53 protein-coding genes and 1 pseudogene (1 of these 54 cut by a window edge) are annotated in these 57,016 nt (G+C 65.3%); 45 read left to right on the top strand and 9 right to left on the bottom strand.

Annotation, left to right across the window (positions count from 1 at the left end; translation table 11 throughout):
* The 3 genes and pseudogenes from BG61_RS43675 to map form a co-directional block, all read right to left on the bottom strand.
* A pseudogene (locus tag BG61_RS43675) lies at positions 1-399 on the bottom strand (pseudouridine synthase); the annotation flags it as partial.
* Positions 400-405: 6 nt separating this feature from the next.
* Positions 406-2,991 carry a [protein-PII] uridylyltransferase gene (locus BG61_RS15925; protein WP_035938089.1) on the bottom strand — a complete coding sequence of 862 codons (2,586 nt, stop codon included), beginning with the start codon at positions 2,989-2,991 and terminating at the stop codon, positions 406-408.
* 335 nt (positions 2,992-3,326) lie between these two features.
* Entirely contained in the window at positions 3,327-4,136 is an 810-nt protein-coding gene (gene map, locus BG61_RS15930; protein ID WP_035938091.1) for a type I methionyl aminopeptidase, read from the bottom strand.
* Between the two features lie 472 nt (positions 4,137-4,608).
* Here map and rpsB point away from each other — a divergent pair, with 472 nt between their 5' ends.
* The 16 genes from rpsB to BG61_RS16010 all read left to right on the top strand — a co-directional run bounded on the left by rpsB (position 4,609) and on the right by BG61_RS16010 (position 20,532).
* The gene (gene rpsB, locus BG61_RS15935; RefSeq protein WP_035938094.1) at positions 4,609-5,361 is read left to right on the top strand and encodes a 30S ribosomal protein S2; all 753 of its coding nucleotides are present in this window, start codon (positions 4,609-4,611) and stop codon (positions 5,359-5,361) included.
* A gap of 189 nt (positions 5,362-5,550) precedes the next feature.
* Complete coding sequence (gene tsf, locus BG61_RS15940) at positions 5,551-6,432, top strand: translation elongation factor Ts (protein WP_035938096.1); 882 nt, start codon at positions 5,551-5,553, stop codon at positions 6,430-6,432.
* A 252-nt stretch (positions 6,433-6,684) separates the two neighbouring features.
* Complete coding sequence (pyrH, locus tag BG61_RS15945) at positions 6,685-7,398, top strand: UMP kinase (RefSeq protein WP_035938098.1); 714 nt, start codon at positions 6,685-6,687, stop codon at positions 7,396-7,398.
* A gap of 86 nt (positions 7,399-7,484) precedes the next feature.
* The gene (frr, locus tag BG61_RS15950; RefSeq protein WP_035938100.1) at positions 7,485-8,045 is read left to right on the top strand and encodes a ribosome recycling factor; all 561 of its coding nucleotides are present in this window, start codon (positions 7,485-7,487) and stop codon (positions 8,043-8,045) included.
* A 64-nt stretch (positions 8,046-8,109) separates the two neighbouring features.
* The gene (gene uppS / locus BG61_RS15955; RefSeq protein WP_035938102.1) at positions 8,110-8,892 is read left to right on the top strand and encodes a polyprenyl diphosphate synthase; all 783 of its coding nucleotides are present in this window, start codon (positions 8,110-8,112) and stop codon (positions 8,890-8,892) included.
* Positions 8,886-9,698: a phosphatidate cytidylyltransferase gene (locus BG61_RS15960; RefSeq protein WP_035938104.1), complete on the top strand. Its 813-nt coding sequence runs from the start codon at positions 8,886-8,888 to the stop codon at positions 9,696-9,698. Before uppS ends, BG61_RS15960 begins: the two co-directional genes overlap by 7 nt.
* Positions 9,699-9,708: 10 nt before the next feature.
* Positions 9,709-10,926, top strand: a complete 1,218-nt coding sequence (locus tag BG61_RS15965; RefSeq protein WP_035938106.1) for a 1-deoxy-D-xylulose-5-phosphate reductoisomerase — start codon at positions 9,709-9,711, stop codon at positions 10,924-10,926.
* A gap of 7 nt (positions 10,927-10,933) precedes the next feature.
* Positions 10,934-12,307, top strand: a complete 1,374-nt coding sequence (gene rseP / locus BG61_RS15970) for an RIP metalloprotease RseP (protein ID WP_035938108.1) — start codon at positions 10,934-10,936, stop codon at positions 12,305-12,307.
* 76 nt (positions 12,308-12,383) lie between these two features.
* Positions 12,384-14,696, top strand: a complete 2,313-nt coding sequence (bamA, locus tag BG61_RS15975; protein WP_035938110.1) for an outer membrane protein assembly factor BamA — start codon at positions 12,384-12,386, stop codon at positions 14,694-14,696.
* Positions 14,697-14,790: 94 nt separating this feature from the next.
* Positions 14,791-15,279, top strand: coding sequence for an OmpH/Skp family outer membrane protein (locus BG61_RS15980; RefSeq protein ID WP_035938195.1), 489 nt, complete (start codon positions 14,791-14,793; stop codon positions 15,277-15,279).
* Between the two features lie 17 nt (positions 15,280-15,296).
* Positions 15,297-16,379 (top strand): UDP-3-O-(3-hydroxymyristoyl)glucosamine N-acyltransferase, encoded by a 1,083-nt coding sequence (gene lpxD / locus BG61_RS15985; RefSeq protein ID WP_035938112.1) that lies wholly within the window; start codon positions 15,297-15,299, stop codon positions 16,377-16,379.
* Positions 16,380-16,528: 149 nt separating this feature from the next.
* A complete protein-coding gene (fabZ, locus tag BG61_RS15990) occupies positions 16,529-16,993 on the top strand; it encodes a 3-hydroxyacyl-ACP dehydratase FabZ (protein WP_035938115.1) in 465 nt (154 codons plus the stop codon).
* A 54-nt stretch (positions 16,994-17,047) separates the two neighbouring features.
* On the top strand, positions 17,048-17,836 hold the full coding sequence (gene lpxA / locus BG61_RS15995) for an acyl-ACP--UDP-N-acetylglucosamine O-acyltransferase (RefSeq protein WP_035938117.1): 789 nt from the start codon (positions 17,048-17,050) through the stop codon (positions 17,834-17,836).
* A 12-nt stretch (positions 17,837-17,848) separates the two neighbouring features.
* On the top strand, positions 17,849-19,015 hold the full coding sequence (gene lpxB / locus BG61_RS16000; protein ID WP_035938119.1) for a lipid-A-disaccharide synthase: 1,167 nt from the start codon (positions 17,849-17,851) through the stop codon (positions 19,013-19,015).
* Positions 19,015-19,740, top strand: a complete 726-nt coding sequence (gene rnhB / locus BG61_RS16005) for a ribonuclease HII (RefSeq protein ID WP_035938122.1) — start codon at positions 19,015-19,017, stop codon at positions 19,738-19,740. The genes lpxB and rnhB overlap by 1 nt, the downstream gene beginning before the upstream one ends.
* A 9-nt stretch (positions 19,741-19,749) precedes the next feature.
* Positions 19,750-20,532, top strand: coding sequence for a TrmH family RNA methyltransferase (locus BG61_RS16010; protein WP_035938124.1), 783 nt, complete (start codon positions 19,750-19,752; stop codon positions 20,530-20,532).
* Between the two features lie 24 nt (positions 20,533-20,556).
* Here BG61_RS16010 and ppsR read toward each other — a convergent pair whose 3' ends face one another.
* Positions 20,557-21,375 carry a posphoenolpyruvate synthetase regulatory kinase/phosphorylase PpsR gene (ppsR, locus tag BG61_RS16015; protein ID WP_035938126.1) on the bottom strand — a complete coding sequence of 273 codons (819 nt, stop codon included), beginning with the start codon at positions 21,373-21,375 and terminating at the stop codon, positions 20,557-20,559.
* Positions 21,376-21,830: 455 nt separating this feature from the next.
* Here ppsR and ppsA point away from each other — a divergent pair, with 455 nt between their 5' ends.
* From ppsA to BG61_RS16030, 3 genes are all read left to right on the top strand, one after another.
* Positions 21,831-24,248, top strand: coding sequence for a phosphoenolpyruvate synthase (gene ppsA, locus BG61_RS16020; protein WP_035938128.1), 2,418 nt, complete (start codon positions 21,831-21,833; stop codon positions 24,246-24,248).
* Positions 24,249-24,371: 123 nt separating this feature from the next.
* A complete protein-coding gene (locus tag BG61_RS16025) occupies positions 24,372-24,800 on the top strand; it encodes an NfeD family protein (RefSeq protein WP_035938130.1) in 429 nt (142 codons plus the stop codon).
* Between the two features lie 38 nt (positions 24,801-24,838).
* The gene (locus BG61_RS16030; RefSeq protein WP_035938132.1) at positions 24,839-25,774 is read left to right on the top strand and encodes an SPFH domain-containing protein; all 936 of its coding nucleotides are present in this window, start codon (positions 24,839-24,841) and stop codon (positions 25,772-25,774) included.
* Between the two features lie 81 nt (positions 25,775-25,855).
* Here BG61_RS16030 and smpB read toward each other — a convergent pair whose 3' ends face one another.
* Positions 25,856-26,305, bottom strand: coding sequence for an SsrA-binding protein SmpB (smpB, locus tag BG61_RS16035; RefSeq protein ID WP_035938134.1), 450 nt, complete (start codon positions 26,303-26,305; stop codon positions 25,856-25,858).
* Positions 26,306-26,496: 191 nt separating this feature from the next.
* Between smpB and BG61_RS16040 the strand changes: the two genes are divergently transcribed.
* Positions 26,497-26,934: a type II toxin-antitoxin system RatA family toxin gene (locus tag BG61_RS16040; RefSeq protein WP_035938136.1), complete on the top strand. Its 438-nt coding sequence runs from the start codon at positions 26,497-26,499 to the stop codon at positions 26,932-26,934.
* Positions 26,931-27,260: an RnfH family protein gene (locus BG61_RS16045; protein WP_035938138.1), complete on the top strand. Its 330-nt coding sequence runs from the start codon at positions 26,931-26,933 to the stop codon at positions 27,258-27,260. Before BG61_RS16040 ends, BG61_RS16045 begins: the two co-directional genes overlap by 4 nt.
* A gap of 54 nt (positions 27,261-27,314) precedes the next feature.
* Here the strand turns inward: BG61_RS16045 and BG61_RS16050 are convergent, their stop codons facing one another.
* Positions 27,315-28,280 carry a DMT family transporter gene (locus tag BG61_RS16050; RefSeq protein ID WP_035938141.1) on the bottom strand — a complete coding sequence of 322 codons (966 nt, stop codon included), beginning with the start codon at positions 28,278-28,280 and terminating at the stop codon, positions 27,315-27,317.
* Positions 28,281-28,651: 371 nt separating this feature from the next.
* On the opposite strand from BG61_RS16050, the gene guaB reads away from it, so the two are divergent.
* The 21 genes from guaB (at position 28,652) to BG61_RS16155 (ending at position 49,773) form a co-directional block, all read left to right on the top strand.
* Complete coding sequence (gene guaB, locus BG61_RS16055; RefSeq protein ID WP_035938143.1) at positions 28,652-30,112, top strand: IMP dehydrogenase; 1,461 nt, start codon at positions 28,652-28,654, stop codon at positions 30,110-30,112.
* A 2-nt stretch (positions 30,113-30,114) separates the two neighbouring features.
* On the top strand, positions 30,115-31,011 hold the full coding sequence (locus tag BG61_RS16060) for a hypothetical protein (RefSeq protein ID WP_035938145.1): 897 nt from the start codon (positions 30,115-30,117) through the stop codon (positions 31,009-31,011).
* Between the two features lie 178 nt (positions 31,012-31,189).
* Positions 31,190-32,773: a glutamine-hydrolyzing GMP synthase gene (gene guaA / locus BG61_RS16065; RefSeq protein WP_035938148.1), complete on the top strand. Its 1,584-nt coding sequence runs from the start codon at positions 31,190-31,192 to the stop codon at positions 32,771-32,773.
* A 182-nt stretch (positions 32,774-32,955) separates the two neighbouring features.
* Entirely contained in the window at positions 32,956-33,540 is a 585-nt protein-coding gene (thpR, locus tag BG61_RS16070) for an RNA 2',3'-cyclic phosphodiesterase (RefSeq protein WP_035941728.1), read from the top strand.
* A 580-nt stretch (positions 33,541-34,120) separates the two neighbouring features.
* On the top strand, positions 34,121-34,684 hold the full coding sequence (gene ddpX / locus BG61_RS16075; protein ID WP_035933252.1) for a D-alanyl-D-alanine dipeptidase: 564 nt from the start codon (positions 34,121-34,123) through the stop codon (positions 34,682-34,684).
* 47 nt (positions 34,685-34,731) lie between these two features.
* Positions 34,732-36,330, top strand: a complete 1,599-nt coding sequence (locus tag BG61_RS16080; RefSeq protein WP_035933249.1) for an ABC transporter substrate-binding protein — start codon at positions 34,732-34,734, stop codon at positions 36,328-36,330.
* Between the two features lie 10 nt (positions 36,331-36,340).
* Positions 36,341-37,411 carry an ABC transporter permease gene (locus BG61_RS16085; protein WP_035933247.1) on the top strand — a complete coding sequence of 357 codons (1,071 nt, stop codon included), beginning with the start codon at positions 36,341-36,343 and terminating at the stop codon, positions 37,409-37,411.
* 71 nt (positions 37,412-37,482) lie between these two features.
* Positions 37,483-38,397: an ABC transporter permease gene (locus BG61_RS16090; RefSeq protein WP_035933245.1), complete on the top strand. Its 915-nt coding sequence runs from the start codon at positions 37,483-37,485 to the stop codon at positions 38,395-38,397.
* Position 38,398: 1 nt separating this feature from the next.
* On the top strand, positions 38,399-39,289 hold the full coding sequence (locus BG61_RS16095; RefSeq protein WP_035933243.1) for an ABC transporter ATP-binding protein: 891 nt from the start codon (positions 38,399-38,401) through the stop codon (positions 39,287-39,289).
* Complete coding sequence (locus BG61_RS16100) at positions 39,286-40,068, top strand: ABC transporter ATP-binding protein (protein ID WP_035933242.1); 783 nt, start codon at positions 39,286-39,288, stop codon at positions 40,066-40,068. Before BG61_RS16095 ends, BG61_RS16100 begins: the two co-directional genes overlap by 4 nt.
* Before the next feature lie 235 nt (positions 40,069-40,303).
* On the top strand, positions 40,304-40,696 hold the full coding sequence (locus BG61_RS16105; RefSeq protein ID WP_035933240.1) for a DnaJ family domain-containing protein: 393 nt from the start codon (positions 40,304-40,306) through the stop codon (positions 40,694-40,696).
* Positions 40,697-40,749: 53 nt separating this feature from the next.
* Positions 40,750-41,265, top strand: a complete 516-nt coding sequence (tadA, locus tag BG61_RS16110) for a tRNA adenosine(34) deaminase TadA (RefSeq protein WP_035933239.1) — start codon at positions 40,750-40,752, stop codon at positions 41,263-41,265.
* Complete coding sequence (gene ldcA, locus BG61_RS16115) at positions 41,262-42,191, top strand: muramoyltetrapeptide carboxypeptidase (RefSeq protein ID WP_035933236.1); 930 nt, start codon at positions 41,262-41,264, stop codon at positions 42,189-42,191. Before tadA ends, ldcA begins: the two co-directional genes overlap by 4 nt.
* A gap of 301 nt (positions 42,192-42,492) precedes the next feature.
* The gene (locus tag BG61_RS16120; RefSeq protein WP_035933233.1) at positions 42,493-43,218 is read left to right on the top strand and encodes a GntR family transcriptional regulator; all 726 of its coding nucleotides are present in this window, start codon (positions 42,493-42,495) and stop codon (positions 43,216-43,218) included.
* Between the two features lie 357 nt (positions 43,219-43,575).
* Positions 43,576-45,075, top strand: a complete 1,500-nt coding sequence (locus tag BG61_RS16125; protein WP_035933230.1) for an NCS1 family nucleobase:cation symporter-1 — start codon at positions 43,576-43,578, stop codon at positions 45,073-45,075.
* A gap of 128 nt (positions 45,076-45,203) precedes the next feature.
* Complete coding sequence (locus BG61_RS16130; RefSeq protein ID WP_035933227.1) at positions 45,204-45,959, top strand: aspartate/glutamate racemase family protein; 756 nt, start codon at positions 45,204-45,206, stop codon at positions 45,957-45,959.
* Between the two features lie 86 nt (positions 45,960-46,045).
* Positions 46,046-47,002, top strand: a complete 957-nt coding sequence (gene puuE, locus BG61_RS16135; protein WP_035941730.1) for an allantoinase PuuE — start codon at positions 46,046-46,048, stop codon at positions 47,000-47,002.
* Positions 46,999-47,520 carry a 2-oxo-4-hydroxy-4-carboxy-5-ureidoimidazoline decarboxylase gene (uraD, locus tag BG61_RS16140; RefSeq protein WP_035933223.1) on the top strand — a complete coding sequence of 174 codons (522 nt, stop codon included), beginning with the start codon at positions 46,999-47,001 and terminating at the stop codon, positions 47,518-47,520. Before puuE ends, uraD begins: the two co-directional genes overlap by 4 nt.
* Positions 47,521-47,568: 48 nt before the next feature.
* Complete coding sequence (gene alc, locus BG61_RS16145; RefSeq protein ID WP_035933222.1) at positions 47,569-48,582, top strand: allantoicase; 1,014 nt, start codon at positions 47,569-47,571, stop codon at positions 48,580-48,582.
* On the top strand, positions 48,579-49,079 hold the full coding sequence (locus BG61_RS16150) for an ureidoglycolate lyase (protein ID WP_035933221.1): 501 nt from the start codon (positions 48,579-48,581) through the stop codon (positions 49,077-49,079). Before alc ends, BG61_RS16150 begins: the two co-directional genes overlap by 4 nt.
* Positions 49,080-49,290: 211 nt before the next feature.
* The gene (locus BG61_RS16155; protein ID WP_035933220.1) at positions 49,291-49,773 is read left to right on the top strand and encodes a DUF1579 domain-containing protein; all 483 of its coding nucleotides are present in this window, start codon (positions 49,291-49,293) and stop codon (positions 49,771-49,773) included.
* Positions 49,774-49,875: 102 nt separating this feature from the next.
* Here BG61_RS16155 and BG61_RS16160 read toward each other — a convergent pair whose 3' ends face one another.
* Both BG61_RS16160 and uraH read right to left on the bottom strand, forming a co-directional pair.
* Entirely contained in the window at positions 49,876-51,069 is a 1,194-nt protein-coding gene (locus tag BG61_RS16160) for a urate hydroxylase PuuD (protein WP_035933218.1), read from the bottom strand.
* Positions 51,070-51,181: 112 nt separating this feature from the next.
* A complete protein-coding gene (gene uraH / locus BG61_RS16165) occupies positions 51,182-51,535 on the bottom strand; it encodes a hydroxyisourate hydrolase (RefSeq protein ID WP_035933216.1) in 354 nt (117 codons plus the stop codon).
* Positions 51,536-52,005: 470 nt separating this feature from the next.
* Here uraH and BG61_RS16170 point away from each other — a divergent pair, with 470 nt between their 5' ends.
* The gene (locus BG61_RS16170) at positions 52,006-53,373 is read left to right on the top strand and encodes an 8-oxoguanine deaminase (RefSeq protein WP_051672565.1); all 1,368 of its coding nucleotides are present in this window, start codon (positions 52,006-52,008) and stop codon (positions 53,371-53,373) included.
* A 60-nt stretch (positions 53,374-53,433) separates the two neighbouring features.
* Here the strand turns inward: BG61_RS16170 and BG61_RS16175 are convergent, their stop codons facing one another.
* On the bottom strand, positions 53,434-54,366 hold the full coding sequence (locus BG61_RS16175; RefSeq protein ID WP_035933211.1) for a LysR substrate-binding domain-containing protein: 933 nt from the start codon (positions 54,364-54,366) through the stop codon (positions 53,434-53,436).
* Between the two features lie 249 nt (positions 54,367-54,615).
* Between BG61_RS16175 and BG61_RS16180 the strand changes: the two genes are divergently transcribed.
* Positions 54,616-56,205, top strand: coding sequence for an ABC transporter ATP-binding protein (locus BG61_RS16180; protein WP_035933209.1), 1,590 nt, complete (start codon positions 54,616-54,618; stop codon positions 56,203-56,205).
* A 5-nt stretch (positions 56,206-56,210) separates the two neighbouring features.
* Positions 56,211-57,016, top strand: the 5' portion of a protein-coding gene (locus tag BG61_RS16185) for an ABC transporter permease (RefSeq protein ID WP_035933206.1). Its footprint extends 307 nt past the window's final position; only the first 806 of its 1,113 coding nucleotides appear in the window; the start codon lies at positions 56,211-56,213; the stop codon falls past the right edge of the window.

Raw genomic sequence — 57,016 nt, forward strand, 5'->3', positions numbered from 1 at the left:
GCGTTCACCAGCGGAAGCGGGAGCCGAACGCGTATCCTCGCCGCGCGCCTTGAACGGGCGGCGCTCATCGTTGCCCCGCGTGGCGCCGCGATCGCCGAACGCCGGCCTCGTCCCGCGCTCGCCAGTGGAAGCCGAAGCCGAACGCGCATGCTCGCCCCGGGCCTTGAACGGCCGCCGCTCGTCGCCAGTACCCGGCCGCGCGCCGCGCGCCGGCGCCCTGTCACCCGGCGACGACGCACGCGGCGCCCCCTTGGCAGGCGCCGCCGCCCCGCGCACGGGCCGGTCTCCGTCCGGCGGCTCGGCGCGCACGGGCTTTCGTCCGGCGGCGCTGCCGGAACGAACGGGGGAGCGTGCCGGCGACGCCGGGCGCGGATGTTTGGCTGTCAGTTTGACGCGCATAAATTCTCAGGCTGCGATCGCGCGCAGCAGTTCGGTTTCGACCTGGATCTGGGTCCGGTTGCTGGAAAGGCTCTTGCCGTCGAGGAGGAACACGTCCTCGACGCGTTCGCCGAGTGTGTTGATCCGTGCCGCCTGCACGCCGATCCGGTGCTGGGCCAGAACCCGCGCGATCGAATAAAGGAGGCCCTGCCGGTCGTTGGCCGACACGGAGAGGATGTAGTACTGGCCGCGCTCGTCGGGACGCAGGTCCACGCGCGGCGTGATCGGAAACGTCCGCACGAGCCGCGACACGCGGCCCTTCGACGGCTCCGGCAGAATGCGCTCGGCGGTGAGCAGCGTGCTCAGCTGCTCCTCGACGAGGTTCGCAATGTCGCGATAATGCCCGTCATGGTCCGGATGCGCGACGAGAAAATTGTCGAGCGCGTAGCCGTGCCGGGTCGTCGTCACGCGCGCGTCGAGCACGGACAGGCCGTTCTTGTCGAAATACGCGCAGATGCCGGCGAAAAGATCCGGCCGGTCGCGCACGTAGACGAGCACCTGCAGCGCCGCGCCGATCGGCGAAGGGCGCGCCCGCACGATCGGCTTCTCGCTCTCGACGTGCTTGTAGAGCACGCGCGTCTGCCAGGCGATGTCGGCGGCGTCGTGGCGCAGGAAATAGCCGACGTCGAGCTGCTCCCACAACCGGCGCTGCGCGTGTTCCGGCACCGTTTCGAGCCGCAGGAGCGCGAGCGCGTCTTCCTGGCGCGACTTCAGTTCCGAGTGCGCGTCCGGCTCCGCGCCGCCGAGCACGGCCTGCGTCGCGCGGTACAGGTCCTCGAGCAGCTTGCCTTTCCAGTTGTTCCAGACCTTCGGGCTCGTGCCGCGGATATCCGCGACGGTCAGCAGATAAAGCGCGCTCAGCCGGCGCTCGGTGCGGACCACCGACGCGAACTGCTTGATGACCTCGGGATCGCTCGTGTCCTGCTTCTGCGCGACGTGGCTCATGGTCAGATGCTGCTCGACGAGCCATACGATCAGTTCGCTGTCTTCCCGGCCGATCTCGTGTTCACGGCAGAACCGGCGGGCGTCGGCCATGCCGAGCACGGAATGGTCGCCGCCGCGGCCCTTGGCGATGTCGTGAAAGAGCGCCGCGACGTACAGCACCCACGGCCGCTCGAAGTTGCCGATCAGCTGGCTGCAGAACGGATATTCGTGCGCGTGCTCGGCGATCGCGAAGCGGCGCAGGTTGCGCAGCACCATCAGAATGTGCTGATCGACGGTGTAGACGTGATACAGATCATGCTGCATTTGTCCGACGATACGCCGGAAATTCAGCAGGTAACGCCCGAGCACGCTCGTCTGGTTCATGAGGCGCAGCGCGTGCGTGATGCCTTCCGGCTGCTTCAGGATCTCCATGAAGAGACGCCGGTTTTCCGGGTCGCGGCGCCAGTGGCGGTCCATCAGGTCGCGGGCGTTGTAGATCGCGCGCAGCGTGCGCGCCGAGAGTCCCTTCACGCCGCGCGTCTGTTCGTAGAGCAGGAAGGCTTCGAGAATCGCGTGCGGTTCGCGCTCGAACACGTCGTCGCGGGCGATTTCGAGCATGCCCTGTTTCTCGACGAAACGTCCCGAAATCACGCGCGTGATGCCGCTCGTCGATGGGAAAAGCTGCGCCTCGACGTTCTGGATCAGGATGGTCGCGAGCTGCGTCACCGCCTTGGCGGCCCAGTAGTAGCGGCGCATCAGCTGCTCGCTCGCGCGCTTGGCCGCGGTCGCCTTGAAGCCGAAGCTCTCGGCGAGCGGCGTCTGGAGGTCGAACACGAGGATGTCCTGGCGGCGTTTCGCGATCACGTGCAGGCGGGCGCGCATCGTCTTCAGGAAGCCTTCGTTGCGGCGCAGCTCGCGCGCTTCGCGCTCGGTGATGAGGCCGCGCGCGTCGAGTTCGCGCCAGCTGCTGCCGAAGCCCGCCGCACGCGAAATCCACAGGATCAGTTGCAGATCGCGCAGGCCGCCCGGGCTTTCCTTGATATTCGGTTCGAGGCTGTAAGGCGTGTCCTGAAATTTCGCGTGGCGCTGGCGCATTTCCAGGACCTTCGCCTGGAAGAACGAGCGCGGATCGAGGGTTTGCTGATAGCGCGAGGAGAATTCCTGGAAGAGGGGCGCGTCGCCGCAGATGCGCCGCGCCTCGAGGAGCGAGGTCAGCACGGTGATGTCGTTGCTCGCCTCGTGGATGCATTGCGACACCGAGCGCACGCTGCTGCCGATGTCGAGCCCGAGGTCCCACGCCATTCCGATGAAGCGCTCGATGCGCGCGTTGATCTGTGCTTCGCCCGAATCGGCGGGCATGTGATCGGGCAGCAGCACGAGGATGTCGACGTCGGAATAGGGCGCGAGCTCGCCGCGTCCGTAGCCGCCGACCGCGACGAGCGCGGCTGCCGGCGGCATGTCGCACGCGTCCCACGCGCCGGTGAGCGCGCAGTCGGTGGCGCGGGCGAGGGCGTGCATCAGCGAATCCACGTTCGATGCGCTCTGGAAGCGCTCGAGCAGGGCTGCTTTCGCCGACTTGTAGGAGGCTTTCAGCGATTCACAGGGCGGGGCGACGGCGGTGACGCTCATGGATGGAAATGGGCGGAAGCGGATCGGTTGGACGGAGAAAGGCGCTTGCTCGACTGCTGCGTTTCAGTTCGGCTCGGTTCAGCTCAGGGTGCGCCGGCAGCCGGCGGCGCGGGACGTGCGATGCAAACAGGGACTGCGTTCGACCGGGACTTCATTCGATCACTTCAGCGCTCGGGTGCGCTCGCGCAGAAGGATTCCGGTGCGTCATTCGGGTTCGGGCCTGAAGGGCTTCGTGCCATCGAGGGCTCCGTGCCGTCGACGCCGGAGGCCGCTCGGGCCCTTCGGTCAACGGCGCCCTCGTGTCACAGCGCGCTCACAGCCCGCTCATGCCGCCGTCACGCCGTGGCGGCGATCAGCTGCGACGGCGCCTGCGTGCCGGCCGACACCGTCAGCACGTCGTAGCCGGTCGGCGTGACGAGCACGGTGTGCTCCCATTGCGCCGACAGGCTGCGGTCGCGCGTCTTGACGGTCCACTGGTCGGGCATCGTGCGGATGTCGCGGCGCCCGGCGTTGATCATCGGCTCGACGGTGAAGATCATGCCCGCCTGCAGTTCGATGCCGGTGCCCGGGCGGCCGTAATGCAGGACCTGCGGCTCCTCGTGAAACACCTGGCCGATGCCGTGGCCGCAATATTCGCGCACGACGCTGTAGCCCTGCGACTCGGCGTGCTTCTGGATGGCGTGGCCGATGTCGCCGAGCCGCGCGCCGGGGCGTACCTGGTCGATGCCGAGCCACATGCAGTCGAAGGTGGTCTGAACAAGGCGCTTCGCCAGGATCGACCCTTCGCCGACGATGAACATCCGGCTCGTGTCGCCGAAATAGCCTTCCTTGATGACGGTGACGTCGATATTGAGCGCGTCGCCGCTCTTCAGCGCCTTGTCGCCCGGGATGCCGTGGCAGATCACGTCGTTGACCGAAATGCAGGTCGCCTTCGGATACGGCGGGTAGCCGGGCGGCTGATAGTTGAGCGGCGCGGGAACGGTGCCCTGTTCCTTCACCATGTACTCGTGACAGAGGCGGTCGAGTTCGCCGGTCGTCACGCCCGCCACGATATGAGGCGTGATGAAGTCGAGCACTTCGCTGGCGAGCCGGCAGGCGACGCGCATTTGCGCGATATCGTGTTCGTTTTTCAGCGTAATGGACATGACGTGGATCGAAAATTCGTGTAGGCAGCCGTGAGGCGCGAAAGCGGCATTATCGCACCTTAGGGCGGGCGCCGCACCCGGGGCGGGGCTTGCGCCCGCCCGTTTTTCCGCGGCGTCCGGACGGGCGCCGCGGGCAAACGAAGGCGCTGGAAACGGCCATGGCGCGCTGAACGGTCCCCCTTTTTCCGGCTTTCACCGAATTTCTCACTCAAACGGGCGACTTGAATGGTGTAACTCGCGCGTGCTATACTCTTTGGCTAAGTCTAGTCCTACTTTGCGCTTGGTCAGTAGTTGGTCAACCGTTGATCTCACGAGCAGCAAGCGTGGCGCGCAGCAAAGCCCGGACCAGACTTGATTCGCAAGCCGGCGCACCCAGGGTGTCCGGCGTTCGATCCCGAATGAGCCAAATGAGGCGGGGAAGGGCGCTGGATGCGGCAGTCGGCTTAAGACCCAACCCTCGCGGAGAATTTTCATGGCAGTTACCATGCGTCAAATGCTGGAAGCCGGTGTCCACTTCGGTCACCAAACGCGCTTCTGGAACCCGAAGATGGCCCCGTATATCTTCGGTCATCGCAACAAGATTCACATCATCAACCTCGAAAAGACGCTGCCGCTCTATAACGACGCGCTGAAGTACGTGCGTCAACTGGCAGCCAATCGCGGCACGATCCTGTTCGTCGGCACGAAGCGCCAGTCGCGCGACACCATCGCCGAAGAAGCGCAGCGCGCCGGCATGCCGTTCGTGAACGCACGCTGGCTCGGCGGCATGCTGACCAACTTCAAGACGCTCAAGATTTCGATCAAGCGCCTGAAGGACATGGAAGCGTCGCTGGAATCGGGTGAAACCGAGCGCATGAGCAAGAAGGAAGCGCTCCTGTTCGAGCGCGAAATGCTCAAGCTGCAAAAGTCGATCGGCGGCGTGAAGGACATGGGCGGCATTCCGGACGCGATCTTCGTGATCGACGTCGGCTATCACAAGATTGCCGTCACGGAAGCCAAGAAGCTGGGCATTCCGGTCATCGCCGTGGTCGACACGAACCACTCGCCGGAAGGCATCGACTACGTGATCCCGGGTAACGACGACGCCAGCAAGGCCGTCATCCTGTACGCGCAAGGCGTGGCCGACGCGATCCTGGAAGGCCGTGCGAACGCGGTGAACGAAGTCGTCCAGGCCGCCCGCAACGGCGAAGGCGACGAGTTCGTCGAGGTCAACGCAGAGGCGTAAAGAGCCCCTGTGTCCGGCAAAAAAGGGGCTTCGCGAAAGGCCCCTTTTTTTTAGCCGGCCGGCCGCTGCGCCGCTGCCGCAGCGCGGGCGGTCCGGAAAGACGCGCAAAAGACGAACCGGCGGCAACCAAATTCCTGCCGCGGGCTCAGACGCCGGCGGCACGTACCAAACAGACTCAAGGAGTGAATGATGGCGGCAATTACGGCAAGCATGGTGGCAGAACTGCGCGCGAAGACCGACGCGCCGATGATGGAATGCAAGAAGGCGCTGACGGAAGCCGACGGCGACCTCGCCCGCGCCGAAGAACTGCTGCGCGTGAAGCTCGGCAACAAGGCGAGCAAGGCTGCGTCGCGCGTGACGGCCGAAGGCATCGTCACGGCGCACATCGAAGGCGGCGTGGGCGCGCTCGTCGAACTGAACTGCGAAACCGACTTCGTCGCGAAGAACGACGACTTTCTCGCGTTCGGCAAGACCATCGCCGAAATCGTGGCGAAGCATCATCCGGCGGATGTCGCCGCGCTCGGCGCGCTGCCGCTCGAAAGCGCGACGGTCGATGCCGTGCGCCTCGCGCTCGTCGGCAAGATCGGCGAAAACCTGTCGATCCGCCGTTTCGTGCGCTTCGAAACGAGCAACAAGCTCGCCTCGTACCTGCATGGCACGCGCATCGGCGTGCTGGTCGAGTTCACGGGCACGGACGAGCAGGTCGGCAAGGATGTCGCGATGCACGTCGCGGCCATGAAGCCGGTCTCGCTGTCGTCGAACGACGTGCCGGCCGACCTGATCGCGAAGGAACGCAGCATCGCCGAGCAGAAAGCCGCCGAATCGGGCAAGCCGGCTGAAATCGTCGCGAAGATGGTCGACGGCAGCGTGCAGAAATATCTGAAGGAAGTGTCGCTGCTCAACCAGCCGTTCGTTAAGAACGACAAGCAGACGATCGAGCAGATGCTGAAGGCAGCCGGCGCGTCGGTGCAGAAGTTCGCGCTGTTCGTGGTCGGCGAAGGCATCGAGAAGCGTCAGGACGATTTCGCAGCCGAAGTGGCCGCGCAAGTCGCCGCAGCGAAGCAGGGCTAAGCCCGCAGCGGGCGCCGCGCTGGCTCGAAAGGCGCCGCGCCCGCGGAAAAAAGCAGCACCAGCAGCAGGAAACAACCGCCGCGGGACGTTCGTTTCGCGGCTCTCAGGCAGGCAAATCGGCCTCGCGGGAGAGCCAGGGTTAACCCTTTATTTCTCCCCGGTGCTTCAATTTGGCACGCTTGCCCGAAATATCGTTTCACCCCTACAGTTCTACGTTGTTGCAACCTCCCTCGGCGCGAAACGGAAACTTCTATGCCCACAGCCTACAAACGCGTACTCCTCAAACTCTCCGGCGAAGCCCTGATGGGCGACGATGCGTTCGGCATCAATCGCGCGACCATCGAAAGGATGGTGGCGGACGTCGCGGAAGTGGTGCGCCTGGGCACCCAGCTCGCGGTCGTGATCGGCGGCGGTAACATCTTCCGGGGCGTGGCGGGCGGCGCGGCCGGCATGGACCGTGCGACGGCCGACTACATGGGCATGCTCGCCACGATGATGAACGCGCTCGCGCTGCAGGACGCCATGCGTCACGCGGGCATCGAGGCGCGCGTGCAGTCGGCGCTGCGCATGGACCAGGTCGTCGAGCCGTATATCCGGCCGCGCGCGATCCGTCAGCTTGAGGAAGGCAAGGTTGTGATTTTCGCGGCCGGCACGGGCAACCCGTTCTTCACCACCGATACGGCCGCTGCGCTGCGCGGCTCGGAAATCGGCGCGGAAGTGGTGCTGAAGGCGACCAAGGTCGACGGCGTGTATTCGGCGGACCCGAAGAAGGACCCGGATGCCACGCGCTACAGCACGATCAGCTTCGACGAGGCGATCGGCCGCAATCTGCAGGTGATGGACGCGACGGCGTTCGCGCTGTGCCGCGACCAGAAGCTGCCGATCCGCGTCTTTTCGATCAACAAGCCGGGCGCGCTCAAGCGCATCGTTCAAGGCGACGACGAAGGTACGCTCGTCCACGTGTAAACTCTCGCGGTAACGGGCGCGGCGCGGCTCGAAGGCCGGCGCCGGGTGTGCCCCTATCGCCAGTAACCCAAGGTTCGGAGGTTCAAATGAGTGTGGCTGACATTAAAAAGGGCGTCGACCAGAAGATGCAGCGGTCGATCGAGGCGTTCAAGGCTGATCTGGCCAAGATCCGCACGGGTCGCGCCCATACCGGCTTGCTCGACCATATCCAGGTCGATTATTACGGCTCGAACGTGCCCATTTCGCAGGTCGCGAACATGACGCTCGTCGACGCGCGCACGATCGGCGTGCAGCCGTGGGAAAAGAAGATGGTGGGGGTCATCGAGAAGGCGATCCGCGAGTCCGACCTCGGCCTGAATCCCGCGACGCAGGGCGACCTGATCCGCGTGCCGATGCCCGCGCTCACCGAAGAGCGCCGCCGCGAGCTGACGAAGGTCGTGAAGAGCGAAGGCGAGACGGCCAAGATCGCCGTGCGCAACCTGCGCCGCGACGCCAACGAGCAACTGAAGAAGCTCGTGAAGGACAAGGAAATCTCCGAGGACGACGAGCGCCGCGCAAGCGACGACGTCCAGAAGTTCACCGACAAATTCGTCGCGGAAATCGACAAGCTGGTCCAGTCGAAAGAAGCCGAAATCATGACGGTTTGAGGCCGATTCCGGTCTTGCCAGCCTTGCTGGCGCTTGATTCCGTCGATAATAAGACTCAGCGGCCATGACCTATACCAGCTCAACCGTTCGCGTGCCCGATGTCGCCGCTGTGCCGCGTCATATCGCGATCATCATGGACGGCAACGGCCGTTGGGCGACGCAGCGGCGCTTGCCGCGCGTCGCGGGACATTCGCGCGGTGTCGATGCGGTGCGCGCGACGGTCGAAAGCTGCGCGCGCCGCGGCGTCCAGTACCTGACGCTCTTTGCTTTCAGTTCCGAAAACTGGCGCCGCCCGACCGAGGAAGTCTCGTTTCTCATGCGCCTGTTCGTCACGGCGCTGGAGCGCGAAGTCGGCAAGCTGCATGCGAACGGCATCCGGCTGCGCGTCGTCGGCGACATTTCGATGTTCGACGACCGCATCCGCGCCCTGATTCAGCGCGCGGAGACGAAAACCGCGCGCAACACGAGGCTCACGCTGACCATCGCGGCCAACTACGGCGGCCGCTGGGACATCATGCAAGCAACCCGTAAGCTCGCCGAGCAGTCGGCGGTGGAGGGGCAGGCGGTTCTCGTGGACGAGGAATCGTTCGCGCAGCACCTCGCCATGGCTTACGCGCCGGAGCCGGATCTCTTCATTCGCACGGGCGGCGAGCAGCGCATCAGCAACTTCCTGCTGTGGCAGCTCGCCTACACCGAGTTCTATTTCACCGATACCTACTGGCCGGATTTCGACGCCGATGCGCTCGGCCGGGCGATCGAGTCGTACGGCGAGCGCGAGCGGCGGTTCGGGCGCACGAGCGCGCAGCTCGAGCCGCAATCGCAGAAGGCCGACACCTTTTCATGCTAAAGACCCGTGTCATCACGGCAGTCGTTCTGCTGGCGGTGCTGCTGCCGATCACGCTGTTCGCGCCGGTCGGCGCGTTTGGGGCGCTGATCGCGTTTGTGGTCGTTTTTGCCGCCTGGGAATGGGCGCGCCTCCTGAAAATGGGCGGGGCCGGCCCGGTCGTCTATGCGCTGATTGCCGCGCTGGCGCTGGTTTCGAGCACCTATCTGGGCGTCGCGCCGAAAGGGCTTTTTCAGATGGCCGTGATTTTCTGGGTGCTGGCCGGGCCATTTGCGCTCCTGCGCAAGCCCGTGCTGTCGGCCGGCGCATGGCGGATTTTCCTGCTTTTCGCGGGCATCGTCGTGTTCGTGGCCTGCTGGCACGCGCTCGTCGCGGCCCGGACGATCGGCGTGGCTTTCGTGCTATCGCTTTTACTAGTCGTCTGGCTCGCCGACATAGGCGCATACTTCGCCGGAAAAGCTTTCGGACGCCACAAGCTCGCGCTTTCGATCAGTCCCGGCAAGACTTGGGAAGGCGCCATCGGCGGCTGGCTCGCGGTGATGGTGATCGGTTCGATCGCCGCTGCAACAAGCATTTTCGCGCCGACGCTGTTCACGGCATTCGTCCAACAACTCGGCTGGATCAAGGCGCTTTTCGCGCTGACCGTGCTGGTCGCGTTCAGCGTGGTCGGCGATCTGTTCGAGTCGCTCTTGAAGCGCCAGGCCGGCGTCAAGGATTCGAGCGGTCTGCTGCCGGGCCACGGCGGCGTTCTGGACCGCATCGACGCACTGTTGCCTGTACTGCCGATCGCACTCCTCGTCGTCGGCTAAAGAAGGATTTATGCAAAAACGTCTGACTTTGCTCGGCTCCACGGGCTCGATCGGCGAAAGCACGCTCGACGTCGTGGCGCGGCACCCCGACCGGTTCTCGGTCCACGCGCTCACCGCTCATCGCAACGGCGACAAGCTCGTCGCCCAGTGCCTGCGCTTTCAGCCCGACGTGGCGGTCGTAGGCGACGCCGACACGGCGGCGAAAGTGGCCGCCGAACTGCGCGCCGCCGGCTGCAGGACCGAGGTGCACCATGGCCCGGCGGCGCTCGTCGATGCCGCTTCGTCGGCCGGGTGCGACACGGTCGTCGCGGCGATCGTCGGCGCAGCCGGGCTCGCGCCTACGCTTGCCGCCGCGCGCATGGGCAAGCGCATTCTGCTTGCCAACAAGGAAGCGCTCGTGATGTCGGGGCAGATTTTCATCGACGCCGTGCGCGACAACGGCGCCGTGCTCCTGCCCGTCGACAGCGAGCACAATGCCGTGTTCCAGTGCTTGCCGCGCGAGGCGGCGCTGCACGGCGGGGTGTCGAAGATCATCCTGACCGCCTCGGGCGGGCCGTTTCGCACGCGCGAGCCGTCCACGCTCGTCGACGTCACGCCCGACGAGGCCTGCAAGCACCCGAACTGGGCGATGGGCCGCAAGATTTCCGTCGATTCCGCGACGATGATGAACAAGGGCCTGGAAGTGATCGAAGCGCACTGGCTCTTCGATCTGCCGGGCTCGCGCATCGAGGTGCTGATTCATCCGCAGAGCGTGATCCATTCGATGGTGTCCTACGCCGACGGCTCGGTGCTCGCACAGCTCGGCAATCCCGACATGCGCACGCCGATCGCCCACGCGCTCGCGTTTCCGGACCGCGTGAATTCGGGCGTCGCCCAGCTGGATCTCGCGCAGGTCGCCACGCTCACGTTCGAAAAGCCCGATTTTCAGCGCTTTCCGTGCCTCGCGCTTGCGATCCGGGCGCTGGAGGCGGGCGGCATCGCGAGCGCGGCGCTCAACGCCGCGAACGAAGTCGCCGTCGAAGCGTTTCTTGCGCGCCGCATCGGCTTCATGGCGATCGGCGAGGTGGTGGAGAGCGTCTTGAACGCGCTGCCGGTGACGAGCGCCGCCACGCTCGACGACGTGCTCGCCGCCGACGCCGAGGCGCGCCGCCTTGCGTCCCGCTTCGCTTCCCGCTTCGCCGGCACGCCGGCAGCAGGCGCGCCGAGCGCCGAGCGCATAGCGCATTGAGGCCGTCATGAACATCCTGACCGAAATCGTTGCCTTCGTCGTCGCGATAGGCGTTCTCGTCGTTGTCCACGAATTCGGCCATTACAGCGTCGCGCGGATGTGCGGCGTGAAAGTCCTGCGCTTTTCCGTTGGCTTCGGCAAGCCGCTCGTGCGCTGGGTGAGCAAGAAGACCGGCGTCGAGTGGACCATTGCCGCGCTGCCCCTCGGCGGCTACGTGAAGATGCTCGACGAGCGCGAAGCCGACTCGAGTATCCCGCCCGAAGACCTGCCGCTCGCGTTCAACCGGCAATCGGTGTGGAAGCGCATCGCAATCGTCGCGGCGGGGCCGGCGGCGAACTTCATTCTGGCGATCGTGCTTTTTTCGGCGGTGTTCGCGGGCGGCGTCACGGAGCCCGCGGCGATCGTCTCCGCGCCCGCGCCCGATACCGCCGCGGCCCAGGCGGGCTTCGAGGGCGGCGAAACGATCGTGTCGATGCGCGATGCGCAAAGCGGCGGCGACTCGCACCCGATCCGCTCCTGGTCCGACCTGCGCTGGAAGATGCTCGATGCGTCGTTCGACCATCGCCGCGTGGTGCTCACGGCGAAGACGCCGGAAGGCACGTTCGACTTCCCGGTCGACGTGGCCGGCATCAGCGATCCGGACGCCGAACAGGATTTCATGGACAAGCTCGGCTTCATGCCGGGCGGCGGCACGCTCTCGGTGGCGGGCGTGGAAGCGGGCAGCGCGGCGCAAAAGAGCGGCCTCGCGGCAGGCGACACGCTGCGCGCGATCGACGGCCGTCCGATCGACAACGCGAACAACTTCATCGACTACGTGAAGGCGCATGCGGGCAAGCCGATCACGCTGACGATCGAGCGCGGCGGCGAAGCGCGCACCGTGCAGGTCGTGCCCGACGTGAAGCGCGACGCGCAGACGGGCCACGACGTGGGCCGTATCGGCGCGGCGCTCGCGAACCAGCTGCCGAGCGTCGACGTGCGCTATGGTCCGATCGAAAGCGTGCGGCTCGGCGTGAACCGCACGTGGGACATCAGCGTGTATTCGCTGCGCATGTTCGGACGGATGATCGTCGGCGAGGCGTCGCTCAAGAATCTCTCCGGCCCGGTCACCATCGCGGACTACGCAGGCAAGAGCGCGCGGCTCGGATTGACCGCTTTCGTCTCGTTTCTCGCACTCGTGAGCATCAGTCTCGGCGTGTTGAACTTGTTACCGATTCCGGTTTTGGACGGTGGGCATCTGTTATATTATTTGGTTGAAGCCGTTACTGGCAAAGCGGTATCAGATCGCTGGCAGCTGGTTCTGCAACGGGCGGGCCTCGTTTGCATCGTCGCTCTGTCGATGATTGCGTTGTTCAACGATCTGGCTCGCCTGATCCGTTTTTGATCCATTTCACAATTTCTGGCGGCGTCCCATGAGCGACCGCCGGAACTGATGCAGCTTTACACACTGGGGAAGCACGTTGTTCAAACCTCATCGCTTTGTTCCTAAGACGGCTGTGGCCGCGGCACTGGCCGCAACCGGCATGGCGGCACACGCGACCACGCCTTTCGTCGTGCAGGATATCCGCATCGACGGTCTTCAGCGTATCGAGCCGGGTTCGGTCTTCGCCTACCTGCCGATCAAGCAAGGCGACACGTTCACCGACGACAAGGCATCCGAAGCGATTCGCGCCCTTTATGCGACGGGTTTCTTCAACGACGTGCAGATCGCCACGCAGGGCAATGTCGTCGTGGTGCAGGTGCAGGAACGTCCGGCGATTTCGCAGATCGACTTCGCCGGTCTTCACGAATTCGACAAGGAAAACCTCACGAAGGCATTGCGTTCGGTGGGGCTGTCGCAGGGCCGTTCATACGACAAGGCGCTCGTCGACAAGGCCGAGCAGGAACTGAAGCGCCAGTACCTCACGCGCGGTTTCTACGCGGCCGAAGTGACGACCACGGTCACGCCGGTGGACCGCAACCGCGTGGCGATCCTGTTCTCTGTGGCCGAGGGCCCGAGCGCGAAGATCCGCCAGATCAACTTCATCGGCAACAAGGCGGTCAGCACGAGCACGCTGCGCGACGAGATGCAGCTCTCCACGCCGAACTGGTTCTCCTGGTACACGAAGAACGACCTGTACGCGAAGGAAAAGCTGACAGGCGATCTCGAGAACGTCCGCTCGTACTACCTGAACCGCGGCTACCTCGAATTCAGCATCGAATCGACGCAGGTCTCGATCTCGCCGGACAAGAAGGACATGTACCTGACGATTTCGCTGCACGAAGGCGAGCCGTACAAGGTGAACAGCATCAAGCTCGCGGGCAATCTGCTCGACCGCGAAGCGGAGCTGAACAAGCTCATCAAGATCAAGCCGGGCGAGCGCTTCTCGGCGGAAAAGCTGCAGGCCACGACCAAGGCGATCGTCGACAAGCTCGGCGAATACGGTTACGCATTCGCGCAGGTCAATGCGCAGCCGCAGATCGACCAGGCGAATCACACCGTCGATCTCACGCTGCAGGTCGATCCGAGCCGCCGCGTGTACGTGCGCCGCGTGAACATCGTGGGCAATACGCGTACGCGCGACGAAGTGGTGCGCCGCGAGATGCGTCAGCTGGAAAGCTCGTGGTTCGATTCGAGCCGCCTCGCGCTGTCGAAGGACCGCGTGAACCGTCTCGGCTACTTCACCGACGTCGACGTGACCACGATCCCGGTCGAAGGCACGAATGACCAGGTCGACGTGGACGTGAAGGTTGCCGAAAAGCCCACCGGCGCGATCACGCTGGGTGCGGGCTTCTCGTCGACGGACAAGGTGGTGCTCTCGGCGGGCGTCTCGCAGGACAACGTGTTTGGCTCGGGCACGAGCCTCGCGGTGAACGTCAATACCGCGAAGACGTATCGCACGCTGACGGTGACGCAGGTCGATCCGTACTTCACGATCGACGGCATCAAGCGCATCACCGACGTGTACTACCGTACCTACCAGCCGCTCTTCTATTCGACGGATTCGAGCTTCAAGATCATCACGATGGGCGCCGATACGAAGTTCGGCATCCCGTTCTCCGAGCAGGACACCGTGTATTTCGGTGCCGGCATCGAGCAGAACACGATGGACATCGACCAGAATACGCCGGAGAGCTACAAGCTCTACGTGCAGGAATTCGGCCGCGTGGTGAACAACATCCCGCTGACGGTCGGCTGGTCGCGCGACAATCGTGACAGCGCGCTCGTGCCGAGCCGCGGTTACTACCTGCAGACGAATGCCGAATACGGCACGCCGCTAGGCAATACGACCTACGGCAAGTTCGACGCGCAGTTCCAGTATTACTACTCGTTCGCGCGCGGCTTCGTGCTGGGCTTCAACCTGCAGGGCGGCTACGGGAAGGGGTTGCAGGGCCAGACGTTCCCGATCTTCAAGAACTACTACGCGGGCGGTATCGGTTCGGTACGCGGCTACGAGCCGAGCTCGCTCGGTCCGCGCGATGCCACCACCGGCGACCCGATCGGCGGCTCGCGCATGGCGGTCGGCAATATCGAGCTGACGTTCCCGCTGCCGGGTACGGGCTACGACCGCACGCTGCGCGTGTTCACGTTCCTCGACGCCGGTAACGTCTGGGGCGACCCGGGCCAGGGCGGCACGTCGGGCGGCTCGAACGGTTTGCGCTATGGTTACGGCGTCGGTCTCGCGTGGATTTCGCCGATCGGGCCGCTCAAGCTGAGCCTGGGTTTCCCGCTACAGAAGCACGAGGGCGACCAGTACCAGAAATTCCAGTTCCAGATCGGTACCGCGTTCTGACGTGGCGTCCCGTAACCCGATCCCGGACCCTAGTAACGTGAGGAACACTTTGCGAACCGGTAAGCTCTCGAAACATGTGGTGTCGGCGCTTGCGATGACGATCATCCTCGGCCTCTCGGGTGTGGCCACCGCGAACGCTCAGGAGGCCCGGATCGCCGCGGTCAATTCCGACCGCATCCTGCGGGAATCGGCGGCGGCGAAGGCGGCGCAGAGCAAGCTCGAACAGGAGTTTTCGAAGCGCGACAAGGCATTGCAGGAAATGGCGCAGCGTCTGAAGACGATGTCGGACACCATGGACAAGAACGGTCCGTCGATGTCCCCCTCCGACCGCGCGGCGCGCCAGCGCGATCTGTCGCAGCTCGATGCGGACTTCCAGCGCAAGCAGCGCGAATTCCGCGAAGACCTGAACCAGCGCCGCAACGAGGAACTTGCTGCGGTGCTGGATCGCGCGAACAAGGTGATCAAGCAGATCGCCGAGCAGCAGCATTACGATCTGATCGTGCAGGAAGCGGTGTACGTGAGCCCGCGCATCGATATTACCGATCAGGTGCTGAAAGCACTTGCCGCCAACAGCTCGAACTGATCAGGAGCCGCACACGCATGGCATCAGGCAAGGCGATCACCCTCGCGGAACTCGTAAAGCGCTTCGGCGGCGACATCGCCGGCGATGCGGCGCATGGTGTCGAAAGTCTGGCGCCGCTCGACGCGGCGGGGCCCGCGCAACTCGCGTTTCTCGCGAACCAGAAATATCTGTCGCAGGTCGAGACCACGCGCGCCGGCGCGGTGCTGATCTCGCCCGCCGACCTCGAAAAGGTGACGGCGCGCGCAGGCCGTAACTTCATCGTCACCCCGAACCCGTACGCTTATTTCGCACGCGTCGCGCAGGTTTTCATCGACCTCGCGTCGCCGCCCGCCGTGCCCGGCGTGCATCCGAGCGCGTTCGTCGATCCTTCCGCGAAGGTCGCCGCGAGCGCCGTGATCGGCGCGCACGTGAGCGTGGAAGCGGGCGCCGTGATCGGCGAGCGGGTGAAGCTCGACGCGGGCGTCGTGGTCGGCCGCGGCGCGAGGCTCGGCGACGACGTCCATCTGTACCCGAATGTCACGGTCTATCATGGCTGCAGGCTCGGCGCGCGCGTGATCGTGCACGCGGGCGCGGTGATCGGCGCGGATGGCTTCGGCTTTGCGCCGGATTTCGTCGGCGACGGCGACGCGCGCACCGGCAACTGGGTGAAGATTCCCCAGGTCGGCGCGGTGGATATCGCCGACGACGTCGAAATCGGCGCGAACACCACGATCGATCGTGGCGCGATGGCGGACACGGTCATCGAAGAGGGCGTGAAAATCGACAATCTCGTGCAGATCGGACACAACTGCCGGATCGGCGCCTACACGGTAATCGCGGGCTGCGCGGGCATCGCGGGCAGCACGACGATCGGGCGGCACTGCATGATCGGCGGCGCGGTGGGCATCGCGGGCCACGTGACGCTTGCGGATTACGTGATCGTCACGGCGCAGTCGGGTGTGTCGAAGTCGCTCGTCAAGCCGGGCATGTACACGAGCGCGTTTCCGGCCGTGAATCACGCCGACTGGAACAAGAGCGCGGCGCTGGTGCGCAATCTCGACAAGCTGCGCGATCGCATCAAGGCGCTCGAGGCGGCGCTCGGAACGCGCGAGGAGGAGTAGAACGCAGCACGCCGCGAGAGCGGACAGCAAGGACAGCAAGGACAATAAGCGGGCCATACGATCCGCGAAGAGGCAACAGCATCCCAGGCGGGCCGCGTGCGCGGCCCGCAGTCAACACCCGCGCTCAAGAGCGCGCGAGCAGAACGACCATGAGCACAGAAAAAATCAATCTCGACATCCACAAGATTCTGACGTTGCTGCCGCATCGGTATCCGATCCTGCTCGTCGATCGGGTGCTAGAACTCGAACCGCACAAGAGCATCAAAGCGCTCAAGAACGTGACGATCAACGAGCCGTATTTCCAGGGTCACTTCCCGACGCGTCCCGTAATGCCGGGTGTCCTGATCCTCGAAGCGCTCGCGCAGACCGCGGCGCTTTTGACCTTCGCGGAAGAGCCGCACGACCCCGAGACGACGCTCTATTACTTCGTCGGCATCGACGGGGCGCGTTTCAAGCGCGTGGTGGAGCCGGGCGACCAGCTGATCCTGAACGTCACGTTCGAGCGGTACATGCGCGGCATCTGGAAATTCAAGGCACGCGCCGAAGTGGATGGCGCCGTCGCCGCGGAAGCCGAGCTCATGTGTACCGTGAAGAACACGGGGACCGAGGCGTAAATCGCGCCACGGTCTGCGGCATCGAAGAATGAACAGAACACAAGGCGAGGGCGCATGAGCAAGATTCACCCAACTGCGATCATCGAGCCGGGCGCTCAGCTCGATGAATCAGTCGAAGTCGGTGCGTACGCGATCGTCGGCGCGCACGTGGCCATCGGCGCGCGCACGACCATCGGCTCGCACAGCGTGATCGAGGGCCATACCACGATTGGCGAGGACAACCGCATCGGCCATTACGCGTCGGTCGGCGGCCGTCCGCAGGACATGAAGTACAAGGACGAGCCCACGCGGCTCGAAATCGGCAACCGCAACACCATCCGCGAATTCACGACGATCCACACCGGCACCGTGCAGGACCAGGGCGTGACCGTGATCGGCGACGACTGCTGGATCATGGCCTACGTCCACGTCGGCCATGATTGCCGGCTCGGCAGCAACGTGATCATGTCGAGCAACGCGCAACTGGCGGGCCACGTGTTCGTCGACGACTTCGCGATCGTCGGCGGCATGTCGGGCGTGCACCAGTTCGTGCGCATCGGCGCGCATTCCATGCTGGGCGGCGCTTCCGCGCTCGTGCAGGACGTGCCGCCGTTCGTCATCGCGGCGGGCAACAAGGCCGAACCGCACGGCATCAATGTCGAGGGGCTGCGCCGGCGCGGTTTCTCCGCCGAGGCGATTTCGGCGCTGCGCGCGGCCTACCGCGTCGTGTACAAGAGCGGCCTGTCGCTCGAAGAAGCCAAGGTGCAACTGCGCGAGCTCGGCGTGGCGGGCGGCGACGGCGACGCGCCCGTCACGGCGTTCAGCGATTTCATCGCGGCGTCGCAGCGCGGCATCATCCGCTGACCGGCCGCCTGGATGACGCTGATCACGAATCCCTTGCGCATCGCGATGGTCGCGGGCGAGCCATCGGGCGACCTGCTCGCGGCCTCGCTGCTCGGCGGGCTCAAGGAGCGGCTGCCGGCCGCCACGCAATATAGCGGCGTCGGCGGGCCGCGCATGAAGGCCGCCGGTTTCGACGCGCACTGGCCGATGGACAAGCTGACCGTGCGCGGCTATGTCGAGGCGCTCAGGCATATCCCCGAGATCCTCGGCATCCGCAACGAACTGAAGCGGCAACTGCTTGCCGAGCCGCCGTCGGTGTTCATCGGCGTCGATGCGCCGGATTTCAACTTCGGGCTCGAGCATGCGTTGCGCGACGCGGGCATTCCTACCGTGCATTTCGTCTGTCCGTCGATCTGGGCGTGGCGCGGCGGGCGCATCAAGAAGATCGTGAAGGCGGTCGATCACATGCTGTGCGTGTTCCCGTTCGAGACGGCGCTGATGGAAAAGGCCGGCGTGGCGGCGACGTACGTCGGCCACCCGCTCGCCGACGAAATCCCGATCGAGCCGGATACGGCGGGCGCGCGCCGCGAGCTAGGCCTCGGGGAGGACGGTCCGGTGATCGCCGTGCTGCCGGGCAGCCGCCGCTCGGAAATTTCGCTGATCGGCCCGACGTTCTTCGACGCAATGGAGCTCATGCAGTTGCGCGAGCCCGGCGTGCGCTTTTTGATGCCGGCGGCGAACCCGGCGCTGCGCGAACTGCTGCAGCCGCTCGTCGCCGCGCACCCGCACCTGAATCTCACCATCACCGACGGCCGCGCCCAGACCGCGATGACCGCCGCCGACGCGATCCTCGTGAAATCCGGCACCGTGACGCTCGAAGCGGCGCTGCTGAAAAAGCCGATGGTCATCTCCTACAAGGTGCCCTGGCTGACGGGCCAGATCATGAAGCGCCAGGGCTATCTGCCGTATGTCGGCTTGCCGAACATCCTGGCCGGGCGTTTCGTCGTGCCTGAAATCCTCCAGCATTTCGCGACGCCCGAAGCGCTCGCCGACGCCACGCTGAAACAGTTGAACGACGACGCCAACCGCCGTACGCTGACGGAAATCTTCACGGAAATGCATCACGTGCTGCGCCAGAATACGGCGCAGCGGGCGGCGGAGGCCGTCGAGCGCGTGCTCGAATCCCGGAGGCCGCGATAATGGCGGGCGCATCGAAAAGGGCGGCATCGCAGGCGGGCGCAAGGCAGGGCGGACTGAATTTCGATTCGCCGCTCGACGTCATTTGCGGCGTCGACGAGGCGGGGCGCGGACCGCTCGCCGGACCGGTCGTTGCGGCGGCGGTCATTTTCGACCCGGTGAAAGCGAAAATTCGCGGGCTCGACGACTCGAAGGTGCTGAGCGCGAAAAAGCGCGAGGAACTGTACGAGAAGATCGTCGACCGGGCCCTCGCCTACTGCATCGCGTCGGCGACGGTCGAGGAAATCGACACGCTGAACATCCTCCACGCCACCATGCTCGCGATGAAGCGCGCGGTGGAGGGCCTCGCGGTCGCGCCGACGCTGGTGAAAGTCGACGGCAACCGCTGCCCGGTTCTGTCGATCCGCTCGGAAGCCGTGATCGGCGGCGACGCGCTCGTCGCGCAGATCTCGGCGGCATCGATCCTCGCGAAGGTCACGCGCGACCGGATGCTGCTGCAACTGCACGAAATCCACCCCGTCTACGGTTTCGACGCCCACGCCGGCTACGGCACGCCGCAGCACCTCGCCGCGCTGCGCGAGCACGGTCCGTGCGAGCACCACCGGCGCTCGTTCGCGCCGGTTCGCGAGGCGCATGCACGCTTCGGCATCGTGTTGCCGGAGATCGCGCCGGCGGTCCTTCAGGCTGCCGAAGCGGCCGACCAGGACCCCGACGCCCGCGCCTTCTGACATCCGAACGTGAAAGCCATCACCTCGCGGGACAATCCGCTCTACAAGCGCCTGAAGGCGCTCGCCGGCTCGACGGCGCAGCAGCGCCGAAGCGGCCACGCGCTGCTCGAAGGGCTCCATCTCGCCTCCGCGTATCTCGATGCCGCCGGCCAGCCGGAAACCTGCGTTGTCACCGAAGGCGCGCTGCGTCACGAGGAAGCGCGCGCGATCGTCGCTCGCATCGAGGAAAAGCGTGTGCTGACGCTGCCGGACGCGCTCTTCGGCCAGTTGTCGAGCGTGGTGCACGGCGTCGGCATGCTGCTGTTCGTCGAAAAGATCGAGGCGCAGTTGCCGGCGCGCGTGTCGACCACCTGCGTCGTGCTGGACGGCGTGCAGGATGCGGGCAACGTCGGCTCGATCCTGCGCAGCGCGGCGGCGGCGGGCATCGAAAACGTGTTCTGCGCGCCGGGGACGGCTTACGCGTGGTCGTCGAAGGTCCTGCGCTCGGGCATGGGCGCGCACTTCCTGCTGAACATCTTCGAGGAGGTGGAGCCGGCCGGCCTGATCGCGCGGCTCGACGTTCCCGTGACGATCACCGATTCCCACGGCGCGAAAGCGCTCTACGACTGCGACCTGTCAGGGCAGCTCGCATGGGTGTTCGGCAACGAGGGGGCGGGGGTGTCGCAGGCATGGCGCGACGCGGTGACGCACCGCGTGACGATTCCTCAGCCGGGCGGCATGGAGTCGCTCAACGTGGCGGCCGCGGCCGCCGTGTGTCTTTTCGAGCAGTGCCGCCAGCGCCGCGCAAGCTAGGCCGGATTTCGGCATGGCGGCCGCTCAGTAATACGACGGCCGCTCCGGCTTGATTTCCTGCAGGATGGTGGTCGCGATTTCCTCGATGGACTTGTGCGTCGAGGATAGCCACTTGACCCCCTCTCGCTTCATCATCGTCTCCGCTTCGTTGATCTCGTAGCGGCAGTTTTCGAGCGCCGCGTACTTGCTGCCCGGGCGCCGCTCGTTGCGGATCTCCGCGAGCCGCTGCGGATCGATCGACAGCCCGAACATCTTGTCGCGATGGTCGAGAAGCGGCGTCGGCAGCCTGCCGCGCTCGAAATCCTCCGGGATCAGCGGATAGTTCGCCGCCTTCACGCCGTACTGCATCGCCAGATAGAGGCTAGTCGGCGTCTTGCCGCTGCGCGAAACGCCGACCAGGATCACGTCGGCTTCGGTCAGGTTGCGGTTCGACTGGCCGTCGTCGTGCGCGAGCGAGAAGTTGATCGCCTCGATGCGGTTCTTGTACTCCTCGGTGTCGGCGTTCTGGTGCACGCGGCCCATCGCGTGGGTCGACTTGATTTCCAGTTCGTGCTCGAGCGGCTCGATGAACGTCTGGAACATGTCGAGCACGAGCGCGTTCGAGCGCTTCACGATTTCGTTCGACTCGCTGTCGACGAGCGTGGTGAACACGATCGGCCGGCGCCCGTCGAGCGAAACCGCCTCGTTGATCTTTTCGACGGTCGCGTAGGCCTTGTCGCTCGAATCGACGAACGGCACGCGCACGAGCCTGAATTTCTGGTCGAACTGGGAAAGGATCGAGTGCGCGAACGTTTCGGCAGTGATCCCGGTACCGTCGGAGACGATGAATACGGAAGGCGGCATCGGTGAAGGGGAACGAGAGTGGGCAAAGGCGCTCAAACCGGAACGCTCGCTGAACCGGACGGACTAAGAGCCTACTGAACGGAACGATGTGCGCCGGCGCACCGTTCAGGCACGAAGACGTCGATTTAGCTGCGCATTTGTGGCCCCGGCTGAAACATTTCGAGAGCCAGCACGGTAGAATAGCGGCAACCTGTTCGATAAGCAATTGCGAACAATTTGATATGGGATTTCGCCGAATCGCTACCGAATCGCGCGTTTTCCCTGCAATTTGTGGTTGATTCGAGCATTTTTTTGCCGGATCGATGCCTTTTCCAGTCGTGCCTCCCGGCCGGCCTGGACTTGCGCCGCGATGGCTCATCAAACAGGTTGTGCAAGATGCGGCGCGCTTCCAATGAGCGCGCGCGCATGAGAGCCCGCTTGCACGATCGTGAATTCCATCCACCTCAGGGGCTTGTATGACTAACGCAGTTAATGTTGCGAAAGATGTCGCAAAGGATCAGGCGTATGTAGTTCCATTCGAGCAGTTGCGAATGACCGACGTGGATATCGTCGGCGGCAAGAACGCGTCGCTTGGCGAGATGATCAGCCAGCTCGCGAACGCCGGCGTGCGCGTGCCGACCGGCTTCGCCACCACGGCGCTGGCCTTTCGCGACTTCCTGCAACACAACAACCTCACCGAGCGCATCGCGAAGCGCCTCGAGCTGTTCGACGTCGACGACGTGAAGGCGCTTGCCGAAGCAGGCAAGGAAATCCGCCAGTGGATCATCGATGCGCCGCTGCAGCCGCGCCTCGAACAGGACATCCGCCGTGGTTTCGAAACGCTGCAAAGCGGCTCGCCCGAAGAGCTGTCGTTCGCCGTGCGCTCGTCCGCGACCGCCGAGGACCTGCCGGACGCCTCGTTCGCGGGCCAGCAGGAAAGCTATCTGAACGTTGTCGGCATCGAAGACGTGCTCGATCGCATGAAGCACGTGTTTGCGTCGCTCTACAACGACCGCGCCATCTCCTATCGCGTCCACAAGGGCTTCACGCACGCTGAAGTCGCGCTGTCGGCTGGGGTGCAGCGCATGGTCCGCTCGGACGTGGGCGCCGCGGGTGTCATGTTCACGCTCGACACCGAATCGGGCTTCAAGGACGCCGTCTTCATCACGTCGAGCTACGGCCTCGGCGAAACCGTGGTGCAGGGCGCCGTGAACCCGGACGAGTTCTACGTCTTCAAGACCACGCTCGCGCAGGGCAAGTACCCGATCATCCGCCGCTCGATCGGCTCCAAGCTCATCAAGATGGAATTCACGAAGCCGGGCGAGCCGGGCCGCGTGAAAACCGTCGACGTGGCGCACGAGCAGCGCAACCGCTTCTCGATCTCCGACGAAGACGTGATCGAGCTCGCGAAGTACGCGGTGATCATCGAGAAGCACTACCAGCGCCCGATGGACATCGAGTGGGGCAAGGACGGCCGCGACGGCAAGATCTTCATCCTGCAGGCTCGCCCCGAGACGGTGAAGAGCCAGGCGGCCGGCAAGGCCGAGATGCGCTTCAAGCTGAAGGGACAGTCGAACGTGCTCGCCACCGGCCGCGCGATCGGCCAGAAGATCGGCGCGGGTCCGGTGCGCGTGATCCACGATCCGTCGGAAATGGAGCGCGTGCAGCCGGGCGACGTGCTCGTCGCGGACATGACCGACCCTAACTGGGAGCCGGTGATGAAGCGCGCGTCGGCGATCGTCACGAACCGCGGCGGGCGGACCTGCCACGCGGCAATCATCGCGCGTGAACTGGGCGTGCCGGCGGTCGTCGGCTGCGGCGACGCCACGGACGTGCTGAAGGAGGGCGCGCTCGTGACCGTCTCGTGCGCGGAAGGCGACGAAGGCAAGATCTACGACGGCCTGCTCGAAACCGAAGTGACCGAAGTCCAGCGCGGCGAGCTGCCCGAGATTCCGGTCAAGATCATGATGAACGTCGGCAATCCGCAGCTTGCCTTCGATTTCTCGCAGTTGCCGAACGCGGGCGTCGGCCTCGCGCGGCTCGAGTTCATCATCAACAACAACATCGGCGTTCATCCGAAGGCGATTCTCGAGTACCCGAACGTCGATGCGGACCTGAAAAAGGCGGTCGAAAGCGTGGCGCGCGGCCATGCGTCGCCGCGTGCGTTCTACGTCGACAAGCTGACCGAAGGCATCGCCACGATCGCGGCGGCGTTCTATCCGAAGCCCGTCATCGTGCGTCTGTCGGACTTCAAGTCGAACGAGTACAAGAAGCTGATCGGCGGCTCGCGCTACGAGCCGGACGAAGAGAATCCGATGCTCGGTTTCCGCGGCGCGTCGCGCTATATCGCGGACGACTTCGCCGAGGCGTTCCAGATGGAATGCGTCGCGCTGAAGAAGGTGCGCGAGGAGATGGGGCTCGACAACGTCGAGATCATGGTGCCGTTCGTGCGCACGCTGAAGCAGGCGGAGCGCGTGGTCGGGCTGCTCGAGAAGTTCGGCCTGAAGCGCGGCACGAACGGGCTGAAGCTCATCATGATGTGCGAGGTGCCGTCGAACGCGATCCTGGCCGAAGAGTTCCTGCAGTTCTTCGACGGCTTCTCGATCGGCTCGAACGACCTCACGCAGCTGACGCTCGGCCTCGACCGCGACTCGGGCATGGAACTGCTCGCAGTGGACTTCGACGAACGCGACCCGGCCGTGAAGTTCATGTTGCAGCGTGCCATCCAGACGTGCCTGCGGCTCGACAAGTACGTCGGTATTTGCGGGCAAGGTCCTTCGGATCATCCGGACCTCGCCGAGTGGCTCGCGAAGGAAGGCATCGCGTCGATGTCGCTGAATCCGGACACGATCATCGACACGTGGCAGACGCTGGCAAAAGCGTTGAAGAAGTAAGCAGGGCCCTTCACGCAGCCGTAGTCAGGCGGTTTTAGAGACGGCTGCCGTGCTATAAACACCCCGGATATTCCGGGGTGTTTTCGTTTGGGGATTCGATTGGGGATTCGTCTGGAGACCAACATGGCGGCAAGCGGACTTTTCTGGTGGATCGCAGCCGGCGCGCTCGTGGTGCTGGAGCTGTTCACCGGCACCTTCTATCTGCTCATGATCGCGCTCGGCTTCGTCGCGGGCGGGCTCGCGCATTGGGCGGGCGCGGAACTGGCCGTCGAGCTGGCGGTGGCCGCGGGCGTGGCGCTGATCGCGGTCATCGCGCTGCGCCGCTCACGTTTCGGAAGCTGGCGGCGGCGCGACGCATCGCGCGATGCGGGCGTGAATCTCGACATCGGCGAGACGTTGCAGGTGAACGAGTGGCACGACGGCCACGCGCGGGCGATGTACCGGGGCGCCGAGTGGGACGTCGAGCTCGCGCCCGGCGAAACGGAAGGCGCGCGCTGGTACAGGATCATGGCGATGCAGGGCAACCGGCTCGTCGTGGCGGCAAAGCGCTGAAGCGCTGAAGCATTGAGATAACAACAAGGAGTGGTGAGATGGACGTAACTATCGTCGGGGCAATCCTGCTCGTGATCGTGGTCGTGATCGCCGGGCAGACCATCAAGATCGTGCCGCAGCAGCACGCGTGGGTGCTCGAGCGGCTCGGGCGCTATCACGCGACGCTCACGCCCGGTCTCACGATCGTGCTGCCGTTCATCGATCGCGTCGCGTACAAGCACGTGCTGAAGGAAATTCCGCTCGAGGTGCCGAGCCAGGTCTGCATCACGCGCGACAACACGCAGCTGCAGGTGGATGGCGTGCTGTACTTCCAGGTCACCGACGCGATGAAGGCGTCGTACGGTTCGAGCAATTTCGTCTACGCGATCACGCAGCTGTCACAAACCACGCTGCGTTCGGTGATCGGCAAGCTGGAGCTCGACAAGACCTTCGAGGAGCGCGACTACATCAACCACAGCATCGTGACCGCGCTCGACGAAGCCGCGTCGAACTGGGGCGTGAAGGTGCTGCGCTACGAGATCAAGGACCTCACGCCGCCGAAGGAGATCCTCCACGCGATGCAGGCGCAGATCACCGCCGAGCGGGAAAAGCGTGCCGTGATCGCGGCGTCGGAAGGGCGCAAGCAGGAGCAGATCAATCTGGCCTGGGGCGCGCGCGAGGCGGCGATCCACAAATCCGAGGGCGAGCGGCAGGCGGCGATCAATCAGGCACAGGGGCAGGCGTCGGCGATTCTGGCCGTCGCCGAGGCCAACGCGCAGGCAATCGAAAAGGTCGGCGCGGCCATTCAGTCGGGCGGCGGCATGGAAGCGGTGAACCTGAAGATCGCCGAGCAGTACGTCGGCGCGTTCGGCAACATCGCGAAGCAGGGCAATACGCTGATCGTGCCGGGCAATCTGTCGGAGATGAGTTCGATGATCGCGTCGGCGCTGTCGATCGTGAAGGGCGACGGCGGCGGGGTCATCAAGAAGGGCTGAGCAAAAGAAACCGGGGTGCCGGCAAGCGCAAACGGGGCGTCGGCCGTACAGGCCGACGCCCCGTTCGTCATGGCGCGGCGCCTATCGCGTCGAGGTGCGCATGATGCGCGCCTTCTCGCGCTCCCAGTCGCGCTTCTTCTCGGTTTCGCGCTTGTCGTGCAGTTTCTTGCCCTTGGCGAGGCCGATTTCGCACTTCACGCGCCCGTCCTTGTAATGAAGGTTGAGCGGCACGAGCGTGTGGCCGCGCTGCTCCACCTTGCCTATCAGCTTCGAGATCTCTTCCTTGTGCAGCAGGAGCTTTCTCGTGCGCACGGGATCGGGGTGGATGTGGGTGGACGCTTCCGGCAGCGGGCTGATGTGCGCGCCGATCAGGTACAGCTCGCCGTCGCGGATCATGACGTAGCCTTCCTTGATCTGCGTGCGGCCGGCCCTGATCGCCTTGACTTCCCACCCCTCAAGCACGAGCCCCGCCTCGTAGCGGTCTTCGATGAAGTAATCGAAGAACGCCTTTCTGTTGTCGATGATGCTCATGAATGGAAAGTGCCCAACTCGTTTAAAATTGCGATTTTAGCAGCGCGGCGCCTGCCAGGGCCACGGGACTACCCCGGGACACCCTCGGGACGACCTTCGGGCCGCCTCGCGGCCGGCCGGGGCCGAACCGGGCCGGCTGGTCGGGCAGAAGGCGCGCTGCCTTCACTCTCGCCACGTGCTGTGCGCCCTTTATGGCCGATGTCCAGAAAACCGTATTGATCCGCCATTCAGCGGAAGAAATGTTCGACCTCGTCACCGACGTCGCCGACTACCCCAATTTTCTCCCGTGGTGCGGCGGCGTCGAGATTCGCCGTCAGGATGAAAACGGCATGGAGGCGAAGATCGACATCAGCTTCAAGGGAATCAAGCAGCATTTCGCCACGCGCAACTCGCAGAAGCGGCCGACGAACATCGATATGGAATTCATGGACGGCCCGTTCAAGAAATTCACCGGTTTCTGGCGCTTCACGCCGCTGCGCGCGGACGCCTGCAAGATCGAATTCGCGCTGCACTACGAGTTTTCCAACATCATTCTCGAAAAGATCATCGGGCCGGTGTTCAGCCATATCGCGAACACGTTCGTCGATTCGTTCGTGAAACGCGCCGACCAGAAATACGGAAAGCCATGAGCCTCATCGTCGATGTCTGCTATGGCCTGCCCGGCGGCGAGAGCTTTCTCGCGCGGCTCGACTTGCCCGATGGCGCGACGGTGCGTGAGGCCATCGACGCGAGCGGCGTGCTCGCGCGCCACCCGCAGATCGATCCCGCGACGATGAAGGCCGGCGTCTTCGGCAAGCTGAAGCCGCTCGACACCGTGCTCACCGATTTCGACCGGGTGGAGATCTACCGGCCGCTCAAGGTCGATCCGAAGACCGCGCGCCAGCGAAGGGTGGATAAGTCGCGCAAGGCGGGATCGATCGAAGGCAGGAAGTGGCAGTCGAAAGATTCGCGCTAGGGCGCTACGGCGCGCGGGCCTGAGCTGAGCGCCCGCGTGCCTCGCTGTCCAGCGTCAGTGCGCGGGCGCCTCGAGTTCCGCGCGCGAAGCCGGTTTCCCGACGGCATGCTGCCGCACCGACCAGCTCACGCCCGCAAGCAGCAGAACGATCGCCAGAATCTCCGGCAGCCGCGGCAGCCGCGCATCGTAGACGAACGCGTACAGGAGCGCGAAGAGCGTCTCGAACGCGATCATCTGCCCGGACAGCGTGAGCGGCAGGCGCTTCGCGGCGGCATTCCACAGCGTGTTGCCGAGCCACGAGCCGCCGACCGCGAGCGCGAGGCTCACGGCCCAGAACATCTGCCAGCGCTCGGTGGACACCGCCGCCTGCACCGTACCGGACGGCAGCAGGAGCACGAGCACCCACAACAGTGCGCCAAGCACGCCCGTCACGATGCCCCACAGCACCGACCATTCGTTGCCGTTGAAATGCGTGTTCGCCTGCAGATAGCGCGCGTTGACGACCGCGTACCACGTCCAGGCGGCGAGGGCGCCCGCCGCGCACGCGAGCCCGCCGAGCTTGGTGAGCACGCTCGTTGCGCTGCCGCCGGCGTCGCTGAATACATCGATATTGATGCACACGATGCCCCCGATCACCAACACGAGCGGCCAGAAGAGTCGCCGCAGGTCGATCGCGCCGTGATCGCGCCGTCCGGCGAGCGTGACCGTCACGGGCAGAATGCCCACGATCAGCGACGAAGGCGCGATGCCCACCATCTGCACGGCGGTCGCGAGCAGCATGTAATAGAGCAGGTTGCCGACGAGCGCGAGCTTCACGAGCGCGACGAGATCGGCGCGCGTGAGCTTCGCGGCGAGCTTTTTCGCGAACGGCAGCGCCACGACAAGCGACACCAGCCCGTACATCACATAGCGGCCGCTGCTCAAGAGGAGGGGCGAAAAATCGGGCAGCAGACGCGGCGCGAGAAAAATGAAACCCCAGATGGCGCCCGCCATCACCCCACACACCACGCCGCGCTGCATCTTTCGTCTCCGAATTTGCTCGAGGAAGGCGCGCAGAGTAGCACGCAGGGTCGGCCACGTTCTTGTCGAATTCTGCAACGGAACGTGCCTCTGCCTCGCCGCCGTGCGTGCCGCGCCTTTCTGCGCCCCGGAGCATGGTCCGAGGTGTGAGCCGGAATGTGACCCGGAATGCGACCGGAAGCGCCCCCCGCGAGCGGCGTGCCCCAAACCGCAAAACCGAACGCGGCCCGAAAACGGGCCGAACCGAAAAGCGAAATCGGGGCGCGCCACAAGGCGCAAAAATTGCATCCGAATGACGTAAGCCGCTGTTCGGGCAGTGAAAAACCGGGGAACTATCGGTATAATTCGCTTTTGCGCCCATAGGATTTGCCATGCGTCTGATCCAGAAAGCACTCACGTTCGATGACGTGCTCCTCGTGCCTGCGTTCTCCAACGTTCTGCCGCGCGACACCAGCCTGAAGACCCAGCTGACCCGCAAGATCTCCCTGAACATGCCCCTCGTGTCCGCCGCCATGGACACCGTCACCGAAGGCCGCCTCGCCATCGCGATGGCCCAGATGGGTGGCGTCGGCATCATCCACAAGAATCTCACTGCCGCCGAGCAGGCGCGCGAAGTCGCGAAGGTGAAGCGCTTCGAGTCCGGCGTCGTGCGCGACCCGATCACCGTGCCGCCGCAAATGCGCGTGCGCGACGTGATCGCCCTCACGCAGCAGCACGGCATTTCTGGCTTTCCGGTGGTCGAGGGAGCGCAGCTGATCGGTATTGTCACCAACCGCGACCTGCGTTTCGAGGAACGGCTGGACGAACCCGTGCGCACGATCATGACGCCGCGCGAGCGGCTCGTGACGGTGAAGGAAGGCACGCCGCTCGCGCAGGCCAAGGCGCTGATGCACAGCCACCGGCTGGAGCGCGTGCTCGTGGTGAACGATGCGTTCGAGCTGCGCGGCCTGATGACGGTGAAGGACATCACCAAGCAGACCGAGCACCCGGACGCCTGCAAGGACGAACACGGCAAGCTGCGCGCGGGCGCGGCGGTGGGCGTCGGCCCCGAGAACGAAGAGCGCGTCGAGCTGCTCGCGGCGGCGGGCGTCGACGTGATCGTCGTCGATACGGCGCACGGCCACAGCCAGGGCGTGCTCGAGCGCGTGCGCTGGGTGAAGCAGAACTATCCGCATATCGAGGTGATCGGCGGCAATATCGCCACCGCCGCGGCGGCGAAGGCGCTCGTCGAGTATGGCGCGGACGGCGTGAAGGTCGGCATCGGCCCGGGCTCGATCTGCACCACGCGGATCGTCGCGGGCGTCGGCGTGCCGCAGATCACGGCGGTGTCGAACGTGTCGGAAGCGTTGCGGGGCAGCGGTGTGCCGGTGATTTCGGACGGCGGCGTGCGCTTTTCCGGCGACGTCGCGAAGGCGCTCGCCGCCGGCGCGGACGCGGTGATGATGGGCAGCATGCTCGCGGGCACGGAAGAGTCTCCCGGCGACGTGTTCCTGTTCCAGGGCCGCCAGTACAAGGCGTACCGCGGCATGGGTTCGGTCGGCGCGATGAAGGACGGCGCCGCGGACCGCTACTTCCAGGACAACTCCGCGAACATCGACAAGCTGGTGCCGGAAGGCATCGAGGGTCGCGTGGCCTACAAGGGCGCGGTGAACGCGATCCTGTTCCAGATCGTCGGCGGCGTGCGGGCGAGCATGGGCTACTGCGGCTGCCGCACGATCCGCGAGATGCACGAGAAGGCCGAATTCATGCAGATCACGGCGGCCGGCATGCGCGAATCGCACGTGCACGATGTGCAGATCACGAAGGAAGCGCCCAACTACCACGTGGACTGATCATGAAACCGTTGCTGCGGGCCGTACTCGTCATCAATGCCCTGATTTTTCTGGCGTTCGGCGTGCTGTTTCTGCTAACGCCCTGGGTTACGTTGTACAGCGCGCTGCAACTCGTGGCGGTCCAGCCGGTGTTCGCCGGGCAACTGTTCGGCATTGCGCTGATCGGCTTGTCGTGGCTCGCGTTTCATGCCGCGATCGACGGCGCGCTGACGGCGACCGCCGCGAAGGTGTCGGGGCATGTCGAGTGGCTGTCGGGCGTGGTGCTGCTCGTCTGGCTGCTCGGGCTGCGCACGCCGGAGGTGTCGGGGTTCGGCCAGGTGGTCGCCGCGCTGGTCGGCGTGATCCTGCTGATCCTGGGGCTTGGCAGCGTGCGGCTTTCGGGCGCCGTGCGGCGCCGCGAGCGCGCCGCGCTGGCGGGCGCCGCGTCGGCGCAACGGGCCGAGAAGCGCGCCGCTCAAAAGCGCGACGAGCTTCGGACGACGCCTTCCGCAGCCGCTGCGCCTGCATCCCCGGCCAGCCCGGCTTACCGTACCGGGCCGGCCGTCGCGACGGGGCCTGCTACAACATCGGCAACGACGGCCGCGACCGGCCGCTGGACCGATCCGGCGACGGGTCTTTCCGTGGACGCAGCGGGCCGTCCGGCGGCGCCCGCGCCGGCCGCGACGGCGATCGACCCGCTCACGGGCCGCGCAGTCGATCCGGCGACCGGCCGCACGGTGGACCCGGCTGGGCGTGATCGCATGCCAGACCGTTCGTTCGACCCGGCCACGGGCCGGAGCATCGACCCGCGTATCGACCCCCGCATCGACCCCGTCACGGGCCGCCCGATCGACCCGGTAACGGGTGAGCGGATCGAGCCCGGGCTGGCGCCCGATCCGGCCCGCCGCGATCCGCGCTAGTCGAATGATCGAAACGCGCGTGGTCCGAATCCAGCGCTTCGGCGTTCCGGCGCAACAAGTACAAGCACGGTCGGCCTTCGCCGGCCGTCGATTTTTCTGCGCGGGCGAGGGGCCCAATGACCGTCCCCCGCCCGCGCACCCATTACCGTATCCGTTCACTTCGCCTTTGGCCGCTGCCATGCACGACAAAATCCTGATTCTCGATTTCGGCTCCCAAGTCACCCAGCTGATCGCGCGACGCATCCGCGAATCGCACGTCTACTCGGAGATCCACCCTTACGACGTCGACGAAGTCTTCATCCGCCAGTTCGCGCCGAAGGGCATCATCCTGTCGGGCGGCCCGAGTTCGGTCACCGAGGCCAAGTCGCCGCGCGCGCCGCAGATCGTGTTCGACCTCGGCGTGCCGGTGCTCGGCATCTGCTACGGCATGCAGACGATGGCCGATCAGCTGGGCGGCAAGGTCGAGCTCGGCAAGGTGCGCGAATTCGGCTATGCGGAAGTGCGCGCGCACAACCATACGAGTTTCCTGAACGGCATCGAGGATTTCCAGACGCCCGAAGGCCACGGCATGCTGAAGGTCTGGATGAGCCACGGCGACAAGGTGGCCGACCTGCCCGCCGGCTTCAAGCTGATGGCGTCGACGCCGTCGTGCCCGATCGCGGCAATGGCCGACGACGACCGGCGCTTCTATGGCCTGCAATGGCACCCCGAGGTCACGCATACGGTGCAGGGTCGAGCGATGCTCGACCGCTTCGTGCTCGAACTGTGCGGCGCGAAGGCGGACTGGGAGATGGGGCATTACATCGACGAAGCGGTCGAGAAGATCCGCGCGCAGGTCGGCGACGAGCATGTGATTCTGGGTCTTTCGGGCGGCGTCGATTCGTCGGTGGCGGCTGCGCTCCTGCACCGCGCGATCGGCGACCAGCTTACGTGCGTGTTCGTCGACCACGGCCTGCTGCGCCAGAACGAGGCCGAGCAGGTAATGACCACGTTCGCCGATCACCTCGGCGTGAAGGTGATTCATGTCGACGCGAGCGCCGAGTTCCTGTCGAAGCTCGCCGGCGTGACCGATCCCGAGGCGAAGCGCAAGATCATCGGAGCGGAATTCGTCGAGGTGTTCCACACCGAGGCCGACAAGCTCACCGACGCGAAGTGGCTCGCGCAGGGCACGATCTACCCGGACGTGATCGAATCCGCAGGCAAGGGCAAGAAGGGCGCGCATACGATCAAGAGCCACCACAATGTCGGCGGCTTGCCGGAAACGCTGAACCTGAAACTGCTCGAGCCGCTGCGAGAGCTGTTCAAGGACGAAGTGCGCGAGCTCGGCGTGAAGCTCGGCCTGCCGCCCGCGATGGTCTACCGGCATCCGTTCCCGGGGCCGGGCCTGGGCGTGCGGATTCTCGGCGAGGTCAAGCGCGAGTTCGCGGACCTGCTGCGCCGCGCCGACGCGATTTTCATCGAGACGCTGCGCAATACCATCGACCAGGAAACCGGCAAGTCGTGGTACGACCTCACGAGCCAGGCATTCGCGGTGTTTCTGCCGGTGAAGAGCGTCGGCGTGATGGGCGACGGGCGGACCTACGAGTACGTCGTTGCGCTGCGGGCGGTCCAGACGCTCGACTTCATGACCGCGCACTGGGCGCATCTGCCGCACGAACTGCTCGGGCATGTTTCGAACCGCATCATCAACGAAGTGCGCGGGATCAATCGCGTGGTGTACGACATTTCCGGGAAGCCGCCGGCGACGATCGAGTGGGAGTGAAGGGGGCGTCGCCCGGGAAGTCGCTCCCTGTCCCGCGCTGACTCAGCTCGGCGTTATTCGCGATAAAAGCGACGGTGAGGCGCCATGTCGATCACGGGCAAAACGCTTGAACATGCGGGGCGGGTCGATCGTCCGATGACGCGGCGGTGTGCGTGTTGCGTCTTTCATCACGTGAGGGGCGCATGAGCGTGGATCGCTCACGAGGGCGCCCCGTCACCGCTCCCGCACCGACGGACTCGCTTTTCTTCGCGATCTACCCCGATGCCGGCGCGGCCGTCCGTCTCGCCCGGCTCGCACTTCGGGTGCGCGCCGAGCGCGGGCTTAAGGGGCGGCCCGTTGCGGCGGAGCGGTTCCACGTCACGCTGCATCATCTCGGCGCATATGCGGGGGTGCCGGAGGACGTCGTCGCGATGGCGCGTGACGCGGCCGGACGCGTCGCGATGCCGCCCTTCGATGTCGCGTTCGACCGTGCCGGAAGCTTTTCGGGCAGACGCGGCAAGCGGCCTTTTGTTCTCAAAGCGAGTGCGGGCATGGTCCCGCTGATCGCGCTGCAGGAGATGCTCGGCGCCGCCATGGCGACGGCCGGATTCGTGCTCAAGGCGCAGTCGCGCTTCACCCCGCACGTGACCTTGCTCTACGACGAGCGTCATTTCCCCGAGGAGACCGTCGAGACGATCGGCTGGACTGTGAGCGAGTTTGTGCTCGTGCGCAGTCTGCTCGGGCGCTCGGAGTATGTGCCGCTTGCGCGGTGGGGGGTGGGGGGGTGAGCGCGCGGGGCGGCCGCGTGGGATGCTTCGGTCCGGCCGAACGGCCCGGAACGTGAAAATGACGCGACAGCCGGGCCTTGCGGCAAATGAAAGCACGGTGTCAACTGGAGGAATCACCAAACCCCTCCCGATAATTTTCCTGCAATTTTTGGCCTGATTTAATGTCTGGTTCACAATACGTCAATTGACGACCGACTATCGCGCCAATGCCGACTTGCTTCGCGAAGACATTTGAAGTTCGTTTCCCCGATCGACCGCCAGCAATACTGCGCGCCGCCGCGTGCCAGTCCGCGAATCGCGGACGCGCGGATCGTCGGGCTGTTCTCCAGATTCGATTCCGGCTGGACCATTCGCTTCCCCGCACGCGCGATGGGTCGGTTCAAGGTGCCATCCCCACCGGCACCTGCGCCTCCGCCCACGGGCAGGAAGCGCCGCCCGCAGCACCTCCCTCGCGAATGCAGCCCTGCCGAAAGCACCGAACGCAACCGCACATCGCCGACCACCGCGCTTACGCGCCGATGCCGATGCCGATGCCCCGTCAGTGGCAAATCCGCGATCCCTCCATCCCGCCCGCAAAAAAATGACTCAGCGCCGCCTCGTCGAAATCACCCCCGAAACCCACCACGTACAGATCGACCTCGTCTACGCGACCGATCGCAACTTCACCGGCAAGCCGATCTACAAGACGGCACACTGCCTGCTGCTCGAACCCGCCGAGGCGGGTCTGCGCCGGGCGGTCGAGATTGCGAGAAGCATCGGCATGACGCTCAGGATCTTCGATGCGTACCGCCCGCCGCAGGCGCAGCAGGTCCTCTGGGACTTCCTCCCCGACCCGACCTATATCGCAGAACTCGGGCGCGGCTCGAATCACAGCCGCGGCACGGCGATCGACTTGACGCTCGTCGATGCCAGCGGCGCCGAGCTCGACATGGGCACGGGCTTCGACGCGATGGTCGCCGAGTCCGAGCATTTCCATCCGGGCCTGCCCGAGCACGTGCAGCGCAACCGTACGCTTTTGCTCGGCGTGATGCACGGCGCCGGCTTCACTCACATCGCGAGCGAGTGGTGGCATTACGAATTGCCCGGCTCGCGCGAACTCGCCGTGATCGACAACAGCGAATGCGGCCCGCTGCGCCTGATGTAGGCGAGCCACGAGAACAACAACCCACACCTGACCACGGACAAGCGAACATGAAACCGGTTTTGCGCAATGCGCTCGCGGCACTTGCCATCACATCCACGCTGACCCTGACCGCCTCGCTCGCGTACGCGGCCACGCCGAAGGACATGTTCGTGATGGCAACGCTGCTCGACGAATTCACGACGCTCGATCCCGGCGAGATCTACGAACTGGTGCCCGAGGAATACGTGGCGAACACGTACGATCGCCTCGTGCGCGTCGACCTGAAAGACCCGTCGAAATTCAACGGCGACGTCGCGCAATCGTGGACGGTCAGCCCGGACGGCCTCACGTTCACGTTCAAGATCCGCCCGGGCCTCAAGTTCCACTCCGGCAACCCGCTCACCGCCGACGACGTCGCGTGGTCGATCCAGCGCACGGCGCTCCTCGACAAGGGCGCGGCCGCCGTGCTCGCGGGCATCGGCCTCACGAAGGAGAACGCGCTCGCGAACGTGAAGAAGATCGACGACACGACCGTCTCGATCACGACCGACCAGAAGTACGCGCCGACCTTCGTGCTCAACGTGCTCGGCGCGTGGCCGGCGTCGGTGGTCGATCGCAAGCTCGTCGAGTCGCATCAGCAGGGCAACGACCTCGGCAACGGCTGGCTGAAGACGAACGAAGCCGGCTCGGGCGCCTACCGGCTCGTGAAATGGACCGCGAACGAGTCGATCGTGCTGCAGCGCTTCGACGGCTACCGCCTGCCGCTCGCGATGAAGCGCATCGTGCTTCGCCACGTGACGGAAGCATCGAGCCAGCGTCTGATGATCGAGAGCGGCGACATCGACGTCGCGCGCGACCTGAGCCCCGACGATCTCGACACGCTCTCGAAGGCGGGCAAGATCAAGGTGAGCTCGGTGCCGCAGGCCACCCTGATGTACCTCGGCCTGAACAACAAGAACGCGAATCTCGCGAAGCCCGAAGTGCAGGAAGCGATGAAGTGGCTGATCGACTATCAGGGTATCCAGAAGAACGTGATCCGCACCACGTACAAGGTGCACCAGACCTTCCTGCCCGAGAGCTTTCTCGGCTCGCTCAACACGAACCCGTACCATCAGGATGTCGCGAAGGCGAAGGCGCTGCTCGCGAAGGCGGGGCTCGCGAACGGCTTCACGGTGAAGATGGACGTGCGCAACGACTATCCGTACAGCGAAATCGCGCAGGCGGTGCAGGCCAATCTCGCGCTCGGCAACATCAAGGTGCAGCTGATGCCGAGCGACAACAAGCAGACGCTCGGCCGCTACCGGGCGCGGCAGCATGACATCTATATCGGCGAATGGTCGGCGGATTACATCGATCCGCACAGCAACGCGCAGGGCTTCGTCTGGAACCCGGACAACTCCGACAAGTCCAGCTTCAAGATGCTCGCGTGGCGCAATTCGTGGGACATCCCGCAACTGACCAAAGAGACGCAGGCGGCGCTCGCGGAATCGTCGACGGGCAAGCGCGCGCAGATGTACCAGGCGATGCAGAAGGAAGTGCTCGCGAATTCGCCCTTCGTCATCATGTTCGAGAAGGTGTCCCAGGTGGCGGCGCGCCCGGGCGTGACGGGGCTGGAAGTGGGGCCGATCAATGACCTCGTGTCGTATCGCGACCTGAAGAAGCAGTAAGCGCGCCGCCATGTCGACTCCGCTCACTGCGCTCGGCCGCCTGCGCGCGCTCACCGCGCGAAGGCGAGGCGTGCGCTGGACGCTCGCGCTCGCGCGCTGGGCGGCGATGCTCGTCATTACGTTCACGGGGCTGCTCGCGATCACGTTCTTCATCGGGCGCAAGATTCCGATCGACCCGGTGCTCGCCATCCTCGGCGATCGTGCGTCGGCGTCGGCGTATGCGGCGGCGCGTCTCGAACTCGGCCTGGACAAGCCGCTCATCGAGCAGTTCATTATCTATGCGCGCGACGTGCTGCACGGCCATCTCGGCATGTCGCTCCTGACGGCGAACCCGGTCATCGACGACATCCGGCGCGTTTTTCCCGCGACGCTCGAACTCGCGACCCTTTCGATCATCGTGGGCGTCGCGATCGGCGTGCCGCTCGGCGTGATCGCGGCGGTGCGCCACAACCGCTGGATCGATCACGTCGCGCGCGTGGTCGGCCTGATCGGCAGCTCGGTGCCGGTCTTCTGGCTCGCGCTGATGGGGCTCTTGCTGTTCTATGCGCGGCTGCACTGGGTGTCGGGGCCGGGGCGCATCGATCCCGTCTACGACGGCATGGTCGACACGAAAACCGGCAGCCTGCTCGTCGATTCGCTGATCGCGGGCGAGTGGGACGTGTTCGCCAATGCGTTCTCGCACATCGTGCTGCCGGCGGGCATCCTCGCGTTCTACTCGATCGCCTATCTGAGCCGCATGACGCGCTCGTTCATGCTGGACCAGCTGAGCCAGGAATACGTGACGACCGCGCGCGCGAAGGGCCTTTCCGAGCGCCGCGTGATCTGGCGTCATGCGTTCGGCAACATCGCGGTGCCGCTGCTCACCGTGATCGCGCTTGCCTACAGTTACCTGCTCGAAGGTTCGGTGCTGACGGAGATCGTGTTCGCGTGGCCGGGCATCGGCTCGTATCTGACCGGCGCGCTCCTGAACGCGGACATGAACGCGGTGCTCGGCAGCACGCTCGTGATCGGCGCGACCTTCATCACCTTGAACCTGCTGACCGATGCGCTGTATCGCGTGTTCGATCCGCGTGCGCGCTGAAGAAGGCGCAATGATCCACGGAGCGCTGCGGCATGTCTTTGCCCACCGATGATTCGACCCAGGACTGGTCCATGAAGCCGACGCCCCGGCAATGGAAGGCATGGCTTCTCACCGACACCCCCGCGTCGCGCAGGCAGGCGGCGCTCGGGCGCGCCTATCGCCGCTGGCGGCAGTTCTCGCGCAATCCCCTCAGCCTGTTCGGCCTTGCAATCCTGCTGCTTTTGATCGCGGTGGCCGCGTTCGGACCGATGCTCGTGAGCGAGGACCCGCTGCGGCAGGTGCTCGCCGAGCGCCTGATGCCGCCCGGCACGGCTACCCACTGGTTCGGCACCGACCAGCTTGGCCGCGACATCCTCTCGCGGCTCGTGCACGGCGCGCGGCTCACGCTCTCCATCGCGATTCTCGTCGTGGTGCTGGTCGTGCCGATCGGCCTGCTGATAGGCACGACGTCGGGTTTTTGCGGCGGCTTCGTCGATACCGTGCTGATGCGGCTCACCGACGTCGCGCTGGCGTTCCCGAAGATCGTGCTCGCGCTCGCGTTCGCGGCGGCGCTCGGGCCGGGCGTGCTGAACGCGGTCATCGCGATTTCGATCACCGCGTGGCCGCCCTATGCGCGGCTCGCGCGCGCGGAAACGCTGCGGCTCGTGCAGGCGGACTTCATCCACGTCGCGCGCCTGCAGGGCGCATCTCCCGCGCGCATTCTGCTGCGCTATATCGTGCCGCTCTGTTCGTCGTCGGTGCTCGTGCGCGCGACCATCGACATGGCCGGCATCATTCTCGCGGTCGCGGGCCTCGGCTTTCTCGGGCTGGGTGCACAGCCACCGAGTCCGGAGTGGGGCTACATGGTCGCCTCGGGGCGCAACGTGCTGCTCGACGCATGGTGGGTCGCGACGATCCCGGGCCTCGCGATCCTGTTCGTGAGCCTCGCGTTCAATCTGCTCGGCGACGGTCTGCGCGACGTCTTCGATCCGCGTCACGGAGGCTGACATGCAAGCGTCTTCGCAAGCGCCCCTGTGCGAAATCGAGAACCTGCGCATCGGCTTTGCCGCGCACGACGGCACGCTCACCGAAGCCGTGCGCGGCCTCTCGCTCACGGTGAACCGGGGCGAGCGGGTGGGCATCGTCGGCGAGTCGGGATCGGGGAAGTCGCTTACCGGGCGCGCGCTGCTCGGGCTATTGCCGCCCGCGGCGCAATGGTCGGCCGACGCGTTGCGCTTTGACGGCCACGATCTGCTCGCGATGCGCCCGAAGGAGCGCCGGCGCCTGTGCGGCACGCAGATGAGCATGATCCTGCAGGATCCGAAATACTCGCTCAACCCGGTGATGACGGTCGCGCAGCAGATGCGCGAGGCGTTCGGGCGAAGCGGCCCGAAGCTCAACGCGCGGGCGATGCGCGAAAAGATCGTCGCGGCACTTGCGGCCGTGCATATCCGCAATCCCGAGCGCGTCGCCGATGCCTATCCGCACGAACTCTCGGGCGGCATGGGGCAGCGCGTGATGATCGCGATGATGGTGTCGTCGGGGCCGCGCCTTCTGATCGCGGACGAGCCCACGAGCGCGCTCGACGTCCTCGTGTCGATACAGGTGCTCGCGGTGCTCGACGAAATGATCGGCAAGCACGGCACGGGGCTCATTTTCATCAGCCACGACCTGCCGCTCGTGATGTCGTTCTGCGACCGCGTCGTCGTGATGTACGGCGGGCGCGTGGTCGAGACGTGCGCCGCGCACGAACTCAGGGACGCGCGGCATCCGTACACGCGCGGCTTGCTCGCGGCAAATCCGCCGCTCGTCGATCCGCCCGCCGAGCTGCCCGTCCTGTGCCGCGATCCGGCATGGCTCACCGAGCCGCTCGAAGTGCTCAGGCGAGGTGGGCGATGATCGACGCGAGCCAAGTGCACATCCGCTTCAGGACGAAGACGGGTCACGTCGATGCCGTGCGCGACGCGTCGTTTCATGTCGGCGAAGGCGAGGTGTTCGGTCTCGTGGGCGAATCGGGCTCGGGCAAGTCGACGATCCTGCGCGCGCTCACCGGGCTCGTGCCGCTCGCGGGCGGCAGCATGAAAGTGGGCGCGCACTCGCTCGACGGGAAGATCGGCCGCGCGTTTCGCCGCGAGGTGCAGATGGTGTTCCAGGACCCGTACGGCTCGCTGCATCCGCGCTTCACCGTCGACCAGACATTGCGCGAGCCGCTCGTCATCAACGGCATCGGGGGCGAGGACGAGCGCATCCTGAACGCGCTGCGCGAGGTCGGGCTCGGGCCGGCGTTCCGCTTTCGTTATCCGCATCAGCTCTCGGGCGGGCAGCGTCAGCGCGTGTCGATCGCGCGTGCGCTGATCGTCGAGCCGCGCGTGCTGCTGCTCGACGAGCCGACGTCCGCGCTCGACGTCTCCGTGCAGGCGGAGATCCTGAATCTGCTGCGTCATCTGCATCGCGAACGCGGTCTCACGATGATGCTGGTGAGCCACAATCTGGCGGTCGTCGGCTTTCTTTGCCAGAACGTCGCGGTGATGCGCAACGGCGAGATCGTGGAGCAGCTTTCCATCGATGCGGTCCGCGCGCGCGAGGTCACGCACGAGTACACGCGCAGCCTGCTGCTCGCAACCGAAGGCTACCGCCGCAAGGTGGCCGAGGCGTTCGGCGTGGACGCCGCGCTCTAGCACGAATGGGTCGCCCGGGCGCGGCGCCGCCGGACAAGCGGAATGTTGCATAAACCAGACTCGCTCCGAACGTTCGTTTCATCAGCGAATTGCGCCGCTTACTGGCTGATAGAATGTCGAAATCAGTTGTCGAAAACGGCGCGCTTAAGGCGAGGCCGGTTTCGATCCAGGCTATCAAACGAAATCGCGGAACACCGGCCATGCATCACCGGCCGAAAGCCGATCGTAATCCACGATGAAACTGCTAGATGCTCTAGTCGAACAGCGGATCAGCGCTGCCGCCGCACGCGGCGAGTTCGACGATTTGCCCGGTGCGGGCGCGCCGCTCGAATTCGACGACGACGCCCTCGTTCCCGAGGAAGTTCGCGTCGCGAACCGGATTCTCAAGAACGCCGGATTCGTGCCGCCCGCCGTCGAGCAACTGAGGGCGCTGCGCGACCTGCAGGCCGAGTTCGACCAGGTCACCGACCCCGCCGCGCGCTGCCGCCTCCAGGCGAAGATGCTCGCGCTCGACATGGCGCTCGAATCGCTGCGCGGCGGCTCCACGGTTCCGCACGAATATCGCCGGCGCATCGCCGAACGGCTCTCCGAGCGGGCGCAAAGCCGCGCTGCCGCGGAGCCGAAGTGAGCACGCCGGCCGCCCCCCCATCGGGCGACGCGGCCGAGCGTGATCGCCGTTTCATGGCGCTCGCGCAGCAGGCAGCCGACAAGGCGCGTGCGGCAGGCGAGGTGCCCGTCGGAGCGGTGCTGGTGCGCGGCGACGAAGTGATCGCGTCGGGCTTCAATCATCCGATCGGCGCGCACGATCCGTCGGCGCATGCGGAAATGGTCGCGCTGCGCGCGGCGTCGCAGGCGCTTGAAAACTACCGGCTGCCGGGCTGCGAGCTCTACGTGACGCTCGAGCCGTGCCTGATGTGCGCAGGCGCAATCATGCACGCGCGCATCGCGCGGGTCGTGTTCGGCGCGCCGGACCCGAAGACGGGCGCATGCGGCAGTGTCGTCGATGCCTTCGCGAATCCGCTGCTCAATCATCACACGACGGTTGTCGGCGGTGTGCTCGCCGATGAATGCGGGCATGCGCTCAGGAATTTCTTCGCTGAGCGCCGCCAGCTGGCGCGCGAGGAACGCGACGCGCGCCGTGCGCGAGAAGCCCGCGAAGCCGCCGCCGATCCCACTTCCCATCCCGTCAGCCTATGATCGTCAAACCCCGCACCATCGATTTCGTCGCGCCTTCCGGCTATCCGCACGATCCCGCGGCCGTCGAGCGGGGGATCGAGCGGCTGCGTGCGCAAGGGCACCGGCTGGAGAACCTGCGGGCGACGCAGCGGCGCTTCCAGCGCTTCGGCGGCACCGACGGCGAGCGCGCCGCCGACCTGAACCGGCTCGCCGATCCGTCACGCCGGCTGCCGGACATCGTGCTCGCCGTGCGCGGCGGCTATGGCGCGGCGCGCATCCTGCACGGGCTCGATTTCGAAGGCCTGCAGCGGCGCCTGGACGATCAGCCGGTCGCCATCGTCGGGCACAGCGACTTCACGGCGATCCAGTGCGCGCTCTACGCGCGTGCGGGTCTGAAGAGCTTCGGCGGCCCGATGTTCGCGAGCGACTTCGGCGCCGAGCGCCTGAGCACGTTCACGATGCAGAATTTCTGGGGCGCGATCAGCCGCCCGAGTTTCACGGTGACGAGCCATGCGCCGCAGTCACAGTCCGTCGATGTCACGGGCATGCTGTGGGGCGGCAACCTGGCGATCCTGGCGTCGCTCGTCGGCACGCCGTACATGCCGCCGGTGGAGGGGGGCGTCCTGTTCATCGAGGATGTCAACGAGCACCCGTTTCGCATCGAACGGATGATCTATCAACTTCACCAGTCCGGCATTCTCGGGCGCCAGCAGGCGCTCGTGATGGGCGAGTTCTCGGGCGGCCGGCTCTCCGACTACGACAACGGCTATTCGCTCGAAGCGATGATCGAACAGGTGCGCGCGGTGATAGGCATTCCGGTCGTGACGGGGCTGCAGTTCGGTCACGTCGAGAACCTCCTGACGCTTCCGTTCGGTGCGACCGCGCATCTCGTCGCGCGGCCGCAGGGATTCACGCTGCGGGTGAGCGATTATCCGCATCTGGCCTGACGCGTGCGACGCGCGGAGCGCCCCGCGATGGGCGCTTTTTTTTGGACATTTAACGCAACTAACGATCCTTCAATGCACCATCCGCATTCTGACGTGGCACTGAGTCCGTGCATCGAATTGTCGACAAAAAAGTGGCGTCAATGATGACAAAAAAGTTTGCTATTCCGTGTAAGGCCCGTCTGTAAAGGATCGTAGCGCGATCGCCATATGGGAAAAACCCCTTTCGCCGACAATTCCGCAATTGAATTGTTGACAATGTTTATGTCCGTTCTAACATGCACAACATGCGAGTGACCACATCATGTCAGACCCGAAACAAAGCACCTCATCTAACGCTTCAGCCAACGGCAGCGCCAACGCCGAGTCGATCGCCGAGAATATCCGCGCCGCGATCCTCGAGCACCGGCTTGCGCCGGGCGCGAAGCTGACCGAAGCGCAATTGTGCGAAGTGTTCGAGGTCAAGCGCGGCACCGTGCGCCAGGCGCTCGCGCAACTGGCGGGCGAGCGGCTCGTGGATCTGGAGCCGAACCGCGGAGCGTTCGTCGCGAGTCCGTCGCTGCAGGAAGTGCACGAGGTGTTCGAGATGCGCCGCATCATCGAGATGGCGGTGGTCGAGCGGATCTGCAGCGGGCACGGCACGCGGCGCCTGAAGTCGATCAGCGCCACGATCGGGCGCGAACGGCGCGCCTTCGAGGGCCACGATTTTTCGGCGTGGATCCGCCTCTCGGGCGAGTTCCATACGGAGCTCGCGGCGCTCACGGGCAATAGCGTGTTGTGCGAATGCCTGTCCGGGCTCGTCGCGCGCTCGACGCTGATCTCGGCGCTCTATGAGTCGCTCGGCAAGAGCTCGTGTTCGTTCGAGGACCACGAGGAGATCCTCGCGGCACTCGATGCAGGCGATGCCCCGAAAGCCTCCGATCTGATGGCGCGGCACCTTCTGGATGTCGAATTGAAAATGCTGGAGCGGCCGGCGCGTGGCGCGGTCGATCTGCGTGAAGTTTTTGCGAGGCCTGCCGAGCGGGAATAAACGTTCGGCGGGTCACGCACCGAAAGCCGGTCACAACCGGCATCGAATCGAAGAAATGGAGACGGCGCCCCCGCAAAGCGGAGCGCGCAATCAATTGACCGCAAGCGCGCGAAGTCGCAGCGTGCGGCAGCACTGAACAGGACGCTCGCCAGAACGTCGATGAAAACGCAAAACGCCGCGGCGTCGCTTTCAACAGCCCCGAAACATCGTCAGGGTTCTTCGAAAGCACCGCCCAGCGCGTCGCAAGTCGGAAGCGTACCGCGCGCAAGCAGCCCAGGTATCGAATCGGCGCATCGAGCGTCGGGCCGCGCGTTGCCTTTTTCATTACCAGTTGCCTTGTTCAATGAAGGAGAAGTCATGGCTCAGTTCAGTGCAGCTTCCAGTGATTCCGCGTTGCCGCCGTTCGAAGAAACGGCCGGCGGCGAGTCGGGTCTTCCCGCCGGCTACAGCGATCGGCTCTATAACGAAGACCTCGCGCCGCTCAAGAACCAGAGCTGGAACGCATACAACATCTTCGCGTTCTGGATGTCGGATGTGCACAGCGTCGGCGGCTATGTGTTCGCCGGCAGTCTCTTTGCGCTCGGGCTGACGAGCTGGCAGGTGCTGGTGTCGCTGCTGGTCGGCATCGGGTTCGTGAACGCGCTGTGCAATCTCATCGCGAAGCCGAGCCAGCAGGCGGGCGTGCCGTATCCGGTCGCGTGCCGCGCGACGTTCGGCGTGCTCGGCGCGAACATCCCGGCCGTGATCCGCGGACTCATCGCGGTGGCGTGGTACGGCATTCAGACGTTTCTTGCATCGAGCGCGCTCGTCATCGTCGTGCTCAAGTTCTTTCCGCAACTGCTGCCCTATGCCGACGTCCACCGCTACGGCTTCGTGGGGCTCTCGGCACTCGGCTGGGCGGGCTTCATGCTGCTCTGGGTGCTGCAGGCCGTCGTGTTCTGGCGCGGCATGGAGATGATCAAGAAGTTCATCGATTTCGCGGGCCCCGCGGTGTATGTCGTGATGTTCATTCTCGCGGGCTACATGGTGTGGCGCGCGGGTCCCGAGAACGTCGGCCTGAACCTCGGCGGCGTGAAGTATCACGGCATGGAAGTCGTGCCGGTGATGATCACGGCGATCTCGCTCGTGGTGTCGTATTTCTCCGGCCCGATGCTCAATTTCGGCGACTTCTCGCGCTACTGCAAGAGCTACCGCAGCGTGAAGCGCGGCAATTTCTGGGGCCTGCCGGTCAACTTCCTGGCGTTCTCGCTCGTCACCGTGATCACGACCGCCGCGACGCTGCCGGTGTTCGGCGAACTGATCACGGACCCGGTCGAGACGGTCGGCCGCATCGATCACCCGACGGCCGTGATTCTCGGCGCGCTGACGTTCACGATCGCGACCATCGGCATCAACATCGTCGCGAACTTCGTGTCGCCGGCCTTCGATTTCTCCAACGTCGCGCCGCGCCACATCAGCTGGCGCATGGGCGGGATGATGGCGGCTGTGGCGTCGGTGTTCATCACGCCGTGGAACCTGTTCAACAACCCGGCAGTGATCCACTACACGCTCGACGTGCTCGGCGGATTCATCGGGCCGCTGTATGGCGTTCTGATCATCGACTTCTATCTCGTCAAGCGCGGCAAGCTGGTGGTGCATGATCTGTACACGACGTCCGAGACCGGCCGCTACTGGTACACGAAGGGCGTGAACCGCCGCGCGGTGGCGGCACTCCTGCCGGCAGCGGCGATCGCGGTGGCATCCGTGCTGATTCCGTCGCTCGCGGGCGCGGCGAACTTCTCGTGGTTCATCGGCGCGGGCCTCGGCGCCATCTTCTACTGGTTCCTCGCGGACAGGAAGGCGGCAGGCGCAGCGTGAGGCAGAAGTCAGGAGCAGAATCGAATCATTTGCGCCAGGCGCGAGCGGTGCCGGTCCGAAGGCAGGCACACGCAACGGCACGAGCACCGCGAACGCAGGCGAGGCATTGAACATCGAAGGAGCAGCACATGCGAATCAAGCTGATCAACCCGAACACGACGCAGCGCATGACCGACGCAATGGCGCGCTGCGCGCAGGAAGTCGCCGCGCCGGGAACGGAAATAGTGGCGGTGAGCCCGGCGATGGGCCCGCCGTCGATCGAGGGCTACTACGACGAGGCGATTGCATCGCTCGGTCTGCTTGCCGAGGTCGAGGCGGGCGAACGCCAGGGCTTCGACGGCTACGTCATAGCGTGTTTCGGCGACCCGGCGCTCTATGCGGCAAGAGAACTGGCGCACGGGCCCGTGATCGGCATCGCGGAAGCGGCGATGCACGCCGCGAGCGTGATCGCGCCGGGCTTTTCCGTCGTGACGACGCTCGCGCGCACCTGCGGCATGGCATGGCACCTCGCGGAGCGCTACGGCATGACGCGCTTTTGCAAGAACGTGCGGGCCACCGATGTCGCAGTGCTCGATCTCGACATCCCTGGCTCGGCGGCGAGGTCGATCATCATCGACGAGTGCCGCCGAGCGCTCGACGAAGACGGGTCGGAGGCGATCGTGCTCGGCTGCGCGGGCATGGCGGAGTTCTGCCATGAAATCGAGGACGCGATCGGTGCGCCGGTCGTCGAAGGCGTGACAGCCGCCGTGAAGTGGACCGAGGCGCTCGTCGCGCTGAAGCTGCATACGTCCAAGCGCGGCGACTTCGCGCGGCCGTTGCAGAAGCGCTACGACGGCGTGCTCGCCGACTACAGTCCGAGGCCCGCGCACATACACCGCAAGTGACCCGCATTATCTGCGCTGCCGTATGGGCGCACCGGGGTGTTTTCGCTACACTGATCCATCGATCCACCGCTTAATCGTTCACCGCCATGTCAATCGATCCGAACTATCCACGCGACCTGATCGGCTACGGCCGCCACCCGGTGCAGGCGAACTGGCCCGGGCGCGCGCGCGTCGCCGTGCAGTTCGTCCTGAATTACGAGGAGGGCGGCGAGAACTGCGTGCTGCACGGCGATCCGGGCTCGGAGCAGTTCCTGTCGGAGATCGTCGGGGCGGCCTCGTTTCCCTCGCGCCACATGAGCATGGAGTCGATCTACGAATACGGCTCGCGCGCGGGCGTCTGGCGGTTCCTGCGCGAGTTCGAGAAGCGCGGTTTGCCGCTCACGATCTTCGGCGTCGGCATGGCGATCGAGCGGCATCCGGAACTCGCACGCGCATTCGTCGAGCTGGGGCATGAAATCGCGTGCCACGGCTACCGGTGGATCCACTATCAGGACATGTCGCCGGAGCGCGAGGCGGAGCACATGCGTCTCGGCATGGAGGCGATCGAGCGCGTGACGGGCGTGCGCCCGCTCGGCTGGTACACCGGGCGCGACAGTCCGAACACGCACCGGCTGGTGGCGGAGTACGGCGGCTTTCTCTACGACTCCGACTACTACGGCGACGACCTGCCGTTCTGGATGGACGTCGAAGTCACGGGAGGCAGGAAGTCGCCGCAACTGATCGTGCCGTACACGCTCGACACCAACGACATGCGTTTCGCGACCCCGCAGGGCTACAACACCGGCGAGCAGTTTTTCACCTATCTGCGCGATGCGTTCGACGTCCTCTACGAAGAAGGCGACGAAGCGCCGAAGATGCTTTCCGTCGGCATGCATTGCCGCCTCCTCGGACGCCCGGGGCGGTTTCGCGGCCTGCAGCGCTTTCTCGATCACATCGAGAAGCACGACCGCGTGTGGGTGACGCGGCGCGTCGACATCGCGCGGCACTGGCGCGAACATCACCCCTGCGAGGGCGGCAAGCACTCCAACGAGACCACGGCATGAAGGCGATGCACTACACACTGGAACAACTCAACACGCTGCCCGCCGATACGTTCGTCACGGTGCTCTCCGGCATTTTCGAGCACTCGCCGTGGGTGGCCGAAGCGGCAGCGTCGCAGCGGCCGTTCGCGAGCGTCGGCGCGCTGCACACAACCATGTCGGGCGCGGTCGAGGCGGCGGGCGAAGCGCGGCAGCTCGCGCTCATCAATGCCCACCCCGAACTCGCGGGCAAGGCGGCGGTGCGCGGCGAACTCACCGAGGAATCGACGCGCGAGCAGAGCGGCGCGGGCCTGAACCTCTGCACGCAGGGGGAATTCGACCGCCTGCAGGCGCTCAATGCCGCGTATCGCGCGAAGTTCGGCTTTCCTTTCATCCTTGCCGTTCGCGGTTATGACCGCCACGGCATCATCGCGAACTTCGAAAAGCGCGTGAACCACAGCCGCACCGAAGAGCTTCGCGAAAGTCTCGACCAGATCTACCGGATAGCGCGTTTCAGGCTCGACGACCTGATCACCGCCTGACGCGCCGCTTCATCCGCTTTTCACCGTACAACGAACCAGGACACGACAATGGCAATTCCGACACTCGACCCCAACGCGCCCGAATTCACGCGCCGCTACGTCAATCTCGCGGACCCGCGTCTCGGTGCCCAGGCGCTCGAAGCCAGCGACGATTTCTTTGCACCGAAAGAGCGCATGCTGAACCCCGAGCCGGCGGTGTTCATCCCCGGCAAATTCGACGATCACGGCAAGTGGATGGACGGCTGGGAAACGCGCCGCAAGCGCACGACCGGCTACGACTGGTGCGTCGTCAAGCTTGCGCGCCCGGGCGTGATCAAGGGCATCGACCTCGACACGAGCCATTTCACCGGCAACTTCCCGCCGGCGGCATCGATCGAAGGCGCGCATGTTGCGGAGGGCGCCGCGCTGAACCAGTCGACGGCATGGACGGAAATCGTGCCCTCCATCACGCTGCAGGGCAACAGCCACCATTACCTCGACGTCGCCTCGGCCGAGCCGTTCACGCATCTGCGCGTGAACATCTACCCCGACGGCGGCATCGCGCGCCTGCGCGTGTACGGCCAGCCGCAGCTCGACTGGAGCCGCGCGAGCCGCAGCGAACTGTTCGACCTCGCGGCGATGGAAAACGGCGCGTACCTCGTCGCGACCAACAACCAGCACTTCGGCCTCGCGTCCACGCTGCTGATGCCGGGCCGCGGCGTGAACATGGGCGACGGGTGGGAAACGCGGCGCCGTCGCGAGCCGGGCAACGACTGGTGCGTCGTCGCGCTGGCGCAGCCGGGCATCATCAAGAAGATCGAAGTCGATACCGCGCACTTCAAGGGCAACTATCCGGACCGCTGCTCGCTGCAGGCGGCGTACGTGAAGGGCGGCACCGACAGCTCGCTCATCACGCAGGCGATGTTCTGGCCGGTACTGCTGGGCGAGCAGAAGCTGCAGATGGACAAGCAGCATTTCTTCGAGTCGGAGCTGGAGTCGCTCGGGCCGGTCACGCATGTACGCTTCAACATCATTCCGGACGGCGGCGTATCGCGTCTGCGTCTGTTTGGAACGCTCGCATGAAAAAGCTCGCCATTGCCCCGTTGACGCGTGCTGCGTTCAAGCCTTTCGGCGACGTCATCGAGCTCGATGGCGCGAAACAGATTCCGATCAACCTCGGTACGACGATCCGCTATCACGATCTCGCGAACATCGACGTGGAGGACGAGGGCGGCCGCCCGCTCGTGAACCTGTTTCGCGGCCAGCCGCGCGCGCTGCCGTTCGAAGTCACGATGCTCGAGCGGCATCCGCTCGGCAGCCAGGCGTTCATCCCGTTGAACGACAAGCCTTATCTCGTCGTGGTCGCGCCCGCGGGCGATCTGGACGAGAAGGAAATCCGGGCATTCGTCATACGCGGCTGGCAGGGCGTCAATTACGCAAAGGGCGTCTGGCACCATCCGCTGATCGCGCTCGATCAGGTGAGTGACTTCATCGTCGTCGATCGCGGCGGCGAGGGCCACAATCTCCACGAGCAGGATTTGCACGAGTCGCTGTGGCTGACCGGAGATGCGATGCGGTAAGCGGCTGCTGAATGCCGTTTTCATAAGGGACCGTCAACATGCGGTCCCTTTTTGTTTTGGCTCACACGTGGTGGCTCTTGCAGCGTGCATCCCAATGGCTTGAGTATTACAATCGCCTTTCAATCCGGCGCTTGTGACTTGTTGCCGGAACCAATCGACTGTGCCGCGGACCGTGCCGCGCTGCGGCACTGACCCCACAAGGAGACTGGGCATGAAAGTGGAACCGCAGAAGGAACACGCTTGGCTGCAAAAGCTGCTTGGCGACTGGACAGCGAAGGGCGAGGCGGTGATGGAGCCCGGGCAGCCGCCGCAGCAATGGGAGACGACCGAGCATGTGCGTTCGATCGGCGATGTCTGGGTTCAGTGCGAAGGCGAGGGCGAGATGCCCGACGGCGATCCGGCCACGACCGTGATGACGCTCGGCTACGACACGCAGAAAAAGCAGTTCGTCGGGACGTTCATCGGATCGATGATGACCAACCTGTGGGTCTACGAGGGCTCCCTCGATGCCGACGGCCGCACGCTCACGTTGAGCGCGGAGGGCCCCGATTTCGGCAACGAGGGGAAATATGCGCAGTACCGCGACGTCATCGCGTTCGAGAACGACGACCATCGCACGCTGACGTCGTACATGCTCGACGCCGACGGCAAGTGGAACCCGTTCATGACCGCGCATTACCGGCGCAAGCGCTGAGCTGCCAAGAGCCAGGCGTCGTCGACGCCGCGGCTCGAAGAGGGAAAATTCCGGGGGCCGTTGCGCTGCACGAAGCGGCAAGTCCCCCGGACGACCAGCGGCTTACCGCACCGCGCCGCTGTCGAACCACGCGGCGATTTTCTGGCGCTCCGCATCGGTCATCTGCGTGACATTGCCGATCGGCATGGCCTTGAGGGTCACTGCCTGCTGATGCACGCGCTTCGCGTTCTGCGAGATTTCATCGGGAGTATCGAGCAGCACGCCGGCCGGAGCGCTGCCCATCATCGTTGGATGCGACGAGTGGCACGATGCGCAGCGCTGCTGGATGATCGGCGCGATATCGGCCACCTTGAGCGTGGGCGCGCCCGCCACCTGAACAGGCGTGGCCGAGGGCCTGGGCATCGTCCAGGCGAACGCGGCGAGCACGAGCACGAGGCCGGTCGCGGGTAGATACCACAGCACCTGGCCGCGATGCCGCATCACGAAGAACTGCCGGATCAGCGCGCCCGCGAGCATGATGAGCAGCAGCACGGCCCAGTTGTACTTGTGCGTGTAGGTCATCGCGTAGTGGTTCGACAGCATGACGAACACCACCGGTAGCGTGAAGTACGTGTTGTGCACCGAGCGCTGCTTGCCGCGCTTGCCGTAGATCGCCTTGGGCACTTCGCCCTTCAGCATCGCGTCCACCATCTTGCGCTGGCCCGGAATGATGACGAAGAACACGTTGGCCGACATGATCGTCGCGAGCATGGCGCCCGTGATGAGATAGGCGGCGCGTCCCGCGAAGATATGGCACGCGAGCCACGCGGCGATTACCACGTAGATGCCGACGCCGATGCCGAGCAGCCGGTCGTTGTTGCCGAGCATCCTGCACAGCGAGTCATACACGATCCAGCCCGCCATCAGGAAGCCGAGCGCCGCCGATACCGCGACGACCGGCCCCATGTCGAGCACGTTCTTGTCGATGAGATACGTGCTCGGCGACGCGAGGTAGATCACCATGAAGAGCCCGAAGCCGGACATCCACGTGGTGTAGGACGGCCACTTCGACCAGTGCAGGTCGTCGGGCATGTTCGGCGGCGCGACGGTGTACTTCTGCATGTTGTAGAAACCGCCGCCGTGCACGTGCCACAGTTCGCCGAACACGCCGCGCTTCGCGAGCGTCGGGTCCTTCGGCGGTTTCAGGCTGTTGTCGAGCGCGACGAAATAGAACGACTCGCCGATCCACGCGATCGCCACGATGACGTGCAGCCATCGCAGCGCGAGGTTGAGCCAGTCGGTGATAAAGCCTTCCATGAAACTCCTCCACTACGTATTTGTCTTGGCGCAGATCGTCGGGCGGCGCCGTGGGGACGCGGGCGCCATCGATGCGCGCTTATAGGTTTCTCAGGTCTCTCAGGTTCTTCTTTCAGCTTCCGCGGTACGTGCTGTAAGCCCACGGCGAAACGAGCAGCGGCACGTGATAGTGCGACGCCGCATCCGCGATGCCGAAGCGCAGCACCACGCGATCGACGAAGCGCGGTTCGGGCACTTTCACGCCGATAGCGGCGAAGTAATCGCCTGCGTGGAACACGAGTTCGTATTCGCCGGCGACGAGCGCTTCGCCTTCGAGCAGCGGTGCGTCGCAGCGGCCGTCGTCGTTCGTGAGGGTGGTTTTGAGCGCGCGGCGGGTGTCGCCCGACAGCGCGAAGAGTTCGACCTTGATGCCGGCGCCGGGACGTCCGTGCGCGGTGTCGAGCACATGGGTTGTGAGCTTGCCCATTCGCATGTTCCTCGTGTTGTGCGATGAACGGCTGCGCATCGATCCCAACCAGTGCGTCGGCGGCGGATCGAGGCTCCACGTGAGTGGCTACATACCCGTCGGCGTGATCAGATGCGCGCCGTGTACAGCATTTTAGAAACTCGGGGGCCGCTGTGCACGAACGATAGGGAAGATAATCCCCAGCGCATGACGGCAGCGTGCAAGCCGCGCGGTGCGGGCTCGAACGGCCGCCTTTGCGCCGCTTGCCCCGTCCGCCGACGATGCCCCGTCCGATGCTAACCGCGCCAAAATTCGCGAATATATCGGGATAGTGAACCCGACTATGGCGGGGTTCTGATTGTCAGCCGGTTTTTGGCTGCCGACAGTGGTGCCTCGCACAGCAGGGCGGTGCGTCCCGAAGACGGCGATCGACGCTGGGTAACCGGGGCTTTTCCTTCACCCCGACCTGGATTCCCCAACGGAGACCGACAATGGAACAAGGCTCACGAACGCTTCTCGTCAAAAACGCGCAGGTGCTGGTCACGATGGACGGCAGCCGCCGCGAGATTCGCGACGGCGGTCTTTATATCAAGGGCAACCGCATCGAGGGCGTCGGCCCGGCGAGCGAATTGCCGGAGCATGCCGACGAAGTGCTCGACCTGCGCGGGCATCTGGTGATTCCAGGCCTCGTGAACACGCACCATCACATGTATCAGAGCCTGACGCGCGCGATTCCCGCCGCTCAGAACGCTGAGCTGTTCGGCTGGCTCACGAGTCTGTACAGGATCTGGGCGAACCTGACGCCCGAGATGATCGCGGTATCGACGCAGACCGCGATGGCCGAACTGCTGCTCTCCGGCTGCACGACCTCCAGCGATCACCTGTACATCTATCCGAACGGCAGCCGCCTCGACGACAGCATCGCGGCCGCGCGCGAGATCGGCATGCGCTTTCACGCGGCGCGCGGCAGCATGAGCGTGGGGCAGAAGGATGGCGGACTGCCGCCGGATTCGGTCGTCGAAAACGAAGACGCGATCCTGAAGGACACGCAGCGGCTGATCGAAACCTACAACGACGAAGGCCGTTACGCGATGCTGCGCGTTGTCGTCGCGCCGTGCTCGCCGTTCTCGGTGAGCCGCGAACTGATGCGCGACTCGGCGGTGCTTGCGCGGCAGTACGGCGTCTCGATGCATACGCATCTGGCGGAAAACGTGAACGATGTCGCGTACAGCCGCGAGAAGTTCGGCATGACGCCGGCCGAATATGCCGAGGACCTCGGCTGGGTCGGGCACGATGTCTGGCATGCGCACTGCGTGCAGCTCGACCGCGCGGGCATCGATCTCTTTGCGCGCACCGGGACGGGCGTCGCGCATTGTCCGTGCTCGAACATGCGCCTCGCTTCGGGCATCGCGCCCATTCGCGCGATGCGCGACGCGGGCGTGCCGGTGGGACTGGGCGTGGACGGCTCGGCGTCGAACGACGGCGCGCAGATGGTGGGCGAGGTGCGCCAGGCGCTTTTGCTCCAGCGCGTGGGTTTCGGCCCGGACGCGATGACGGCGCGCGAGGCGCTCGAAATCGCGACGCTCGGCGGCGCGAAGGTGCTCGGCCGCGACGATATCGGCGCGCTCGCGCCGGGCATGGCCGCGGACTTCGTGTCGTTCGACCTGTCGCAGCCCGCGTTCGCTGGCGCGCTGCACGATCCGGTGGCGGCGCTCGTGTTCTGCGCGCCGTCTCAGGTTTCGACGAGTGTGATCGACGGGAAGGTGGTCGTGCGGGAAGGGCGCCTGACGACGCTCGAACTCGGCGCGCTCGTCGAGCGGCACAACCGGCTGGCAGGAGCGCTGGCGAACCGGGCCTGACGCCGGGGCGAGGGAGCGCCAGGGCCGCGCGGCGGACCGCGCCGTGAGGCGCGAGGCCTGTCAGGGCGTGTCGATCAGCGAGCGCGTCGCTTCGGCGACGAGGCTGCGCAGCCAGCGGACTTCGTCGGAGTAGTGGCAGCGCTCGTGCCACAACTGGTAATACTGCATCGGCGGAAAGTCGAGCGGCGCGGGCACGACTGCGAGCGGCAGGAATTTCGCGTAATGGTCGGCAAAGAGGCGCGTCGTGGTGAAGACGAGATCCGACTTGATCAGCACGTAAGGCGCCAGATTGAAGTACGGCAGCGTGACGACCACGTGGCGCTTGAGCCGCTCGCGCGCGAGATGCACGTCGATCGCGCCGCGCTGGCCGACCGAATAGGGCGTCGGCGCGAGGTGCGGGGCGTTCAGGTACTGGTCGAGCGTGAGGCCGCCGCGCTTCGCGAACGGATGTGTGTTGGAAACGAGACACACGATCTTGTCGACGAAAAGGTTCGACAGATGCAATTGTTCGGGCGGCTCCGGCCAGTTGCCGACGACGATGTCGAGCTTGCCGTCCTCGAGCGCGAGTTCGTAGTCGAAGGCGGGGCCGAGCGAATGGAACTCGAGCGTCGCGTTGGGCGCGGCGATCCGGAACCGCTCGACGACCGTCGGCACGAACAGCACGTTCAGGTAGTCCGGGCAGCCGATGCGATAGCAGCGCACCGACGTCGCTGGATCGAAGTTGTGCTGCTGGACCTTGATGCGCTCGATTTCGCGCAGCGCGTTCTGGGTCGGTTCGAGCAGGCGCAGGCCGTATTCGGTGGGCACCATGCCCGACTTGCCGCGCACGAGCAGCGGGTCGCCGGTGATGTCCCGCAGGCGCCGCAGCGCCGCGCTGATAGCGGGCTGCGACTGGTTCAGCTTGACGGCCGCGCGCGTGACGCTGCGCTCCATCAGCAAGGTATGCAAGACGCGCAATAGATAGGTATCGATCGCCTCGCGCTGCTGACTCATGTTATCTCCGTTATATGTTCGGGCTGATCGACAGGGGTGTGGGACATATCATTTTTAATATGACACAAACATTGCGTCAAGGTGGGCTAACCCGCAAGCATTGGGCGGGCGGGGTGCCGGCCGCTATTTTGAGTTATCGACGGAATGCGTCGAATTCGGTATCTTCTGCCCGCAGTCCGGTTGCGCGCGCTGCGCGCGTGCCGGGCCCCGGTATCCACGTCACGCTCGCATTGCGCACTTCCTGACCTCATGGGCGACGCCACTTTCACCTCCACCTCGCCGCCTGGCGCAAACGCGGCGCCGCGCCTCGCGCTCGCCGGCATCAGCAAGCAGTACCCGGCCGTGAAGGCGAACGACGATGTGACGCTCGCCGTCGCGCCCGGCGAGATCCACGCGGTGCTGGGCGAGAACGGCGCGGGCAAGTCGACGCTGATGAAGATCATCTACGGCGCGGTGCGGCCGGACGAGGGCGAGATCCGCTGGGAGGGCGAGCTCGTCGAGATAGGCAGTCCGGCGGCGGCGCGCAAGCTCGGCATCGGCATGGTGTTCCAGCACTTTTCACTGTTCGAGACGCTCACGGTCGGCGAGAACATCGCGCTCGCGCTCGACGAGAAGTTCGACCTGAAGGCCTTGGCGAGGCGTATCCGCGAAGTCTCGGCGGACTACGGGCTCGACGTCGATCCGCAGCGGCACGTGCACAGCCTGACGGTCGGCGAGCGGCAGCGCGTCGAAATCGTGCGGTGCCTGTTGCAGAACCCGCGCCTGCTCATCATGGACGAACCGACCTCGGTGCTCACGCCGCAGGCGGTCAAGAAGCTCTTCACGGTGCTGCGGCGGCTCGCATCGGAAGGCTGCAGCATTCTCTACATCAGCCACAAGCTCGACGAGATCCAGGCGCTCTGCGAGTCCGCGACGGTCATGCGCGGCGGCCGCGTGACGGGCCGCGTCGATCCGAGGAAGGAAACCCACGCATCGCTCGCGCAACTGATGGTCGGCCATTCGCTGCCCGACTACGCACGCCGCGCCCACACGCCGGGCGACGCGCGCCTTGGCGTGTTCAATCTGTCGGTGGCGAGCCCGGACCCGTTCGGCACGTCGCTCGACAACGTCTCGTTTTCGGTGCGCGCGGGCGAAATCTTCGGGATCGCGGGCGTGTCGGGCAACGGGCAGGCGGAACTGCTCGCGTCGCTCTCGGGCGAGATCCGCGACAGGCATGCCGCCCCCGACGCCGTCGTGATCTGCGGCAAGCCCGCCGCGCGGCTTTCCGCCGGTGCGCGCCGCGCGCTCGGCTTCGCGTTCGTGCCCGAGGAGCGGCTCGGGCGGGGCGCGGTGCCGGCCATGTCGCTCGCGGACAACGGCCTGCTCACCGCGCATCGCGAAAACATGGTGCGCGGCGGCTGGATCAGCGCGAAGGCGGTGCGCGCGTTCGCCGAGCGCTGCATCCAGTCGTTCGACGTGCGCTGCGGCGGCAGCGGCGCGCTCGCGCAGAGCCTCTCGGGCGGCAATCTGCAGAAATTCATCGTCGGGCGCGAGATTCTTCAGGAGCCGAAGGTGCTGGTCGTCGCGCAACCGACGTGGGGCGTCGACGTGGGCGCCGCCGGGTTCATCCGCCAGCAGCTGCTCGATCTCGCGGCGCGCGGCGTCGCGATCCTCGTGATCTCCGAGGAACTGGAGGAGCTCTTCGACATCTGTGACCGCATCGCCGTGCTCGCGCGCGGCAAGCTCTCGCCCGTGCGCGCGACCGGCGAAACGAACGCCGAGGAGATCGGCCTCTTCATGGCCGGGCTCTTCGACGGCAGGCGCGGCGAGCCCGCCGCCGTGGACTCAATCGACAAGTAACAACAATGAACTTTCCCTACCGACTCGAAGCACGCCCGAGCCCGTCCCGCGCGATGCAGCTCGCGGTTCCGCTCGTCGCCGCGGTCGCGACGCTCGTCATCGGCTTTCTGATTTTCAGCCTCGTCGGGCAGGACCCGTTGCGCGCGATGCATGCGTTCTTCATCGAGCCGCTCTCGAACGTGAACGGCTGGTCCGAACTCGTGCTGAAGGCGTCGCCGCTCTGCCTGATCGGCCTCGGGCTCGCGGTCGGCTACCGCGCGAACGTCTGGAACATCGGCGCGGAAGGGCAGATGCTGCTCGGCGGGATCGTGGCGGGCGGCATTGCGATTCACGTCGGCGACGCGTCCGGCTGGTGGACGCTGCCGCTGATGATGGCGGGCGGCGTCGCGGGCGGGATGGCGTGGGCGGCGATCCCGGCGCTTCTCAAGAGCCGCTTCAACACCAACGAAATCCTCACGAGCCTGATGCTCACCTACGTCGCGACGCAACTGCTGATCTACCTCGTGAGCGGGCCGTGGCGCGACCCGGAGGGCATGAACTTCCCGATCTCCGCGATGTTCGTCGACGACGCGCTTTTCCCGCGCCTCTACGGCGACTGGCACTGGGGCTGGCTAAAGGGCACGCGCATCAACGCGTCGGTGTTCCTGACAGCGATCGCGATTCCGCTCGTCTGGCTCTTCATGCGCAAGAGCTTCGCGGGCTACCGGATGAACGTCGGCGGCCTGGCGCCGCTCGCCGCGCGCTACGCCGGCTTCTCCGACAAGAAAACCATCTGGACGTCGCTGCTCCTCTCCGGCGGCCTCGCGGGTCT

The sequence above is a fragment of the Caballeronia glathei genome (genome assembly GCF_000698595.1).
GTDB lineage: Bacteria > Pseudomonadota > Gammaproteobacteria > Burkholderiales > Burkholderiaceae > Caballeronia > Caballeronia glathei.

Bases quoted from the DNA above. Each gene is read 5' to 3' on its own strand.
- lpxB (WP_035938119.1), top strand. From the start codon at position 17,849: ATGACGCTGATCACGAATCCCTTGCGCATCGCGATGGTCGCGGGCGAG.
- tsf (WP_035938096.1), top strand. From the start codon at position 5,551: ATGGCGGCAATTACGGCAAGCATGGTGGCAGAACTGCGCGCGAAGACC.
- BG61_RS16130 (WP_035933227.1), top strand. From the start codon at position 45,204: ATGCGAATCAAGCTGATCAACCCGAACACGACGCAGCGCATGACCGAC.
- rpsB (WP_035938094.1), top strand. From the start codon at position 4,609: ATGGCAGTTACCATGCGTCAAATGCTGGAAGCCGGTGTCCACTTCGGT.
- BG61_RS16045 (WP_035938138.1), top strand. From the start codon at position 26,931: ATGAGCCTCATCGTCGATGTCTGCTATGGCCTGCCCGGCGGCGAGAGC.
- ppsA (WP_035938128.1), top strand. From the start codon at position 21,831: ATGACTAACGCAGTTAATGTTGCGAAAGATGTCGCAAAGGATCAGGCG.
- BG61_RS16030 (WP_035938132.1), top strand. From the start codon at position 24,839: ATGGACGTAACTATCGTCGGGGCAATCCTGCTCGTGATCGTGGTCGTG.
- BG61_RS16160 (WP_035933218.1), bottom strand. From the start codon at position 51,069: ATGGAAGGCTTTATCACCGACTGGCTCAACCTCGCGCTGCGATGGCTG.
- BG61_RS16150 (WP_035933221.1), top strand. From the start codon at position 48,579: ATGAAAAAGCTCGCCATTGCCCCGTTGACGCGTGCTGCGTTCAAGCCT.
- rseP (WP_035938108.1), top strand. From the start codon at position 10,934: ATGAACATCCTGACCGAAATCGTTGCCTTCGTCGTCGCGATAGGCGTT.
- lpxD (WP_035938112.1), top strand. From the start codon at position 15,297: ATGGCATCAGGCAAGGCGATCACCCTCGCGGAACTCGTAAAGCGCTTC.
- BG61_RS15925 (WP_035938089.1), bottom strand. From the start codon at position 2,991: ATGAGCGTCACCGCCGTCGCCCCGCCCTGTGAATCGCTGAAAGCCTCC.
- thpR (WP_035941728.1), top strand. From the start codon at position 32,956: ATGAGCGTGGATCGCTCACGAGGGCGCCCCGTCACCGCTCCCGCACCG.
- BG61_RS15960 (WP_035938104.1), top strand. From the start codon at position 8,886: ATGCTAAAGACCCGTGTCATCACGGCAGTCGTTCTGCTGGCGGTGCTG.
- BG61_RS16175 (WP_035933211.1), bottom strand. From the start codon at position 54,366: ATGAGTCAGCAGCGCGAGGCGATCGATACCTATCTATTGCGCGTCTTG.
- guaB (WP_035938143.1), top strand. From the start codon at position 28,652: ATGCGTCTGATCCAGAAAGCACTCACGTTCGATGACGTGCTCCTCGTG.
- fabZ (WP_035938115.1), top strand. From the start codon at position 16,529: ATGAGCACAGAAAAAATCAATCTCGACATCCACAAGATTCTGACGTTG.
- BG61_RS16105 (WP_035933240.1), top strand. From the start codon at position 40,304: ATGAAACTGCTAGATGCTCTAGTCGAACAGCGGATCAGCGCTGCCGCC.
- alc (WP_035933222.1), top strand. From the start codon at position 47,569: ATGGCAATTCCGACACTCGACCCCAACGCGCCCGAATTCACGCGCCGC.
- BG61_RS16125 (WP_035933230.1), top strand. From the start codon at position 43,576: ATGGCTCAGTTCAGTGCAGCTTCCAGTGATTCCGCGTTGCCGCCGTTC.
- pyrH (WP_035938098.1), top strand. From the start codon at position 6,685: ATGCCCACAGCCTACAAACGCGTACTCCTCAAACTCTCCGGCGAAGCC.
- BG61_RS16080 (WP_035933249.1), top strand. From the start codon at position 34,732: ATGAAACCGGTTTTGCGCAATGCGCTCGCGGCACTTGCCATCACATCC.
- BG61_RS16040 (WP_035938136.1), top strand. From the start codon at position 26,497: ATGGCCGATGTCCAGAAAACCGTATTGATCCGCCATTCAGCGGAAGAA.
- BG61_RS16025 (WP_035938130.1), top strand. From the start codon at position 24,372: ATGGCGGCAAGCGGACTTTTCTGGTGGATCGCAGCCGGCGCGCTCGTG.
- uraH (WP_035933216.1), bottom strand. From the start codon at position 51,535: ATGGGCAAGCTCACAACCCATGTGCTCGACACCGCGCACGGACGTCCC.
- BG61_RS16060 (WP_035938145.1), top strand. From the start codon at position 30,115: ATGAAACCGTTGCTGCGGGCCGTACTCGTCATCAATGCCCTGATTTTT.
- tadA (WP_035933239.1), top strand. From the start codon at position 40,750: ATGGCGCTCGCGCAGCAGGCAGCCGACAAGGCGCGTGCGGCAGGCGAG.
- map (WP_035938091.1), bottom strand. From the start codon at position 4,136: ATGTCCATTACGCTGAAAAACGAACACGATATCGCGCAAATGCGCGTC.
- BG61_RS16180 (WP_035933209.1), top strand. From the start codon at position 54,616: ATGGGCGACGCCACTTTCACCTCCACCTCGCCGCCTGGCGCAAACGCG.
- lpxA (WP_035938117.1), top strand. From the start codon at position 17,048: ATGAGCAAGATTCACCCAACTGCGATCATCGAGCCGGGCGCTCAGCTC.
- BG61_RS16050 (WP_035938141.1), bottom strand. From the start codon at position 28,280: ATGCAGCGCGGCGTGGTGTGTGGGGTGATGGCGGGCGCCATCTGGGGT.
- BG61_RS16095 (WP_035933243.1), top strand. From the start codon at position 38,399: ATGCAAGCGTCTTCGCAAGCGCCCCTGTGCGAAATCGAGAACCTGCGC.
- BG61_RS16170 (WP_051672565.1), top strand. From the start codon at position 52,006: ATGGAACAAGGCTCACGAACGCTTCTCGTCAAAAACGCGCAGGTGCTG.
- BG61_RS15980 (WP_035938195.1), top strand. From the start codon at position 14,791: ATGACGATCATCCTCGGCCTCTCGGGTGTGGCCACCGCGAACGCTCAG.
- BG61_RS16120 (WP_035933233.1), top strand. From the start codon at position 42,493: ATGTCAGACCCGAAACAAAGCACCTCATCTAACGCTTCAGCCAACGGC.
- ddpX (WP_035933252.1), top strand. From the start codon at position 34,121: ATGACTCAGCGCCGCCTCGTCGAAATCACCCCCGAAACCCACCACGTA.
- ldcA (WP_035933236.1), top strand. From the start codon at position 41,262: ATGATCGTCAAACCCCGCACCATCGATTTCGTCGCGCCTTCCGGCTAT.
- BG61_RS16090 (WP_035933245.1), top strand. From the start codon at position 37,483: ATGAAGCCGACGCCCCGGCAATGGAAGGCATGGCTTCTCACCGACACC.
- uppS (WP_035938102.1), top strand. From the start codon at position 8,110: ATGACCTATACCAGCTCAACCGTTCGCGTGCCCGATGTCGCCGCTGTG.
- BG61_RS16155 (WP_035933220.1), top strand. From the start codon at position 49,291: ATGAAAGTGGAACCGCAGAAGGAACACGCTTGGCTGCAAAAGCTGCTT.
- rnhB (WP_035938122.1), top strand. From the start codon at position 19,015: ATGGCGGGCGCATCGAAAAGGGCGGCATCGCAGGCGGGCGCAAGGCAG.
- BG61_RS16100 (WP_035933242.1), top strand. From the start codon at position 39,286: ATGATCGACGCGAGCCAAGTGCACATCCGCTTCAGGACGAAGACGGGT.
- ppsR (WP_035938126.1), bottom strand. From the start codon at position 21,375: ATGCCGCCTTCCGTATTCATCGTCTCCGACGGTACCGGGATCACTGCC.
- puuE (WP_035941730.1), top strand. From the start codon at position 46,046: ATGTCAATCGATCCGAACTATCCACGCGACCTGATCGGCTACGGCCGC.
- uraD (WP_035933223.1), top strand. From the start codon at position 46,999: ATGAAGGCGATGCACTACACACTGGAACAACTCAACACGCTGCCCGCC.
- BG61_RS16085 (WP_035933247.1), top strand. From the start codon at position 36,341: ATGTCGACTCCGCTCACTGCGCTCGGCCGCCTGCGCGCGCTCACCGCG.
- guaA (WP_035938148.1), top strand. From the start codon at position 31,190: ATGCACGACAAAATCCTGATTCTCGATTTCGGCTCCCAAGTCACCCAG.
- BG61_RS15965 (WP_035938106.1), top strand. From the start codon at position 9,709: ATGCAAAAACGTCTGACTTTGCTCGGCTCCACGGGCTCGATCGGCGAA.
- smpB (WP_035938134.1), bottom strand. From the start codon at position 26,305: ATGAGCATCATCGACAACAGAAAGGCGTTCTTCGATTACTTCATCGAA.
- frr (WP_035938100.1), top strand. From the start codon at position 7,485: ATGAGTGTGGCTGACATTAAAAAGGGCGTCGACCAGAAGATGCAGCGG.